This is a genomic window from Mycobacterium sp. 23 (assembly GCF_048287075.1).
Lineage (GTDB): Bacteria > Actinomycetota > Actinomycetes > Mycobacteriales > Mycobacteriaceae > Mycobacterium > Mycobacterium gordonae_B.
Genome location: NZ_JBLVUX010000005.1, coordinates 2,904,301 through 2,961,971, shown reverse-complemented (window position 1 = coordinate 2,961,971; position 57,671 = coordinate 2,904,301). Strand labels below are relative to the sequence as shown.

General features: G+C 67.0%; 52 protein-coding genes (2 of these 52 only partly in view). 33 read left to right on the top strand and 19 right to left on the bottom strand.

The window, feature by feature from the left end:
• The 3 genes from nusG to rplA all read left to right on the top strand — a co-directional run.
• Positions 1–164 carry the end of a transcription termination/antitermination protein NusG gene (gene nusG / locus ACNQS7_RS14940; RefSeq protein ID WP_055578839.1) on the top strand. It extends 556 nt beyond the left edge of the window, so only the last 164 of its 720 coding nucleotides appear in the window; its start codon lies off the left edge, out of view; it ends in the stop codon at positions 162–164.
• A gap of 69 nt (positions 165–233) precedes the next feature.
• Entirely contained in the window at positions 234–665 is a 432-nt protein-coding gene (gene rplK, locus ACNQS7_RS14935; protein ID WP_055578840.1) for a 50S ribosomal protein L11, read from the top strand.
• 81 nt (positions 666–746) lie between these two features.
• Positions 747–1,460, top strand: coding sequence for a 50S ribosomal protein L1 (gene rplA / locus ACNQS7_RS14930; protein ID WP_055578841.1), 714 nt, complete (start codon positions 747–749; stop codon positions 1,458–1,460).
• Positions 1,461–1,558: 98 nt separating this feature from the next.
• On the opposite strand, the gene ACNQS7_RS14925 is transcribed toward rplA, so the two are convergent.
• From ACNQS7_RS14925 to ACNQS7_RS14880, 10 genes are all read right to left on the bottom strand, one after another.
• The gene (locus ACNQS7_RS14925; RefSeq protein ID WP_418013127.1) at positions 1,559–2,767 is read right to left on the bottom strand and encodes an RNA polymerase sigma factor; all 1,209 of its coding nucleotides are present in this window, start codon (positions 2,765–2,767) and stop codon (positions 1,559–1,561) included.
• Positions 2,768–2,776: 9 nt separating this feature from the next.
• The gene (locus ACNQS7_RS14920) at positions 2,777–3,475 is read right to left on the bottom strand and encodes a YciI family protein (RefSeq protein WP_418013126.1); all 699 of its coding nucleotides are present in this window, start codon (positions 3,473–3,475) and stop codon (positions 2,777–2,779) included.
• 83 nt (positions 3,476–3,558) lie between these two features.
• A complete protein-coding gene (mmaA4, locus tag ACNQS7_RS14915; RefSeq protein WP_418013125.1) occupies positions 3,559–4,455 on the bottom strand; it encodes a hydroxymycolate synthase MmaA4 in 897 nt (298 codons plus the stop codon).
• A gap of 141 nt (positions 4,456–4,596) precedes the next feature.
• Complete coding sequence (locus ACNQS7_RS14910; protein WP_055578845.1) at positions 4,597–5,478, bottom strand: cyclopropane mycolic acid synthase family methyltransferase; 882 nt, start codon at positions 5,476–5,478, stop codon at positions 4,597–4,599.
• Between the two features lie 113 nt (positions 5,479–5,591).
• Complete coding sequence (gene mmaA2 / locus ACNQS7_RS14905; protein WP_418013124.1) at positions 5,592–6,455, bottom strand: cyclopropane mycolic acid synthase MmaA2; 864 nt, start codon at positions 6,453–6,455, stop codon at positions 5,592–5,594.
• 142 nt (positions 6,456–6,597) lie between these two features.
• Positions 6,598–7,458, bottom strand: a complete 861-nt coding sequence (locus ACNQS7_RS14900) for a cyclopropane mycolic acid synthase family methyltransferase (protein ID WP_055578847.1) — start codon at positions 7,456–7,458, stop codon at positions 6,598–6,600.
• 87 nt (positions 7,459–7,545) lie between these two features.
• Positions 7,546–8,451 carry an alpha/beta hydrolase gene (locus tag ACNQS7_RS14895; RefSeq protein WP_418013123.1) on the bottom strand — a complete coding sequence of 302 codons (906 nt, stop codon included), beginning with the start codon at positions 8,449–8,451 and terminating at the stop codon, positions 7,546–7,548.
• 4 nt (positions 8,452–8,455) lie between these two features.
• Positions 8,456–9,811, bottom strand: a complete 1,356-nt coding sequence (locus tag ACNQS7_RS14890; protein ID WP_418013122.1) for an ABC1 kinase family protein — start codon at positions 9,809–9,811, stop codon at positions 8,456–8,458.
• Between the two features lie 96 nt (positions 9,812–9,907).
• Complete coding sequence (locus ACNQS7_RS14885; protein WP_418013121.1) at positions 9,908–10,501, bottom strand: DinB family protein; 594 nt, start codon at positions 10,499–10,501, stop codon at positions 9,908–9,910.
• Between the two features lie 2 nt (positions 10,502–10,503).
• Positions 10,504–11,025 (bottom strand): DinB family protein, encoded by a 522-nt coding sequence (locus tag ACNQS7_RS14880; RefSeq protein WP_418013120.1) that lies wholly within the window; start codon positions 11,023–11,025, stop codon positions 10,504–10,506.
• 63 nt (positions 11,026–11,088) lie between these two features.
• Between ACNQS7_RS14880 and ACNQS7_RS14875 the strand changes: the two genes are divergently transcribed.
• The 6 genes from ACNQS7_RS14875 to rplL all read left to right on the top strand — a co-directional run bounded on the left by ACNQS7_RS14875 (position 11,089) and on the right by rplL (position 19,075).
• Positions 11,089–12,048 (top strand): helix-turn-helix transcriptional regulator, encoded by a 960-nt coding sequence (locus ACNQS7_RS14875; protein ID WP_418013119.1) that lies wholly within the window; start codon positions 11,089–11,091, stop codon positions 12,046–12,048.
• Between the two features lie 9 nt (positions 12,049–12,057).
• Positions 12,058–16,242: an NEW3 domain-containing protein gene (locus ACNQS7_RS14870; protein WP_418013118.1), complete on the top strand. Its 4,185-nt coding sequence runs from the start codon at positions 12,058–12,060 to the stop codon at positions 16,240–16,242.
• The gene (locus ACNQS7_RS14865; protein WP_418013117.1) at positions 16,239–16,856 is read left to right on the top strand and encodes a malonyl CoA-ACP transacylase; all 618 of its coding nucleotides are present in this window, start codon (positions 16,239–16,241) and stop codon (positions 16,854–16,856) included. The genes ACNQS7_RS14870 and ACNQS7_RS14865 overlap by 4 nt, the downstream gene beginning before the upstream one ends.
• Positions 16,856–17,779, top strand: a complete 924-nt coding sequence (locus tag ACNQS7_RS14860) for an ROK family protein (RefSeq protein ID WP_418013116.1) — start codon at positions 16,856–16,858, stop codon at positions 17,777–17,779. Before ACNQS7_RS14865 ends, ACNQS7_RS14860 begins: the two co-directional genes overlap by 1 nt.
• Before the next feature lie 277 nt (positions 17,780–18,056).
• Positions 18,057–18,638 (top strand): 50S ribosomal protein L10, encoded by a 582-nt coding sequence (gene rplJ / locus ACNQS7_RS14855; RefSeq protein WP_055578856.1) that lies wholly within the window; start codon positions 18,057–18,059, stop codon positions 18,636–18,638.
• A 44-nt stretch (positions 18,639–18,682) separates the two neighbouring features.
• On the top strand, positions 18,683–19,075 hold the full coding sequence (gene rplL, locus ACNQS7_RS14850) for a 50S ribosomal protein L7/L12 (protein ID WP_055578857.1): 393 nt from the start codon (positions 18,683–18,685) through the stop codon (positions 19,073–19,075).
• A gap of 57 nt (positions 19,076–19,132) precedes the next feature.
• On the opposite strand, the gene ACNQS7_RS14845 is transcribed toward rplL, so the two are convergent.
• Positions 19,133–19,834: a TetR/AcrR family transcriptional regulator gene (locus tag ACNQS7_RS14845; protein ID WP_418013115.1), complete on the bottom strand. Its 702-nt coding sequence runs from the start codon at positions 19,832–19,834 to the stop codon at positions 19,133–19,135.
• Between the two features lie 83 nt (positions 19,835–19,917).
• Here ACNQS7_RS14845 and ACNQS7_RS14840 point away from each other — a divergent pair, with 83 nt between their 5' ends.
• The 4 genes from ACNQS7_RS14840 to ACNQS7_RS14825 all read left to right on the top strand — a co-directional run bounded on the left by ACNQS7_RS14840 (position 19,918) and on the right by ACNQS7_RS14825 (position 30,631).
• Positions 19,918–21,435 (top strand): carotenoid oxygenase family protein, encoded by a 1,518-nt coding sequence (locus ACNQS7_RS14840; RefSeq protein ID WP_418013114.1) that lies wholly within the window; start codon positions 19,918–19,920, stop codon positions 21,433–21,435.
• 130 nt (positions 21,436–21,565) lie between these two features.
• Positions 21,566–22,570 (top strand): ABC transporter ATP-binding protein, encoded by a 1,005-nt coding sequence (locus ACNQS7_RS14835; RefSeq protein ID WP_055578859.1) that lies wholly within the window; start codon positions 21,566–21,568, stop codon positions 22,568–22,570.
• A gap of 571 nt (positions 22,571–23,141) precedes the next feature.
• Complete coding sequence (locus ACNQS7_RS14830; protein WP_418013113.1) at positions 23,142–26,627, top strand: DNA-directed RNA polymerase subunit beta; 3,486 nt, start codon at positions 23,142–23,144, stop codon at positions 26,625–26,627.
• 53 nt (positions 26,628–26,680) lie between these two features.
• Positions 26,681–30,631, top strand: coding sequence for a DNA-directed RNA polymerase subunit beta' (locus ACNQS7_RS14825; RefSeq protein WP_418013112.1), 3,951 nt, complete (start codon positions 26,681–26,683; stop codon positions 30,629–30,631).
• A 71-nt stretch (positions 30,632–30,702) separates the two neighbouring features.
• Here ACNQS7_RS14825 and ACNQS7_RS14820 read toward each other — a convergent pair whose 3' ends face one another.
• The gene (locus ACNQS7_RS14820) at positions 30,703–32,658 is read right to left on the bottom strand and encodes a neutral ceramidase (RefSeq protein WP_418013111.1); all 1,956 of its coding nucleotides are present in this window, start codon (positions 32,656–32,658) and stop codon (positions 30,703–30,705) included.
• 53 nt (positions 32,659–32,711) lie between these two features.
• Between ACNQS7_RS14820 and ACNQS7_RS14815 the strand changes: the two genes are divergently transcribed.
• From ACNQS7_RS14815 to ACNQS7_RS14795, 5 genes are read left to right on the top strand one after another with little or no spacing between them, the layout of a single operon-like run.
• The gene (locus ACNQS7_RS14815; protein WP_418013110.1) at positions 32,712–33,467 is read left to right on the top strand and encodes a deoxyribonuclease IV; all 756 of its coding nucleotides are present in this window, start codon (positions 32,712–32,714) and stop codon (positions 33,465–33,467) included.
• Positions 33,468–33,518: 51 nt separating this feature from the next.
• Positions 33,519–35,147: an acyl-CoA dehydrogenase family protein gene (locus ACNQS7_RS14810; RefSeq protein ID WP_418013108.1), complete on the top strand. Its 1,629-nt coding sequence runs from the start codon at positions 33,519–33,521 to the stop codon at positions 35,145–35,147.
• Positions 35,144–36,082: a crotonase/enoyl-CoA hydratase family protein gene (locus tag ACNQS7_RS14805; RefSeq protein ID WP_418013107.1), complete on the top strand. Its 939-nt coding sequence runs from the start codon at positions 35,144–35,146 to the stop codon at positions 36,080–36,082. The genes ACNQS7_RS14810 and ACNQS7_RS14805 overlap by 4 nt, the downstream gene beginning before the upstream one ends.
• Before the next feature lie 15 nt (positions 36,083–36,097).
• A complete protein-coding gene (locus tag ACNQS7_RS14800; protein ID WP_418015999.1) occupies positions 36,098–36,820 on the top strand; it encodes a PaaX family transcriptional regulator C-terminal domain-containing protein in 723 nt (240 codons plus the stop codon).
• Positions 36,817–37,584: a crotonase/enoyl-CoA hydratase family protein gene (locus ACNQS7_RS14795; protein ID WP_418013106.1), complete on the top strand. Its 768-nt coding sequence runs from the start codon at positions 36,817–36,819 to the stop codon at positions 37,582–37,584. Before ACNQS7_RS14800 ends, ACNQS7_RS14795 begins: the two co-directional genes overlap by 4 nt.
• Here the strand turns inward: ACNQS7_RS14795 and ACNQS7_RS14790 are convergent.
• Together ACNQS7_RS14790 and ACNQS7_RS14785 are read right to left on the bottom strand one after the other, a co-directional pair.
• Positions 37,581–38,078, bottom strand: coding sequence for a DUF3060 domain-containing protein (locus ACNQS7_RS14790; RefSeq protein WP_418013105.1), 498 nt, complete (start codon positions 38,076–38,078; stop codon positions 37,581–37,583). The two genes, ACNQS7_RS14795 and ACNQS7_RS14790, sit on opposite strands and share 4 nt — an antisense overlap.
• A gap of 46 nt (positions 38,079–38,124) precedes the next feature.
• Positions 38,125–38,499: a DUF3060 domain-containing protein gene (locus ACNQS7_RS14785; protein WP_310781806.1), complete on the bottom strand. Its 375-nt coding sequence runs from the start codon at positions 38,497–38,499 to the stop codon at positions 38,125–38,127.
• A gap of 204 nt (positions 38,500–38,703) precedes the next feature.
• Here ACNQS7_RS14785 and ACNQS7_RS14780 point away from each other — a divergent pair, with 204 nt between their 5' ends.
• The 8 genes from ACNQS7_RS14780 (at position 38,704) to ACNQS7_RS14745 (ending at position 47,193) form a co-directional block, all read left to right on the top strand.
• Positions 38,704–39,351 carry a TetR/AcrR family transcriptional regulator gene (locus ACNQS7_RS14780; protein WP_055578869.1) on the top strand — a complete coding sequence of 216 codons (648 nt, stop codon included), beginning with the start codon at positions 38,704–38,706 and terminating at the stop codon, positions 39,349–39,351.
• A 364-nt stretch (positions 39,352–39,715) separates the two neighbouring features.
• Positions 39,716–40,090 carry a 30S ribosomal protein S12 gene (rpsL, locus tag ACNQS7_RS14775; RefSeq protein ID WP_055578870.1) on the top strand — a complete coding sequence of 125 codons (375 nt, stop codon included), beginning with the start codon at positions 39,716–39,718 and terminating at the stop codon, positions 40,088–40,090.
• On the top strand, positions 40,090–40,560 hold the full coding sequence (gene rpsG, locus ACNQS7_RS14770) for a 30S ribosomal protein S7 (protein ID WP_065046088.1): 471 nt from the start codon (positions 40,090–40,092) through the stop codon (positions 40,558–40,560). The genes rpsL and rpsG overlap by 1 nt, the downstream gene beginning before the upstream one ends.
• Before the next feature lie 99 nt (positions 40,561–40,659).
• Positions 40,660–42,765, top strand: coding sequence for an elongation factor G (fusA, locus tag ACNQS7_RS14765; protein ID WP_310781810.1), 2,106 nt, complete (start codon positions 40,660–40,662; stop codon positions 42,763–42,765).
• 102 nt (positions 42,766–42,867) lie between these two features.
• Positions 42,868–44,058 (top strand): elongation factor Tu, encoded by a 1,191-nt coding sequence (gene tuf / locus ACNQS7_RS14760; protein ID WP_055578873.1) that lies wholly within the window; start codon positions 42,868–42,870, stop codon positions 44,056–44,058.
• 157 nt (positions 44,059–44,215) lie between these two features.
• Positions 44,216–45,016 carry an SHOCT domain-containing protein gene (locus tag ACNQS7_RS14755; RefSeq protein WP_310781813.1) on the top strand — a complete coding sequence of 267 codons (801 nt, stop codon included), beginning with the start codon at positions 44,216–44,218 and terminating at the stop codon, positions 45,014–45,016.
• 157 nt (positions 45,017–45,173) lie between these two features.
• Positions 45,174–45,992, top strand: a complete 819-nt coding sequence (locus ACNQS7_RS14750) for a mycofactocin-coupled SDR family oxidoreductase (RefSeq protein WP_418013104.1) — start codon at positions 45,174–45,176, stop codon at positions 45,990–45,992.
• A 25-nt stretch (positions 45,993–46,017) separates the two neighbouring features.
• Positions 46,018–47,193: an NAD(P)/FAD-dependent oxidoreductase gene (locus ACNQS7_RS14745; protein ID WP_418013103.1), complete on the top strand. Its 1,176-nt coding sequence runs from the start codon at positions 46,018–46,020 to the stop codon at positions 47,191–47,193.
• Here the strand turns inward: ACNQS7_RS14745 and ACNQS7_RS14740 are convergent.
• The 4 genes from ACNQS7_RS14740 to mftR all read right to left on the bottom strand — a co-directional run bounded on the left by ACNQS7_RS14740 (position 47,190) and on the right by mftR (position 50,662).
• Positions 47,190–48,446: a VOC family protein gene (locus ACNQS7_RS14740; RefSeq protein WP_418013102.1), complete on the bottom strand. Its 1,257-nt coding sequence runs from the start codon at positions 48,444–48,446 to the stop codon at positions 47,190–47,192. The two genes, ACNQS7_RS14745 and ACNQS7_RS14740, sit on opposite strands and share 4 nt — an antisense overlap.
• Positions 48,443–48,958 carry an RNA polymerase sigma factor gene (locus ACNQS7_RS14735; RefSeq protein WP_055578877.1) on the bottom strand — a complete coding sequence of 172 codons (516 nt, stop codon included), beginning with the start codon at positions 48,956–48,958 and terminating at the stop codon, positions 48,443–48,445. The genes ACNQS7_RS14740 and ACNQS7_RS14735 overlap by 4 nt, the downstream gene beginning before the upstream one ends.
• A 64-nt stretch (positions 48,959–49,022) precedes the next feature.
• Entirely contained in the window at positions 49,023–50,072 is a 1,050-nt protein-coding gene (locus ACNQS7_RS14730) for a DUF2332 domain-containing protein (RefSeq protein ID WP_418013101.1), read from the bottom strand.
• On the bottom strand, positions 50,069–50,662 hold the full coding sequence (gene mftR, locus ACNQS7_RS14725) for a mycofactocin system transcriptional regulator (RefSeq protein WP_156452624.1): 594 nt from the start codon (positions 50,660–50,662) through the stop codon (positions 50,069–50,071). The genes ACNQS7_RS14730 and mftR overlap by 4 nt, the downstream gene beginning before the upstream one ends.
• A 110-nt stretch (positions 50,663–50,772) precedes the next feature.
• Between mftR and mftA the strand changes: the two genes are divergently transcribed.
• From mftA to mftG, 7 genes are all read left to right on the top strand, one after another.
• On the top strand, positions 50,773–50,862 hold the full coding sequence (gene mftA, locus ACNQS7_RS14720) for a mycofactocin precursor MftA (protein WP_036352637.1): 90 nt from the start codon (positions 50,773–50,775) through the stop codon (positions 50,860–50,862).
• Positions 50,847–51,170 carry a mycofactocin biosynthesis chaperone MftB gene (mftB, locus tag ACNQS7_RS14715; protein ID WP_418013100.1) on the top strand — a complete coding sequence of 108 codons (324 nt, stop codon included), beginning with the start codon at positions 50,847–50,849 and terminating at the stop codon, positions 51,168–51,170. The genes mftA and mftB overlap by 16 nt, the downstream gene beginning before the upstream one ends.
• The gene (gene mftC, locus ACNQS7_RS14710; protein WP_418013099.1) at positions 51,167–52,360 is read left to right on the top strand and encodes a mycofactocin radical SAM maturase; all 1,194 of its coding nucleotides are present in this window, start codon (positions 51,167–51,169) and stop codon (positions 52,358–52,360) included. Before mftB ends, mftC begins: the two co-directional genes overlap by 4 nt.
• Before the next feature lie 2 nt (positions 52,361–52,362).
• Positions 52,363–53,538: a pre-mycofactocin synthase MftD gene (mftD, locus tag ACNQS7_RS14705; RefSeq protein ID WP_418013098.1), complete on the top strand. Its 1,176-nt coding sequence runs from the start codon at positions 52,363–52,365 to the stop codon at positions 53,536–53,538.
• 219 nt (positions 53,539–53,757) lie between these two features.
• Positions 53,758–54,486: a mycofactocin biosynthesis peptidyl-dipeptidase MftE gene (gene mftE, locus ACNQS7_RS14700; RefSeq protein ID WP_418013097.1), complete on the top strand. Its 729-nt coding sequence runs from the start codon at positions 53,758–53,760 to the stop codon at positions 54,484–54,486.
• Positions 54,483–55,913, top strand: coding sequence for a mycofactocin biosynthesis glycosyltransferase MftF (gene mftF, locus ACNQS7_RS14695; protein WP_418013096.1), 1,431 nt, complete (start codon positions 54,483–54,485; stop codon positions 55,911–55,913). The genes mftE and mftF overlap by 4 nt, the downstream gene beginning before the upstream one ends.
• Before the next feature lie 8 nt (positions 55,914–55,921).
• Positions 55,922–57,355, top strand: a complete 1,434-nt coding sequence (mftG, locus tag ACNQS7_RS14690; RefSeq protein WP_418013095.1) for a mycofactocin system GMC family oxidoreductase MftG — start codon at positions 55,922–55,924, stop codon at positions 57,353–57,355.
• 4 nt (positions 57,356–57,359) lie between these two features.
• On the opposite strand, the gene ACNQS7_RS14685 is transcribed toward mftG, so the two are convergent.
• Positions 57,360–57,671: the end of a PE family protein gene (locus ACNQS7_RS14685; RefSeq protein WP_418013094.1), read on the bottom strand. The gene runs 384 nt beyond the window's last position; only the last 312 of its 696 coding nucleotides appear in the window; its start codon lies beyond the right edge, outside the window; its stop codon occupies positions 57,360–57,362.

The following is a 57,671-nucleotide window of genomic DNA, read 5'->3' as shown; positions in this document are numbered from 1 at the left end:
ACGAAGTCGGCGAGTCGGTGACGGTCATGGACGGACCGTTCGCGACGCTGCCGGCCACGATCAACGAGGTCAACGCCGAACAGCAGAAGCTCAAGGTGCTGGTCTCGATCTTCGGCCGGGAAACACCGGTGGAGCTGACCTTCAGCCAGGTCTCCAAGATTTAGCCCCCAGGGCATCCCAGAACTTTGCACCCCAGCACTTTGCAAGACTAGGAAGGAATGTAGGACAAACTCATGGCCCCGAAGAAGAAGAAAGTCACCGGGCTGATCAAGCTGCAGATCGTGGCCGGGCAGGCCAACCCTGCCCCGCCGGTCGGCCCGGCGCTCGGCCAGCACGGCGTCAACATCATGGAGTTCTGCAAGGCCTACAACGCCGCGACGGAAAGCCAGCGCGGTCAGGTCATCCCGGTGGAGATCACGGTCTACGAGGACCGCAGCTTCACCTTTGCGCTGAAGACCCCGCCGGCCGCCAAGCTGTTGCTCAAGGCCGCCGGTGTGCCCAAGGGGTCGGCGGAGCCGCACAAGACGAAGGTCGCGAAGGTGACCTGGGACCAGGTGCGCGAGATCGCCGAGACCAAGAAGACGGACCTGAACGCAAACGACATCGACGCGGCGGCGAAGATCATCGCCGGCACCGCCCGGTCGATGGGCATCACGGTCGAGTAGTCCGACAAAACAACCGAGAACGCGTGGGAGGGCCAGCTTCGGCCCGCCAACCACGAACCCAACACCAGATTGGATTGAGCAATGAGCAAAACCAGCAAGGCATACCGCGCCGCCGCCGAGAAGGTGGACCGCAACAACCTCTACACCCCGTTGCAGGCCGCCCGGCTCGCCAAGGAGACGTCGTCGACTAAGCAGGACGCGACCGTCGAGGTGGCGATCCGGCTCGGCGTCGACCCGCGCAAGGCCGACCAGATGGTCCGCGGCACGGTCAACCTGCCGCACGGCACGGGTAAGACCGCCCGGGTGGCCGTCTTCGCCGTCGGTGAGAAGGCCGACGCCGCCGTCGCCGCCGGAGCCGATGTCGTCGGCAGCGACGACCTGATCGAGAAGATCCAGGGCGGCTTCCTGGACTTCGATGCCGCCATCGCGACTCCCGACCAGATGGCCAAGGTGGGCCGGATCGCCCGCGTGCTGGGTCCGCGCGGCCTGATGCCGAACCCCAAGACCGGCACCGTCACCCCGGATGTCGCCAAGGCCGTCGCCGACATCAAGGGCGGCAAGATCAACTTCCGTGTCGACAAGCAGGCCAACCTGCACTTCGTGATCGGCAAGGCATCGTTCGACGAGAAGAAGCTTGCGGAGAACTACGGCGCCGCGCTCGACGAGGTGCTGCGGCACAAGCCGTCGTCGTCCAAGGGCCGCTACCTGAAGAAGGTCACGGTGTCGACGACGACCGGCCCGGGCATCCCGGTCGACCCGTCGGTCACCCGCAATTTCACCGCCGAGGCGGAGTAAGCGGCGCCTTCGGCTGCGCGAGCAGACACAAAATCGCCCTGGTGCACGCGTTCCAGGGCGATTTTGTGTCTGCTCGCGGGGAGGGCCGGGCAGTGGATCTAGCCGCCGCATTCGGTGACGCGCCGCCGCAGGAAGGCGCGGCCTGGCTCAGAAGCGTTGCCCTCCAGTGCCTTTCGATACCATACGACGGCTTCGGCGCGGCGCCCTGCCCGCCGCAAAAGGTCGGCTCGCACCGACGCGACGAGATTCGAGTGCGCCAGCCGCGGGTCATGGGCCACCTTGTCCAGGGCTGCGAGGCCCACATCCGGGCCGTCGCGAAAGCCGACCGCCAGCGCGCGGTTGGCTCTCACCACCGGCGAGTCGGTCAACTGCAGCAACCGGTCGTAAGCCACGCAGATCGCGGTCCAGTCGGTCTGGTCCCAGGACGGTGCCGTCGCATGGATGGCGGCGATCACGGCTTGCGGCAGATATGGACCGGTCGATCCCTGCGCCTGTCGTAATCGATTGAGGCCGCGGCTGATCCGGTCGCGGTCCCAGCGGTGACGGTCCTGCTCGTCCAGCGGCACCAGCGCCCCGGCGGCGTCCAGCCGTGTTGCCCGCCGCGAGTCATGCAGCAGTACCAGGGCCGCCAGGGCGTGTGCCTCGGGATGCGGCATCAGGGCACACAGCTCACCGGCCAGCCGCACCCCTTCGTCACACAACTCGTCGCGGATGGCCGACGGGCCGGCTGTGGACCAATAGCCCTCGGTGAACACCGAGTAGATGCAGCTCAGTATGTGCGGTGTGCGTTCGGGCAGCAACTCGGCGGGCGGAACCCGCAGCGGAATGTTCGCGTGCCGAATCTTGTACTTGGCCCGGGTGATTCGCTGCCCGATCGCTGCCTCGGTCTGCAACAGTGCGCGGGCGATCTCGGCGACCGTCAACCCGGATACCAGCCGCAGCGTGAGCGCCAGTTGCGAGCGGCGGTCCAGTGCCGGGTGCGCGCAGGTGAACATCATCCGCAGTTCGTCGTCGCGAACCGGATGCAACACCGCGTCGTCGGTGCGGATATCGTCCACGAAAGCCGCCAATTCCTTTCCGGGACGGATGGATTCGCGGCGTAGCCGATCACGGGCACGATTGCGCGCGACCGTGATCAGCCATGCGCCGGGGCGATCGGGTACGCCATCGCGCTCCCAGGTGCGCAGCGCCTCGGCGCACGCCTCCTGGACGGCGTCCTCGGCGATGGTGAGGTCGCCCGACCATCGTGCGATGGCGGCGACGGCAGGTCCCCATTCATGCCGAAAGACGCCGTCCAGATCGGTCATCCGACGTGGCTACAGTCCCGAGATACCGGCCAGTTGCCGGAGCTGCACCATGGACGCGGGAATCATCGAGGCCACCTTGACGGCTTCGTCACGGTCGCCGGCGCTCAGCACATAGAAGCCGTTGGCGACTTCCGCGGCTTCGGCGTAGGGACCGTCGGTGACAATGACCTCGCCGTCGCGGACCCGCACGGTCGTCGCGGTCGAACGATCGTGCAACGCGGCGCCGCCGACGATGTGATCGCCTGCGGCGGCGGCGAACTCGACGTGGCGTGCAGCCACCGCATCCCACTCCGGAGTGTGCGGCGTGTGGGTGGTTCCGGGCGGCTCCAACAGCAGCGCGAGCCAGCCGGTGCCGCTGGGTTTGGGAGACGGTTCGATCGCGTGGACGGTGGGCCGCACCTCTACCGCACCGTGCTTGGCGACCGGAATGTCACGGGCGAAGGCGAGGGCTTCGTCGAGGTTTTCGGCTTCGAAAAGGTAGTACCCGCACGCTACTTCGGCGCCTTCGGCGAACGGTCCGTCGGTGATGACCGGCTCGTCCGGGCCGCCGTCGATCCGTACGCCGGCGGCCGCGGGAAGCAGGGCATCACCGGCCCGGATAGCCGCGGCCGCGGCGCGGTGAAAGCCCTGGTAGGCCTCCATCTCGGCAGCACGTTCCGAGGGCGTCAAGTCGCGCTCGTGACTGATCAGCAAAGCGAAATACTGCATTCGTCGTCTCCTCCCGTAGCGAGCGGAGCCCGGTGCTCCACTCTCTACCGGTTCGACGAACGGTGCACGCCCGATCCGACCAACTAGGCGGCTGCCCCCGGCTTGAGATAGGTCACCAGGCTCACGTCGAGCATCTCGTCGTCGAAGTAGTGCTCGCAGCCGCGCAGGTACTTCATGTACCGCTCGTAGACCTCGAGCGAGGTGACCTCGATGGCCTTCTCCTTGTTGGACTCCAGGGTGTCGCCCCAGATGTGCAAGGTCTTGATGTAGTGCGGGCGCAGCGAAAGTGGTTCGGGGACGACAAACCCGGCCTTTTCGCCGTGCTCCACCATCATCTCCGTGGACGGCAGGCGGCCACCGGGGAAGATCTCGGTCACGATGAACTTGATGAAGCGGACCGTCTCGAAGGTGATCCGCTTCCCCCGCGCCGCCATCTCATACGGGTGGTAGCTGACGCTGCTCTGGATGGTCATCCGGCCGTCGTCGGGCATGACGTCGAAACACCGCTTGAAGAAGTCGTCATAGTTCTCGTGCCCGAAGTGCTCGAAGGCCTCGATGGAGACGATCCGGTCGACCGGCTCGTTGAAATCCTCCCAGCCGTGCAGGAGGACCCGTCGGGAGCGGTCGGTGTCGATCGCGTCCAGCACCTGCTGCGAGCGGGCGTGCTGGTTCTTGGACAGGGTGAGGCCGATGACGTTGACGTCGTACTTCTCCACGGCGCGCTTCATTGTGGTGCCCCAGCCGCAGCCGACGTCGAGCAACGTCATTCCCGGCTTGAGGTCCAGCTGGTCGAGGTTCAGGTCGATCTTCGCGATCTGGGCTTCCTCGAGCGAAATGTCCCACGGGTCGAAGTAGGCGCAGCTGTAGGTCCGGGTCGGATCCTGGAACAGCGCGAAGAAATCATCGGAGACGTCGTAGTGCGCCTGAATGTCTTCGAACTGCGTCGCCTTCGTCATGGCACCGGTCGGTTTGTCGGCCATTGCTGTGGTGTTCTCCTGAATAAGTGGCACTAGCTGGTCGTCCGCGCGGGCCCAGACCTCTGACGTGCAACACTACCCGATCCGGTGGTCCCGGCTAACCGGCCGAGGGTTGCCTCGGTGCCCGTCGAGGCCCGCGTAAGTCTATTTCTGCAACGTGAAGTGGTGGCAGTCGATGTACCCGATCCGGAAGCACTCGGCGGTACCGGTCAAGTACTTCATGTAGCGCTCATAGATCTCTTCGGACTGAATCCTGATCGCCTCGTCCTTATGGGCCAGGAGCGCTTCGGCCCAGAAGTCGAGGGTCCTGGCGAAGTGCAGCTGTAGCGACTCGACATGCGAGACGGTGAAACCGGCTCTCGTGGCGTGGTCGTGCACCTTCTCGATAGACGGCAGCCGGCCGCCCGGAAAGATCTCCGTCACGATGAACTTGATGAACCGGGCCATCTCGAACGTCACCGGCATGCCGCGCTCGACGATCTGGCCTCCGGTCAACCCGGTGATCGAGTGCAGCAGCATCCTCCCGTCGTCGGGCAGGGCTTCGAAGACGAACTTGAAGAAGTCGTCGTAGCGCTGGAAGCCGAAGTGCTCCAGGGCCTCGATGGTGATGATGCGGTCCACCGGCTCGTTGAACTCGGCCCAGTCGCTCAGCAGAACCCGGTGCGAACGGTTCGTGTCGACCTCGCCCAGCAGCCGCTCGCAGTAGGCGTGCTGGTTTTTGGACAGGGTCACGCCGATGACGTTCACGTCGTATTTCTCGAGGGCGCGCTTCATCGTCGAACCCCAGCCGCAACCCACATCGAGCAGGGTCATACCCGGCTCCAGCCCCAGTTTGCCCAGCGCCAGGTCCAGCTTGGCGATCTGGGCTTCCTCGAGGGTCATGTCGTCGCGCTCGAAGTAGGCGCAGCTGTAAGTCCGGGTTGGATCCGTGAACAGCTCGAAGAATTCGTTGGAGATGTCGTAGTGCGCCTGGACGTCGTCGTTGTTCTCTCGCCGGCTCCTGGCTCGAGTTAGGTTGTTAGACATGTGTCCTCCCGATGGGACAGGCCCACCCCCCGCGAGGTGATCATCTCCGGGACCCTACACGCGTGGGGACGCGTCGCCCGCATTTGAACTCACCGATGCCGGGATTATTTCCCCTACTTCTCCAGGGTGAACTGGTTGACGTCGATGTAGCCGGTCCGGAACGAGTCCGCGCACCCGGTCAGGTACTTCATGTAGCGCTCGTAGACCTCTTCGGACTGGATCTCGATCGCCTCGCCCTTGCGCGATTCCAGGGCCGCGGCCCACAGGTCGAGCGTGCGGGCGTAGTGCGGCTGCAGCGATTGGCGCCGGGTCAGGGTGAACCCGCCCTTCGCGGAGTGTTCCTCCACCTTCTCGATCGACGGCAGCCGGCCGCCCGGGAAGATCTCGGTCATGATGAACTTGGCGAAGCGGGCGCCCTCGAAGGTCAACGGCATCCCGCGCTCGGCCATCTGCGTACCGGTCAGGGCAGTGATGGTGTGCAGCAGCATCACGCCGTCGGCTGGCAGCACCCGGTGCGCCAGCGCGAAGAAGTCGTCGTAGCGGTCGAAGCCGAAGTGCTCGAACGCGCCGATCGAGACGATGCGGTCGACGGGCTCGTCGAACTGCTCCCAGCCTTCCAGGAGCACGCGCCGGGTGCGCTCGGTGTCCATCTCGTCGAACGACTTCTGCACGTGCGCAGCCTGGTTCTTGGACAGGGTCAGGCCGACGACGTTGACGTCGTATTTCTCGATAGCCCTGCGCATGGTGGCGCCCCAGCCGCAGCCGACGTCCAGCAGCGTCATTCCGGGCTGCAGGCCCAGCTTGCCCAGCGCCAGGTCGATCTTGGCGATCTGTGCCTCTTCCAGCGTCATGTCCTCGCGCTCGAAATAAGCGCAGCTGTATGTCTGGGTCGGGTCCAGAAACAACCGGAAGAAGTCGTCCGACAGGTCGTAGTGTGCCTGCACGTCGTCAAAGTGCGGCTTCAGCTTCGCAGCCATATGTATTGCCTTTCCGGACCCGAACGGGCCCACGATCGCACGCGTCGTCGCATCCCCCCGGTGCGTGCCGGAAGGATGTTATCCGACGCGCCGCGCCATTTCTAAACCGCGACAGCGTCTGCGCTGTTCAGCGGCATTTTTGTTATTTAGTCAGCGTGTATTGCGCGACGTTCGACAGGCCCTTTCGGAACAAGTTTGCGCAGCCGGTCAAATACCGCATGAAACGGTCGTAGACCTCTTGTGACTGGATGGCGATCGCCTGCTCGCGATTGGCCTCCAGATTGGCTGCCCACATGTCCAGGGTGCGCGCGTAATGCGGTTGCAGATATTGAATTTCACCGACCGAGAATCCGCTGTTCTTCGCATTGTCGATGATGTCGACCTCGCCGCACATGCCGCCGCCGGGGAAGATCTCGGTGGCCAGGAACCGGAAGAAGCGCAGATCGCTCATCGTTACGGTGATGCCGTGGTCGCGCCAGTAGGTCTGCTCGTGGGTGAAGATGCTGTGCAGCAGCATCGAGCCGTCACTGGGCAGGATCTCGTAGGAGCGGTCGAAGAACGCGGGCCAGCGCTCCTTCTTGAAGGCGTCGAAGGCCTCGAAGCTGACGATCCGGTCGACCTTCTCGTTGAACTCCTCCCAGCCCTGCAGGCGCGCCTCGGCGCGCCGGGTGGTGGGGATCGCCGCCAGCCGGGCCTTGCTGCGCAGGTAGTGATTGCGGCTGAGGGTGATGCCTATGACGTTGACGTCGTACTTCTCGAGAGCCCGCACCACCGCACCGCCCCATCCGCAGCCGACGTCGAGCAGCGTCATGCCCGGTTCCAGGTTCAGCTTGTTCAGGGCCAGATCCAGCTTCGCCAACTGCGCTTCTTCGAGGGTCATGTCGTCGCGCTCGAAGTAGGCGCACGTGTACACCATGTTGGGGTCCAGGAACAGCGCGAAGAAGTCGTCCGAAATGTCGTACGTCGCTTGCGACTCTTCGTAATACGGTCTCAGTTCGGCCATATCGGACCACCTCCAGCGCACACCATTGCGTCTCTCGTATTTGCGTGACACCCCTCGCCGGGCACCACGGAGCCGTCGGCTATCGGCTTAACCGGCGGCATCGAAGTTGCTAGTCAGCTCACCAATGACGCGACTCCACAACTGCTTGGGCAGATCATGTCCCATACCGTCGACCAACACCAATCGGGCACCGTTGATCGCCTTTGCGACCGCCCGGCCGCCGAAGGGGCGCATAAGTTTATCCGCTGTGCCGTGGATTACGACAGTCGGGGCGGTGATGCGCCGGTCGTAGTGCAGCAGGCTGCCGCTGCCCATAATGGCGCTGAACTGCTGGGAAATGCCCCACGGGTGGTAGTTCCGGTCATAGGCTTCGGCGGCCTCGGCCCGCATCTGCTCCTCCGGCGTCGGGTATTGCGGGCTGCCGATGATCTTGGAGACCCGGACGGAATTGTCGATGATCACCTCGCGCGGTGAACTGGGTGCCGGGCCCTTGATCAGTGACAGCAGCGCGCGCGGCGCCGGCGGCGGCAGGAAGCGGTGGTTATTGCTGGAGAAGATCACCGCCAGCGTCTGGGTGCGGTGCGCGTGCTTCGCGGCGAAGACCTGCGCGATCATGCCGCCCATCGATGCCCCGACGATGTGGGCCCCGTCGATGTCGAGGTGATCGAGCAGGGCCGCGGCGTCATCGGCCATGTCTTCCAACTTGTACGCCGAGCGGCTGGGCAACCCCAGGAACGAGCGCGCCATCCGCGTCGCCAGAGGCTGAGGGTCCCGGTGCCGCTCGGTCTTGCTGGACAGCCCGACGTCCCGGTTGTCGTAGCGGATCACTCGCAGGCCCCGGCGCACGAGCTGCTCGCAGAACTCGGTCCGCCACAGCAGCATCTGGGCGCCCAGGCCCATGATGAGCAGCACCGGCGGATGATCGGGGTCACCCATGTCCTCGTAGTACAGCTTCAGATCACCCGATACCGCGGTGCCACTGCGAACTTCCACTTACCTACACCTCGTTGGTTTGCGGGTTGGATTGGTGCTCGCGGCTGACCTCGACCATGAAATTGGCGAAGTACCCGGTGAGCTGCGGGTCCGACATCATCTGCCACTTGGGGGCCAGCAGTTTCATGTAGCGCTCGACGTAGAGGAACTGTTTGCCGATCAGCACCAGCTCCCGGGGCAGCTTGACGTCGTAGGCGTCGGCCAGCGCCGAAAGCTGGCGGCCGATGTCGGCGTAGGACATGTCGCCGAGGGATTGCATGGTCAGCGGAGTCGCGAACTTCTCCAAGTCCTTGGCCGCCTCAGCCTCCGGCTTCATGGTCCCGACGGCGCCCATCAGCACCACGATCTTGCCCGCGGCGGCGTGGTCCTTCTTGACCAGCAGGGCGTATACCAGTTCGCGCAGCAGCCAACGGGTGCGCGGATCGATGCGGCCCATGATCCCGAAGTCGAAGAACACGATGCGGCCCTCGTCGTCGACATAGAGGTTGCCCGCGTGCAGGTCGCCGTGGAATAGCCCGTGCCGCAGCCCGCCTTCGAAAACGCTGAAAAGCAGCGCCTTCACGAGCTCGGTGCCGTCGAATCCCGCCTTGCGGATGGCGGCGACGTTGTCGATGCGGATGCCCTGGATCCGCTCCATCGTCAGGACCCGCTCACTGGTGAAGTTCCAGTGCACCTGCGGGACGCGGATGTTCTTGCCCAGCGGAGACGCATGCAGGTGGGAGACCCAGGCGTCCATGGACTGCGCTTCGAGCCGGAAGTCCAGCTCCTCGGCGAGGTTGTCAGAGAAGTCGGCGACCACGTCCTGCGCGGACAGCCGGCGGCCCAGCTTCGCCAGCTCGACGGCCTGAGCGAAGCGCTGGAGGATCTGCAGGTCGGCAGCGACCCGGCGGCGGATGCCCGGTCGCTGGATTTTGACGACGACGTCCTCGCCGGTCTTCAGCGTCGCGTAGTGCACCTGTGCGATCGATGCGGAGGCGAAGGGTGTCTCTTCGAAGGTTGCGAACAGGTTGGCCGGCTCGTCGCCGAGTTCCTCGATAAAGAGTTTGTGCACCTCATCGGTGTCGGCGGCCGGCACCCGGTCCAGCAGACCGCGGAATTCGCGGGACAGCGATTCGCCGAATGCGCCGGGGCTGGACGCGATGATCTGTCCGAATTTCACGTACGTCGGGCCCAGGTCGGCGAAGGTCTGGGGAATTTCTTTGATGACCTTCTGTTGCCAGGGGCCCCTGCCGGCGAGCTTGCTGAGTACACGAGCGGCGGTGCGGGTGACCTGCCAACCGGTGACAGCTACCCGGGCCGCCTCGACCGGTAGCGGCACCCGGTCGAGCTTGGCCACATCGCGGTGTTTAGTGGAACTCATTTCTGCAGTGTGCCAAATCGGTGCAGTCGAATCACAATTTGCGTGAGCCGCCTCACCCGACGCAAAAGCGCGGCGAACGATGGATTGTGTGACGGCCTATCGGGGTTGCCAGGGCGTCAGCCAGGGTTCCGGCTGCCAATTCTCCTGGCCTGCGATCAATTCGTACATGGTGGCCCCGTCGATGCTTTCCCGCACGATGTCGGCATGTCCGGCATGGCGGGCCAGTTCGTTGATCACGTGCAGGAAGACCCAGCGCACCGACCAGGCGTCGACGTCCTTGGGAAACCAGGGGGCATCGCGCGGGACCGGCACCGCGGCGTCGAGGTCGGCGGTGTCGACCAGTCGTAGCGATTCGGCGTTCTGAGCGGCGAACGCATCGAGGATCCCCGCGAGGGTTTCGCCGGGATGCATCACGAATTCGTCCGCGTACTGCGCGGAGCGGTCCCCGAACGGTCGGGTGTCCTTCGGCGGCGCGTCCGGTGCGGCAGCCACTCTGGCCATCCATATCCGCTGCATACCGGTGACGTGCTTGATCAGGCCGCCGATCGACAGCGCACTGGCCGACGGAGCCGATCGGGCCTGTTCGTCGGTGAGACCGTAGGACACCGCGAGATAGGCGCTCTGGTGATAGGCGAGGAACTCGCGCAGCGCGTTGCGTTCGCCGGTGACCGGAGGGGCGAGGGCGGGCATGGTCAGTCCTTTCGGGTGTGCAGGTAAAGGTCGCGCAGACAGGCGATTTCAGCGCCGTGATGGATCGCTTCCCGGTTGATGTGCAGGATCAGTTCGCTCAGCGCGTACTCGGCGTAGGGGCCTTCGGCCGGGCCGCACGGCCGGTTCAGGTCGGTGTCCGACAAGGCTCGTACCCCGGTGATCCACACCGAGTACTCCTCGTCGAGTTGCCGCAGCGCCGTCTCGGCGTCGGTGGCGTAGCGCCAACTCTGGTAGTCGGCGGGCCGGCCGCCGAAGTGATGATGGTTGCGCATGGCGAACACCCCGACGATGACATGAGCCAGCCGCCACGCGACGGTGGTGAACGGCGTCGGGCTGGGGCTGGGATACGCGAAATCCACCGAACCGTCCGGATGCACGGTCCAGCAGTCGGGCACCGGCTGCCAGAAGTACTCGTCGTCGGTCAACCCGTCCAGGCGGGGTCGCAGTTGTGCGTGCCAGTGCCAGTCGAGCTGGTCGGCCAGTTGAGTCCCTAGATCTGCCACGTCTGTGAGCCTTGCAGCAATACCGGACGGTTTCGGTCCTAAAAGTGGGGCAGACTTGCTGTCATGTCGGCGACGACGAGCCGGGTGCTGCAGCTGCTGGGTCTGCTGCAGTCGCGTCGGGTGTGGACTGGTGAAGAACTGGCCCGGCAGCTGTCGGTGACCGGCCGCAGTGTGCGGCGCGATGTCGAGCGACTGCGAGAGTTGGGTTATCCCGTGGAGGCGAGCAAGGGTTCCGGTGGGGGCTACCGGCTCGGCGCCGGCGCGGCGTTGCCGCCGCTGCTGCTCGATCCCGAGGAGGCGGTGGCCGTGGCGGTGTGTCTGCGGCTGGCGGCGGGCGGCAGTGTGGCGGGGGTCGGTGAATCTGCGTTGCGCGCGCTCAGCAAGCTGGATCAGGTACTCCCGGCCCGGCTGCGCTCGCAGGTGACCGCGCTGCACGAGGCGACCGTCACGTTGACGCCCGACGCGGTGGACTCGCCGGTGGAGCCGGACACGCTGATGACGCTGGCCAGGGCGTGCCGGGATCACGAGCACGTCACCACCGACTACACCGCCCGTGACGGCGCCCCCAGCCGGCGTCGCCTGGAGCCCTATCAACTGGTCACCACCGGCCGGCGGTGGTACCTGCTGGCCTACGACCGCGACCGGACCGACTGGCGCACGCTGCGCCTGGACCGGATGAGCGCGACGCGTGCGGCGGGCAGCACCTTCGTCCCACGGCGCGCGCCGGATGCACGCGAATTCCTTCGCCACGCCATCAGCGCCGCGCCCTACCGCTACGTGGCCCGGGTGCGTTACCAGCTGCCGGCGTCCGTCGTCGCGCGCCACTTCCCGCCGCAGTCGATGACCGTCGAAGCCGACGGAGACCAGGCCTGCGTGGTGACGGCGGGCGGCGACGATCCGCAGCGGATGGTGTTGCACTTCGCGATGGTGGGCGCCGAGTTCCAGGTGTTGGAGCCCCCTGAGGTGCAGGAGGCGGCAGGCGCGGTGGGCAATCGTCTTCGTCGCGCCGGAGCGGCACCGTAAGGTGCGGTCATGCAACTGGTTTCGGCGGCATCGACCGAGCTGTTCGTGGGCCCGCCGGACCAGCCGCAGCAGCTGGTTCGAGTCAGCGTCGCCGGATGCGCTGAGCCGACCGCGCTGCGCATCGACGGTGACGGCCTGCGCGGCGAGGCCGTTGTCAGCGCCGGTCAAGAGGTCGTCGAGGTCGCGGTCTCGGTGGACCGGCCGGCGATTGGGGAGCGGCTGCCCGCCCGGGTGAGCGCCGCCGGAGACGCCCTGACTTTCGACTTCGTGGTGGCCGAACCTGGCTGGACGATGTTCATGGTCAGCCACTTCCACTACGACCCCGTCTGGTGGAACACCCAGGCCGCTTACACCAGCGAATGGCATGAAGACCCGCCCGGGCGCGCCCGTCAGACCAATGGCTTCGAATTGGTGCACGCTCATCTGGAGATGGCCCGGCGCGAACCTGAGTACAAATTCGTGCTCGCCGAAGTCGACTACCTCAAGCCGTACTGGGACACTCGCCCCGAGGACCGTGCCGACCTGCGGCGGTTCCTGGCCCAGGGCCGGCTGGAAGTGATGGGTGGCACCTACAACGAGCCCAACACCAACCTCACCGGCCCCGAGACGACAATCCGCAACCTTGTGCACGGCATCGGTTTTCAGCGCGATGTGCTGGGCGCCGACCCGGCGACCGCCTGGCAGCTCGACGTCTTCGGGCACGACCCGCAATTTCCCGGGATGGCCGCCGACGCCGGCCTGACCTCGAGTTCCTGGGCCCGCGGGCCGCACCACCAGTGGGGCCCGGCTTCGGGTGGCTCCGAGGGTGGTGGTGTGGACCGGATGCAGTTCTCCAGCGAGTTCGAGTGGATCTCGCCGTCCGGCCGGGGCCTGCTCACCCACTACATGCCCGCGCACTACTCGGCCGGCTGGTGGATGGACTCATCGACCACGCTCACCGAAGCCGAGGAAGCCACCTACGCGCTCTTCGACCAGCTGAAAAAGGTGGCGCTGACCCGCAACGTGCTGCTGCCGGTCGGCACCGACTACACACCTCCGAACAAATGGGTCACCGAGATCCACCGCGACTGGGCAGCGCGCTACACGTGGCCGCGGTTCGTGTGCGGGTTGCCGCGGGAGTTCTTCGCGGCGGTGCGGGCCGAACTGGCCGAACGCGCGGCGGTCGCGTCGCCGCAAACCCGCGACATGAACCCGATCTACACCGGCAAGGACGTGTCGTACATCGACACCAAGCAGGCCAACCGCGCGGCCGAGAACGCGGTGCTGGACGCCGAGCGTTTCGCGGTTTTCGCCGGTGTGCTGACCGGGGCGCAGTACCCGCAGGCAGCCTTTGCCAAAGCGTGGGTGCAGCTGGCGTACGGCGCGCACCACGACGCCATCACCGGGTCGGAGTCCGACCAGGTGTATCTCGATCTGCTGACGGGCTGGCGGGACGCGTGGGAGCTGGGCGGCACCTGCCGCGACAATGCGCTGCGGCTGCTGTCCGGTCTGGCGGCGACCGCGGACCACTCGGTGGTGGTGTGGAACTCCCTGACCTCGCTGCGCGACGACGTGGTCACGGTCCGGCTGGACTCGCCGCCGGGCGCGGGCGTGCGGGTACTGGACTCCGACGGCGCGGAGGTGCCCGCCCATGTCGAGCACGACGGAAGGTCGGTGACCTGGCTGGCCCGTGACGTGCCCTCGCTGGGATGGCGGACCTATCGGCTGGTCCCGTCCGACCACGCAACGGGGTGGCAGCCGGCTGCCGGGACGCAGATCGTCAACGAGTTCTACCGGCTCACCGTCGACCCGCACCGCGGCGGTGCGGTGGCGTCGTTGATCCGTGCCGGCCGGGAGTTGATCGCCCCAGGCCGAGTGGGCAACGAGCTCACGGTCTACGAGGAATACGCCTCGCACCCGACCCAGGGCGAGGGTCCTTGGCATCTGCTCCCGCACGGGCCGGTGGTGTGCAGCTCGGAATCTTCGGCAACCGTGCAGGCGTGCCGTGGCCCCCTCGGTGAGCGGCTGGTGGTTCGCGGCCGCATCGGCGACATGCTGCGCTACACCCAGACCCTGACGTTGTGGCGCGGCACCGACCGCCTCGACTGCCGCACCACCATCGACGATTTCGTCGGGGAAGACCGGCTGGTGCGGCTGCGCTGGCCGTGCCCGGTACCTGGAGCCATGCCGGTCAGCGAGGTGGGGGACGCCGTCGTCGGGCGCGGGTTCGCGTTACTGCATGACGGCGATCGGGCGGTGGACACCGCCGAGCACCTGTGGACGCTGGACAACCCGGCGTACGGCTGGTTCGGGTTGTCCTCGGCGGCCCGGGTCCGACTGGGCAGCGACACCCGGGCGATATCGGTGGCCGAGGTCGTGGTGCCGTCGGAGCCGGCGGCCGGCCCGCTGGCCCGCGACCTGATGGTCGCACTGGTCCGTGCCGGGGTGACGGCCACCTGCAGCGGCGCCGAGAAGCCGCGGTACGGCCACCTCGACGTCGACTCGAACCTGCCGGACGCCCGCATTGCGCTGGGCGGGCCCGCCCGCAACGCGTTCACCAACGAGGTGCTCGCCGGCGCCGACCCGGTCTACACCGCCGAACTCGAGCGGCAGTTGGCTCAGACGGGTCAGGCGCGGGTGTGGGTGCCGGCGGCGACGCAGCTGGTGGCCGTCTGGGTGCCCGACGCCGACCTGCGAGCCTGCGACGCGGTGCCGGTGCTGATCATCGACGGCAGGGGCGCCCGGAACCTCACCGCCGCGATCGCGACGCTCGCCACAGACCTCGGCGACGCGGAAGTCGTTGTCCAGCAGCAGGTTCCGTCGGACGCAGACGCTTTCGACGACTACACCGTCGCCCTGCTCAACCGCGGCGTGCCGAGCTTCGCCGTCGAAACGGACGGCACGCTGCATACGGCGCTGATGCGGTCGTGCACCGGATGGCCATCGGGAACCTGGATCGACGAACCGCGCCGAACCGCGCCCGACGGTTCCAACTTCCAGCTCCAGCACTGGACGCACGATTTCGACTATGCGCTCATCTGCGGCGAGGGTGACTGGCGGGAAAACAGACTCCCGGCCCGCAGCGCCCAGTTCTCCAATCCACTGCTCGCGGTCACCCCATCAGAGCGGCACGGCGTGCTGCCGCCCGCCGGATCGCTGCTCACCGTCGAGCCGGCCGACTCGGTGCAACTGGGCGCGTTGAAAGCCGCCGGCAACCCACTGGCGGCCGGGAGCGCACAGCCCGTCGCACCCGGTGACGTCGCGCTGCGACTCGTGGAATCCACCGGCGCGGCCGCGCGGGCCGTCGTCGGGTCGGACCTGGGCAGGCTGCGTGGGCTCGCGCAGGCGAACCTGCTGGAGGAACCCGAACGCCGCAGACGCCTCATCGATCTGCACGGGTATCAGGTGGCGACCGTGCTGGCGCGCCTCGACATCGCCGAATTCCGCAACGACCCGGCCCCGCTGGCCCCGGACGCCGAACCCGCCCAGCCCCTCTACGCACGGTATTGGCTGCACAACCGCGGTCCCGCGCCGCTGGGTGGGTTGCCGGTGGTCGCCCACCTGCATCCCCAGCAGGTCAGTGTCGATGCCGGTGTTGATCTGCGCGAGGTGACGTTGCGCTTGACTGTGGCCAGCGACTGCACCGACGCCGAACTCGATGGTGTGGTCGAGGTGGTGTATCCGGACGGCTGGTCGGTCGCCCCGGTTGAGTTGCCGTTCACGCTGGCCGCCGGAGCGCATCTGGAAACCGATGTCGTCCTGGGGATCCCGGGCCACGCCCCGGCCGGGCGATACCCGGTGCGCGCCCAGCTTCGGGTCACCGGCGCGGACGTGCCGGTTGCCTGGCAGCAGGTGGTCGAGGATGTCGCGTTCGTCGACATCGATGCGCAGGCCGCCGATTTCGTCTACCTCGTTGAGGACCCCGCTGATGTCGTGGTGGGCGCCGGTGCCGTGGCCCGCCTGTCGGTGACGATCGGCAGCCGCGCGTATGCCGACCTGGCTCTCGAAGCACACCTGATCAGCCCCTGGGGAACGTGGGAGTGGATTGGCCCGGCAGTCCAGGGCGCCGAGCTGCCCGCGCAGGGCAGCGTCGAACTCGCCTTCGATGTCAGCCCGCCGGCCTGGCTGGACCCGGGGCAGTGGTGGGCGCTGATCCGGGTCGGCTGCGCGGGCCGACTCATCTATTCGCCGGCGGTGAAAGTGACGGTGACATGAATTCCGATTGCGCGGCGACCGTGGCCGGCGCCCCGGTGGCCGTCGCCGAGATCGACGCCCGCGAGGCGCGGTTGCGCGGCGGTCCGCAAGCGAACACCCTGCCGGCGCCGGGCACCAGCGAGGGCCGCCAACTGCGACGCTGGCTGACGCAACTGATCGTGACCGAGCGCGTGGTAGCCGCTGAGGCGGCCGCCCGCGGCCTCGACGGCGGCGGCGCTCCGGCAGCGGACGACGTGCTGCCCGATGTGACCGCCCGACTCGAGATCGGCAGCATCGCGGCGGCGGTCCTGGCCGACCCGCGGGCACGTGCACTGTTCGCCGACGTCACCGCCGCCGTCGCGATCAGCGCCGACGACGTCGCGGCCTACCACGCCCGCAACCCGCTGCGGTTCGCGCAATCGCCGGTAGGAAGCCATGGCTGGCGCGTCCCGGCGGTCGCCCAACCGCCGCTGCACGAGGTTCGGTCGACCATTCGTCAGCATCTGCTGGCGGCGGCGCGCCGGCGTGCGTTCCGCGGGTGGCTGGACGCCCGCCGGGCCGCCCTGGTACAGCTGGCACCCGGCTACGAACACCCCGGCGACCCACGCCAACCCGACAACACCCACCGACACTGATGCTCACCCTCTGCCTCGACATCGGCGGCACCAAGATCGCCGCCGGACTCGCCGACCCCGCGGCCCGCGCCGACCCCGGCCGCACGCTGGTCTACAACGCCACCTGCCCGACACCCGCCGGTGCCGGTGCCGAACAGGTCTGGGACGCGGTTGCCGCGATGGTCGCCGACGCGGTGCGCGCGGCCGGCGGAACAGTGGCCGCGGTGGGAATCGCTTCTGCCGGCCCCGTCGACCTCGCCACCGGCAGCGTGAGCCCGGTCAATATCAAGGCCTGGCGAGGGTTCCCGCTGCGCGACCGGGTGGCGGCCGCGGTGCCGGGCGTACCGGTCCGGTTAGGCGGCGACGGAGTTTGCATGGCGCTGGGTGAGCACTGGATCGGCGCGGGCCGCGGCGCCGGGTTTCTGCTCGGCATGGTCGTCTCGACCGGCGTCGGTGGCGGCCTGGTGCTCGATGGGGTGCCCTACACCGGCCGCACCGGCAACGCCGGCCACGTCGGTCACGTGGTGGTCGAACCCGAGGGGTTGCCGTGCGCGTGCGGGGGCCGCGGCTGCGTGGAGACGATTGCGTCGGGTCCCTCGATGACGCGCTGGGCGCGGGCCAATGGTTGGTCGGCGCCGCAGGGCGCCGGGGCACGGGAACTGTCCCAGGCGGCGGCGGGTGGAGATCCGGTGGCACTGCAGGCATTCGCGCGGGGCACCCGCGCGCTGGCCGCGATGATCGCCTCGGTGGGCGCGGTCTGCGACCTGGATCTGGTGGTGATAGGCGGGGGAGTGGCCAAGTCCGGTGCTCTGCTGTTCGACCCCTTGCATGCCGCCCTGGCCGACTACGCCCGGCTGGATTTCCTGACCGGCCTGCGGGTGGTGCCGGCCGAGCTCGGAGGCGACGCCGGTCTCGTCGGCGCGGCGCGCCTCGCCGGGCTGTAGGCGGCGATCGAAAGCCGTGCGCGGGTAGCAGCTTTCACTCCTGCCATGGCGCCGTTTTGGCTGATCGCGGGGGCCCGCGCTATTGTTGTGGCCGATCCACCAAAGACCGTCGGTCACCGAGCAATCGGTTGAAGGTCCGGGAACATCCCGGCGGCCCACGCAGGAGGACGAGGCAACCCAGCCGGCGCGAGCGCCGGCGCATTCCACGCCCCGGCCGCATCCTGCGCCGGGGCGTTCGTCGTTCCTCCGGTGGCCACCACACTTGTAGGAGGTATGCATGGCCAGGGCTGACAAGGCCACTGCCGTCGCAGACATCACCGAGCACTTCAAGGCTTCGACTGCCACGGTCATCACCGAGTACCGCGGTCTGTCCGTGGCCAACCTGGCCGAACTGCGCCGGTCGTTGGGGGAGTCGACCACCTATGCGGTGGCCAAGAACACCCTGATCAAGCGGGCGGCGTCCGAGGCCGGCATCGAGGGCCTCGACGAACTGTTCGCCGGCCCGACCGCGATCGCGTTCGTCACCGGTGAGCCGGTCGACGCGGCCAAGGCCCTGAAGACCTTCGCCAAAGAGCACAAGGCGCTGGTCATCAAGGGCGGTTACATGGACGGCCACGCGCTGACCGTCGCTGAGGTCGAGCGCATCGCAGACCTGGAGTCGCGCGAGGTGCTGCTGGCCAAGCTGGCCGGCGCAATGAAGGGCAACCTCGCCAAGGCTGCCGGGCTGTTCAACGCACCCGCGTCGCAGATGGCCCGCCTGCTGGCCGCCCTCCAGGAAAAGAAGGGCACCGAAGCCCCTGCCGCTTCACCGGAGCCCGCCGCCGAGGCCGCTGAGGCCACCCCCGAAGCCGCCGAATAACCCCACAAACCCGAGAAATTCAAGAAACTCAGGAGGAAAACACCATGGCAAAGATCTCCAGCGACGACCTGCTCGACGCTTTCAAGGAAATGACCCTGTTGGAGCTGTCGGACTTCGTCAAGAAGTTCGAGGAGACCTTCGAGGTCACCGCGGCCGCTCCGGTCGCCGTCGCCGCGGCCGGCGGTGGCGGTGGCGGCGCTCCGGCGGAGGCCGCCGAGGAGCAGTCGGAGTTCGACGTGATCCTCGAGGGCGCCGGTGAGAAGAAGATCGGCGTCATCAAGGTAGTGCGCGAGATCGTCTCCGGCCTGGGCCTCAAGGAGGCCAAGGACCTGGTCGACAGCGCCCCCAAGCCGCTGCTCGAGAAGGTCTCCAAGGAAGCCGCCGACGAGGCCAAGGGCAAGCTCGAGGCCGCCGGCGCCAGCGTCACCGTCAAGTAGTTCTGCCGAGCAGTCCCCCGCAAGCGGGAGGTACCCCCAGCAGAAGCCCCCTTTTCCTCACGGTTCAGGGGGCTTTTGCGTCTGCTCAGCCAGTAGGGCCAGCTGCGACCGCTTGATCAGATCGGGTGAATCGCCCAGCGCGACAAGCAGGTTCGTCGTCATTCCGGCGAGCACCGGTAGCACGGCCGAGCCGTCTTCGCCGTAGAACCCGGCCAGCTCCAGCATCACGAAACCGTGGATCAACGCCCAGAACTGGGCGGCAGTGGCCACCACCGCGGTGTCGTCTTCGGCGGTAGCTGCGGTGATCCGGCCGGCCAGCATCGACCGGTGTACGGCATGCACGACATGCGCAAAGCTGGAATCCTGCTGCTCGATCTCGTCAAGGGTGAGGGTCAGGACGTTGCCGGCCGGGGCGTTGATGCCGTGCGCGCTGGTGCTGCCGAACATCAACCGGTACATGTGCGGCCGTTCGATTGCGTAACGCCGATAGGCGGCGCCGACGGCCATCAGGTCGGCCACCGGGTCGTCGGACTCCGGCACCGTCAGTGCCGCGCCGAACTGCCGCAGACCTTCCTCCGCGACCGCGGCGATGAGTTCACGCATGCCGCCGAAGTGGGTGTAGACGGCCATCGTCGACGTTCCCGCGGCCCCGGCCACCTTGCGGGTCTGCAGGGCATCGGGTCCGTGGTCGTTGAGCAGTCCCACGGCGGCGTGCAGCAAGTCGTCGCGGACGCTGCGCGGGGTCGGGTCGGGTGTCATCTCGCCAAACAATATTGCCATCTCCCGGTCCGAAGCGTACGGTCGCAATAACGCTGAAATAACAATGTTATAGGAGCTCAGACATGACGGTGACGCAGACGGCCGAGATCCGGAACCCCTACCTCGAGGACTTCCTGGCACCGGTGAAATCCGAAGTCACCGCCACCGATCTGCGGGTCACCGGGCAGATCCCCGAGCACCTGGACGGCCGCTACCTGCGCAACGGGCCCAATCCCGCCGCGGAGGTGAACCCGGCCACCTATCACTGGTTCAGTGGCGACGGCATGGTCCACGGTGTGTCGCTGCAGGACGGGCATGCGCGCTGGTACCGCAACCGCTGGGTGCGCAGCGCATCGGTCGCGGCCAAGCTCGGCGAGCCCGCCCCGTCGCGGCTGGACCCGCGCGCTGGGCTGCTGGCCCTGGGCGCCAACACCAGCGTGCTGGCCCACGCCGGCCGCACCCTGGCGCTGGTGGAGGGCGGGGTGGCCAACTACGAGCTCACCGAGGAGCTCGACACCGTCGGGACGTGCGATTTCGACGGGACGCTGTACGGCGGCTACACCGCCCACCCGCACCGCGACCCGCACACCGGCGAACTGCACGCCGTCTCCTACTCCTTCGCCCGCGGGCGAACAGTTCAGTACTCGGTGATCGACACCCAGGGCCGGGCCCGCCGCACCGTCGACATCCGGGTCGGTGGATCGCCGATGATGCATGACTTCTCCCTCACCGACAAATACGTGGTCATCTACGACCTGCCGGTCACGTTCGACCCTGGTCAGGTGCTGCCGGTCAAGATTCCGCGCTGGCTGGGTCTGCCGGCCCAACTGGTGATGCAGTCGCTGGTGGGGAGGGTGCGGGTGCCCAGTCCGATCGCCGCCCGGCTGAACAGCAACCCGAAGCCCACCGACCGCATGCCGTATGCCTGGAACCCGTCGTATCCCGCGCGCATCGGCGTGATGCCCCGGGAAGGTTCCGACCGCGACGTGCGGTGGTTCGACATCGAACCCTGCTACGTCTACCACCCGCTCAACGCCTACTCCGAAATCCGGAACGGCACCGAATTCCTGGTCCTCGACGTGGTGAGTTACGCGCGCATGTTCGATCGCGACCGCCGCGGTCCCGGGGACACCCAGCCCATGCTGGAGCGCTGGACGATCAACCTGGCCACCGGTTCGGTGTCCACCGACCGTCGTGACGACCGGCCCCAGGAGTTCCCCCGCATCAACGAGACGCTGACGGGCGCCAGGCACCGGTTCGGCTACGCCGTCGGTGTCGACGACGGCTATCTCGCCCAGGAGCAGGGAACGCCGATGGTGACCGCCCTCTACAAGCACGACTACGCCACCGGATCCAGTGAGGTGGCCCGGCTGGACCCCGAACTTGTGATCGGCGAGATGTCATTCGTGCCCAACCCCGCAAGCAGCGGGAACGACCCTGCAGAAGACCAAGGCGTCCTGATGGGGTACGGCTATCACCGCGGCCGCGACGAGGGCCAACTGCTGCTGGTGGATGCCCAGACCTTGGAGTCGGTGGCCACCGTCCACCTGCCTCAGCGGGTGCCGATGGGATTCCACGGCAATTGGGCTCCGGCCGGCTGACGCGGCTGATCAGCACGCCCGGCAGATTGTTATCTTTGCAACCCTGATATCCCGTACCAGGCGTGCGCTACAGTGACTCAAGCCACACGGGGCCTGGTGGCGAATTTGCGCGTTGACGGAAGGATTTCCCATGGGCGTCAGCATCGAGGTCAACGGACTCACGAAGTCCTTCGGATCCTCGAGGATCTGGGAAGACGTCACGCTCGAGATCCCCTCCGGGGAGGTCAGCGTTCTCCTGGGCCCGTCGGGTACCGGCAAGTCCGTGTTCCTGAAGTCCCTGATCGGTCTGCTGCGGCCGGAGCGGGGCTCGATCATCATCGACGGCACCGACATCATCGAGTGCTCGGCCAAAGAGCTGTACGAGATCCGCACCCTGTTCGGCGTGCTGTTCCAGGACGGCGCGCTGTTCGGTTCGATGAACCTGTACGACAACACCGCGTTCCCCCTGCGCGAGCACACGAAGAAGAAGGAAAAAGAGATCCGCGACATCGTCATGGAGAAACTGACGATGGTCGGTCTCGGTGGCGACGAGAAGAAGTTCCCCGGTGAGATCTCCGGTGGTATGCGCAAGCGTGCCGGCCTGGCCCGGGCCCTGGTGCTGGACCCGCAGATCATTCTCTGCGACGAGCCGGACTCCGGTCTGGACCCGGTCCGTACGGCATACCTCAGCCAGCTGATCATGGACATCAACGCCCAGATCGACGCGACGATCCTCATCGTGACGCACAACATCAACATCGCCCGTACCGTGCCGGACAACATGGGCATGCTCTTCCGCAAGCACCTGGTCATGTTCGGCCCCCGCGAAGTGTTGCTGACCAGCGACGAGCCGGTGGTTCGGCAGTTCCTCAACGGCCGCCGCATCGGCCCGATCGGCATGTCCGAGGAGAAGGACGAGGCCACCATGGCCGAGGAGCAGGCCGCCCTGGACGCCGGTCAGCACGCCGGCGGGGTGGAGGAGATCGAGGGCGTGCCGCCGCAGATCGTGGCCTCGCCCGGCATGCCGGAGCGCAAAGCCGTCGCCCGCCGCCAGGCCCGCGTGCGCGCGATGCTGCACACGCTGCCCAAGGACGCGCAGGCGGCCATCCTCGACGACCTCGAGGGCACCCACAAGTACCAGTCGCACGAGTACTGATCCCGGGCGCTCCAAGCGCCCGGGGACCGGCTGCCCTGACTCATTGCCTCGCCGCGATTTTTGACGCCATCCGGCGGTTCGGTAAGTTGCCGCACGCTGCTGCCCCGCGCTGTTCACCTGGTGGGCGGCCGCCGCGGAATTAACCACAACTTCCCACAACTTGCCGCGTGCAGCCCTTGACGACGACGCCTAAACGGGTCAATCTGTTGGGCAGCATGTGTCGTATCTGTCCACGGGCAACTCGAGGTCGCCAGCCAGCGCCATCGGTCGTCATAAGTCCAAGGACGGCGTATGACTGCTAGTTGTCGTGGGTATTTGAGGAATGCGCGCGTCTGCGCTATTGTTGGACGTTGCGCTGGCTACTTCCTGCCCACCTCACAATCGCCTCTTGGCCGCTAAAGACACTGTGGTCTTAGCCTGAGCCCCAACCCGTGGCTCAGCTTCAGCTGCGTGCGTGAGATCCGGACAGTTCGTCCGCCAGCCGAACCGACACAATTATCTGCGGCGAACAGGCTTTGGTGGGCACCGGGTCGCACCGGCTTTCACTTCGAGTTCTCGTTAGTCGCACGAGGTGCTGGAAGGATGCATCTTGGCTGATTTCCGCCAGAGCTCAAACAACTCCGTACCTGGGGCGCCGAACCGCGTTTCTTTCGCCAAGCTCCGTGAACCTCTCGAGGTTCCGGGGCTGCTTGACGTTCAGACCGACTCTTTCGAGTGGCTGATCGGCTCGCAGGGTTGGCGGGAGCGCGCGCTGGAGCGCGGCGAGGTCAGCCCCAAGGGCGGCCTCGAAGAGGTGCTCGACGAGCTCTCACCGATCGAGGACTTCTCCGGCTCGATGTCGCTGTCGTTCTCCGACCCGCGCTTCGACGAGGTCAAGGCTCCCGTCGACGAGTGCAAAGACAAGGACATGACGTACGCGGCTCCGCTGTTCGTCACGGCCGAGTTCATCAACAACAACACCGGCGAGATCAAGAGCCAGACGGTGTTCATGGGTGACTTCCCGATGATGACCGAGAAGGGCACGTTCATCATCAACGGCACCGAGCGTGTCGTGGTCAGCCAGCTGGTCCGTTCGCCCGGTGTGTACTTCGACGAGACCATCGACAAGTCCACCGAGAAGATGCTGCACAGCGTCAAGGTGATCCCCAGTCGTGGCGCCTGGCTGGAGTTCGATGTCGACAAGCGCGACACCGTCGGTGTGCGTATCGACCGCAAGCGCCGCCAGCCCGTCACCGTGCTGCTCAAGGCCCTCGGCTGGACCAACGAGCAGATCCACGAGCGGTTCGGCTTCTCCGAGATCATGATGGGGACGCTGGAGAAGGACAACACCGCGGGCACCGACGAGGCGCTGCTGGACATCTACCGCAAGCTGCGGCCGGGCGAACCGCCCACCAAGGAGTCCGCGCAGACCCTGTTGGAGAACCTGTTCTTCAAGGAGAAGCGCTACGACCTGGCCCGTGTCGGCCGCTACAAGGTCAACAAGAAGCTCGGCCTGCACGTCGGCGATCCGATCACCAGCTCCACGCTGACCGAAGAAGACGTCGTCGCCACCATCGAGTACCTGGTCCGTCTGCACGAGGGTCAGCACACGATGACCGTTCCGGGCGGCACCGAGGTTCCGGTGGAGACCGACGACATCGACCACTTCGGCAACCGCCGGCTGCGCACCGTCGGCGAGCTGATCCAGAACCAGATCCGGGTCGGCATGTCCCGCATGGAGCGCGTCGTCCGCGAGCGGATGACCACTCAGGACGTCGAGGCGATCACGCCGCAGACCCTGATCAACATCCGGCCGGTCGTCGCCGCGATCAAGGAGTTCTTCGGCACCAGCCAGCTCTCGCAGTTCATGGACCAGAACAACCCGCTGTCGGGTCTGACCCACAAGCGTCGTCTGTCGGCGCTGGGGCCGGGTGGTCTGTCCCGTGAGCGCGCCGGTCTGGAGGTCCGTGACGTCCACCCGTCGCACTACGGCCGCATGTGCCCGATCGAGACCCCGGAAGGTCCGAACATCGGCCTGATCGGCTCGCTGTCGGTGTATGCGCGGGTCAACCCGTTCGGCTTCATCGAGACGCCGTACAGGCGAGTCGTCAGCGGTGTTGTTTCCGATGAGATCCACTACCTGACCGCCGACGAGGAGGACCGCCACGTGGTGGCGCAGGCCAACTCGCCGATCGACGAGAGCGGCCGGTTTGTCGAGCCGCGCGTTCTGGTCCGCCGCAAGGCGGGCGAGGTGGAGTACGTGCCCTCGTCCGAGGTGGACTACATGGACGTCTCGCCGCGCCAGATGGTGTCGGTGGCCACCGCGATGATCCCGTTCCTCGAGCACGACGACGCCAACCGTGCCCTGATGGGCGCCAACATGCAGCGCCAGGCGGTTCCGCTGGTGCGTAGCGAGGCGCCGCTGGTGGGTACCGGCATGGAGCTGCGTGCGGCGATCGACGCCGGCGACGTCGTCGTGGCCGAAGAGGCCGGCGTCATCGAGGAGGTGTCGGCGGACTACATCACCGTCATGCACGACGTGGGCACCCGGCGCACCTACCGGATGCGCAAGTTCGCCCGTTCCAACCACGGCACCTGCGCCAACCAGTCGCCGATTGTGGACGCCGGCGACCGGGTGGAAGCCGGCCAGGTGATCGCCGACGGGCCCTGCACCGAGAACGGTGAGATGGCCCTGGGCAAGAACCTGCTGGTGGCGGTCATGCCGTGGGAGGGTCACAACTACGAGGACGCCATCATCCTGTCCAACCGCCTCGTCGAAGAGGACGTGCTGACCTCGATCCACATCGAGGAGCACGAAATCGACGCCCGCGACACCAAGCTGGGCGCCGAGGAGATCACCCGGGACATCCCGAACGTCTCCGACGAGGTGCTGGCGGACCTGGACGAGCGCGGCATCGTGCGCATCGGCGCCGAGGTCCGCGACGGCGACATCCTGGTCGGCAAGGTCACTCCCAAGGGTGAGACCGAGCTGACCCCGGAGGAGCGGCTGCTGCGCGCCATCTTCGGTGAGAAGGCCCGCGAGGTCCGCGACACCTCACTGAAGGTGCCGCACGGTGAGTCCGGCAAGGTCATTGGCATCCGGGTGTTCTCCCGCGAGGACGACGACGAACTGCCTGCCGGCGTCAATGAGCTGGTCCGGGTCTACGTCGCCCAGAAGCGCAAGATCTCCGACGGCGACAAGCTGGCCGGACGGCACGGCAACAAGGGCGTCATCGGCAAGATCCTGCCGGTGGAGGACATGCCGTTCATGCCGGACGGCACCCCGGTGGACATCATCCTGAACACCCACGGTGTGCCGCGACGGATGAACATCGGCCAGATCCTGGAGACCCACCTCGGGTGGGTGGCCAAGGCCGGCTGGAATATCGAAGGCGCCCCGGACTGGGCGGCGAACCTGCCGGAGGACCTGCGGCATGCACAGCCGAACCAGATCGTGTCGACCCCGGTGTTCGACGGCGCCAAGGAAGAGGAGCTGCAGGGCCTGCTGTCCTGCACGCTGCCCAACCGCGACGGCGACGTGATGGTCAACGGCGACGGCAAGGCCGTGCTGTTCGACGGTCGCAGCGGCGAACCGTTCCCGTACCCGGTGACGGTTGGCTACATGTACATCATGAAGCTGCACCACCTGGTGGACGACAAGATCCACGCCCGTTCCACGGGTCCGTACTCGATGATCACCCAGCAGCCGCTGGGCGGTAAGGCGCAGTTCGGTGGCCAGCGGTTCGGTGAGATGGAGTGCTGGGCGATGCAGGCCTACGGCGCGGCATACACGCTGCAGGAGCTGCTGACCATCAAGTCCGACGACACCGTCGGCCGGGTCAAGGTCTACGAGGCCATCGTCAAGGGCGAGAACATCCCCGAGCCGGGCATTCCGGAGTCGTTCAAGGTGCTGCTCAAGGAGCTGCAGTCGCTGTGCCTCAACGTTGAGGTGCTGTCGTCCGACGGTGCGGCCATCGAGCTGCGCGAGGGCGAGGACGAAGACCTCGAGCGGGCGGCGGCCAACCTGGGAATCAACTTGTCGCGCAACGAATCCGCGTCTGTCGAGGATCTTGCCTGATCTTCTTGAATCAGCTTTTCAGTCACTAAACCCGCAAGGGGAAAGGGAGTTACGTGTTAGACGTCAACTTCTTCGATGAACTCCGAATCGGCCTGGCGACGGCGGAGGACATCCGTCAGTGGTCCTACGGCGAGGTCAAGAAGCCGGAGACCATCAACTACCGCACGCTCAAGCCTGAGAAGGACGGCCTGTTCTGCGAGAAGATCTTCGGGCCGACTCGCGACTGGGAGTGCTACTGCGGCAAGTACAAGCGCGTGCGCTTCAAGGGCATCATCTGTGAGCGCTGTGGCGTCGAGGTGACTCGCGCGAAGGTGCGCCGTGAGCGGATGGGCCACATCGAGCTGGCCGCCCCGGTCACGCACATCTGGTACTTCAAGGGCGTTCCGTCGCGCCTGGGGTACCTGCTGGACCTGGCTCCCAAGGACCTGGAAAAGATCATCTACTTCGCCGCCTACGTGATCACCGCGGTCGACGACGAGATGCGGCACAACGAGCTCTCGACGCTCGAAGCCGAAATGGTGGTGGAGCGCAAGGCCGTCGAGGACCAGCGTGACGCCGACCTGGAGGCCCGCGCCCAGAAGCTCGAAGCCGACCTGGCCGAGCTGGAGGCCGAGGGTGCCAAGGCCGACGCCAAGCGCAAGGTGCGCGACGGTGGCGAGCGCGAGATGCGTCAGCTGCGCGACCGTGCGCAGCGCGAGCTGGACCGGCTCGAGGACATCTGGAGCACATTCACCAAGCTGGCTCCCAAGCAGCTGATTGTGGACGAGAACCTCTACCGCGAGCTGCAGGACCGCTACGGCGAGTACTTCACCGGGGCCATGGGCGCGGAGTCGATCCAGAAGTTGATCGAGAACTTCGACATCGATGCCGAAGCCGAGAACCTGCGTGAGGTCATCCGAAGTGGCAAGGGGCAGAAGAAGCTTCGCGCTTTGAAGCGCCTCAAGGTGGTCGCCGCCTTCCAGCAGTCGGGCAACTCGCCGATGGGCATGGTGCTGGACGCCGTCCCGGTGATCCCGCCGGAACTACGCCCGATGGTCCAGCTCGACGGTGGCCGCTTCGCCACCTCCGACCTGAACGACCTGTACCGCCGCGTGATCAACCGCAACAACCGGCTGAAGCGACTGATCGACCTCGGTGCGCCCGAGATCATCGTCAACAACGAGAAGCGCATGCTGCAGGAGTCGGTGGACGCGCTGTTCGACAACGGCCGCCGCGGCCGCCCGGTCACCGGACCGGGTAACCGCCCGCTGAAGTCGCTGTCCGACCTGCTCAAGGGTAAGCAGGGCCGGTTCCGTCAGAACCTGCTCGGCAAGCGCGTCGACTACTCGGGCCGTTCGGTCATCGTGGTCGGCCCGCAGCTCAAGCTGCACCAGTGCGGTCTGCCCAAGCTGATGGCACTCGAGCTGTTCAAGCCGTTCGTGATGAAGCGCCTGGTGGACCTCAACCACGCACAGAACATCAAGAGCGCCAAGCGCATGGTGGAGCGTCAGCGTCCGCAGGTGTGGGACGTGCTCGAAGAGGTTATCTCCGAGCACCCGGTGCTGCTGAACCGGGCGCCTACCCTGCACCGGTTGGGCATTCAGGCCTTCGAGCCGATGCTGGTGGAAGGCAAGGCCATTCAGCTGCACCCGTTGGTCTGTGAGGCGTTCAACGCCGACTTCGACGGTGACCAGATGGCCGTGCACCTGCCGCTCAGCGCGGAGGCGCAGGCCGAGGCGCGCATCCTGATGCTGTCGTCGAACAACATCCTGTCGCCGGCCTCCGGCCGTCCGCTGGCCATGCCGCGACTGGACATGGTGACCGGGCTTTTCTACCTGACCACCGAGGTCGCTGGCGACAAGGGCGAGTTCGCGCCCGCGGCCACCGACCAGTCGGAGACCGGGGTCTACTCCTCGCCGGCCGAGGCGATCATGGCCGCCGACCGCGGCGTGCTGTCGGTGCGGGCGAAGATCAAGGTGCGGCTGACACAGTTGCGTCCGCCGGCCGAGCTCGAGGCTGAGCTGTTCGGTGCCAACGGCTGGCAGCCGGGCGATGCCTGGGTTGCCGAGACCACCCTGGGCCGGGTGCTGTTCAACGAGCTGCTGCCGCTGGGCTACCCGTTCGTGAACAAGCAGATGCACAAGAAGGTGCAGGCCGCGATCATCAACGACCTGGCCGAGCGCTACCCGATGATCGTGGTCGCGCAGACGGTCGACAAGCTCAAGGACGCCGGTTTCTACTGGGCGACCCGCAGCGGTGTCACGGTCTCGATGGCCGACGTGCTGGTTCCGCCGCGCAAGAAGGAGATTCTGGACGCCTACGAAGAGCGCGCGGAGAAGGTCGAGAAGCAGTTCCAGCGTGGTGCTTTGAACCACGACGAACGCAACGAGGCCCTGGTCGAGATCTGGAAGGAAGCCACCGACGAGGTCGGTCAGGCGCTGCGGGAGCACTACCCGAGCGACAACCCGATCATCACGATCGTGGAGTCGGGCGCCACCGGTAACTTCACCCAGACCCGAACGCTGGCCGGCATGAAGGGCTTGGTGACCAACCCGAAGGGTGAGTTCATCCCGCGTCCGATCAAGTCGTCGTTCCGCGAGGGCCTGACCGTGCTGGAGTACTTCATCAACACCCACGGGGCCCGAAAGGGTCTGGCGGACACCGCATTGCGTACCGCCGACTCGGGCTACCTGACCCGTCGTCTGGTGGACGTCAGCCAGGACGTGATCGTGCGCGAGCACGACTGCCAGACCGAGCGCGGCATCGTCGTCGAACTGGCCGAGCGTCAGCCCGACGGCAGCCTGATCCGTGACCCGTACATCGAAACCTCGGCGTACGCACGGACTTTGGGCGCCGACGCGGTGGACGAGGCGGGTAATGTCGTCGTCGCGCGCGGCGAGGACCTCGGCGACCCGTCGATCGAGGCCCTGCTGGCGGCCGGCATCACCCAGATCAAGGTGCGTTCGGTGCTGACCTGCACCACCGGCACCGGCGTCTGCGCCACCTGCTACGGACGGTCGATGGCCACCGGCAAGCTGGTCGACATCGGTGAGGCGGTCGGCATCGTGGCCGCCCAGTCCATCGGTGAGCCCGGCACGCAGCTGACCATGCGTACCTTCCACCAGGGTGGTGTGGGTGAGGACATCACCGGCGGTCTGCCGCGTGTCCAGGAGCTGTTCGAGGCCCGGATCCCGCGTGGCAAGGCGCCCATCGCCGACGTCACCGGCCGGGTGCGGCTGGAGGACGGGGAGCGCTTCTACAAGATCACCGTCGTTCCCGACGACGGTGGCGAGGAAGTGGTCTACGACAAGCTGTCCAAGCGTCAGCGCCTGCGGGTGTTCAAGCACGAGGACGGCTCCGAGCGGGTGCTCGCCGACGGCGACCACGTCGAGGTAGGCCAGCAGCTGATGGAAGGCTCCGCCGACCCGCACGAGGTGCTGCGTGTGCAGGGCCCGCGTGAGGTGCAGATCCACCTGGTCCGCGAGGTCCAGGAGGTCTACCGGGCGCAGGGTGTGTCGATCCACGACAAGCACATCGAGGTGATCGTGCGCCAGATGCTGCGCCGGGTCACCATCATCGACTCGGGCTCGACGGAGTTCCTGCCCGGTTCGCTGATCGACCGTGCCGAGTTCGAGGCGGAGAACCGCCGGGTGGTGGCCGAGGGTGGCGAGCCCGCCGCCGGACGTCCGGTGCTGATGGGTATCACGAAGGCGTCGCTGGCCACCGACTCGTGGCTGAGTGCGGCGTCGTTCCAGGAGACCACGCGAGTGCTGACCGATGCGGCGATCAACTGCCGTAGCGACAAGCTCAACGGTCTGAAGGAGAACGTGATCATCGGAAAGCTGATCCCGGCCGGTACCGGTATCAACCGGTACCGGAACATCCAGGTGCAGCCGACCGAGGAGGCCCGGGCCGCCGCGTACACGATCCCGTCGTACGAGGATCAGTACTACAGCCCGGACTTCGGCCAGGCGACCGGTGCCGCGGTTCCGCTGGACGACTACGGATACAGCGACTACCGGTAGGTCAGCGCGAGCAGACGCAAAAGCCCCCGCACGCCCGGCGTGTTGGGGGCTTTTGCGTCTGCTCGCCAGAACTAGCGCACCGCGAACTCGTGCGTCGTCGCCTGGAACGGCTCGAGCCTGCCGTAGCGGTCGCGGGCCATCCCGTGATGGACGAGGCGGTAGTGCCCCGGCGCCGCATCGACCGGGATGTCCCACCGGATCCGCACGTGCGAGCCGCTGCGCCCGTCACGCTGCCACCGGAACGTCGTCGACCAGTCGCCGTCGTCGGCCACGCGCACCCAGTCGTCTCCGGCGAGGTGGACCACTTCGAGAAAGGTGCGGTTTCGGTGGACGTCGTTGTTGGGGTATGCGCTGACGAACACCGCTTCCACCGAGTCGCCCGGACGGTACGTCGCGCCCGGCTCGGCGACAAGTGAGCCGAAGGAACCGGTGTCGGCAGGTGCGGCGCGCAACCAGCTGCGAGGTCTGTGGGGCCGCGGTCGCTGCGTGGGGGTCACCGGGCGGCCGTCGCGCATGGCCTCGGCAAGTCCGGCGACGGTCTGCATGAGCGCTGGCAACTCCCATCGGCCGAACAGCGTGCTGCCGCCTTCGTAGCGCTGTTCCAGATACTCCTCGGGCGTGGTCACGTAATGGATGTAGGCGTTGCTGTACCCCACGCAGAGCACATCATCGAGGTCGGCGCCGACGATCGAAGCCACCGTCCGGCGCAGCCGCAGACCCGAGACGATCGTCGGCTCGCCTGGAATGCCGATCAGATAAAGTCGCCCGATCCGCAACAGCTGGACCGGAACGACCTCTTGAACGAAGGGCTGCAGCCGGTTCAACAAGTGGGCCGGAAGCACCATCCCCTTCGGCTGCTGCGCCGCCCGCAACTTCCCGGCAAGCCGATAGATGCCGCGGGAAAGGTTGTCCCAAAATGGGTTTCGCCCCTGTCCCTGCTGGAAGCCCGGAAATCCCTCGCCCTCGTCGGTCCCGGCGAACATCGCGGCGGCGATCATCGGCCGCCCGGTGCGGCGCGGCTGACCGTCCGGGGTGAATTGCCCGCGCACCTCGACGGCGCTGAGGTCGACGTAGGTGAGTCTGGCGTCGACGCCGGTGCCGATCGGCGTCCCCTTGTCGAGTTGCCCCACGGCATCCTCGAATTGGGACATGCCGATCTGTCGCGTGTTCGCCAGTTCGTCTTCTTCCCTGGAAGGGCCGTACTCGACGGGTCCGTCGACGTGCGGACTGATGTCACCCGGGTTGGTCTGGGCGAACGCGGCGACGAAGTCCGGTTGGCCGGCAAGGTAGTCGGCGCCGCAATGGGTGCGCTCCCAGTGATATGCGGCGAAGCCCTTGTTGTCTCCGGAGATCAGCAGATTGCGGTTGGTCATGCTGGTGCCGTGGGTGGCGAAGAAATGGATTGCGCCGACGGTCTTTTCGCCACGATCGATCCGCACCAGCGTGGTGTGCGGGTCGATGCGGTCGGGGAAGAACTCGCGGTCGGACACCGGGTTGCGGTCGAAGGCGGCGGGGGACCGGTTGATGCTCGCGCCACGTAACTCACCGTGTGACAGTGCGACCTTCGCCGGCGCCAGATCGTCGTGGGCGAAGCGCACCGCTTCGACGATGCCGTCCACGATGGCGGTGAAGGTCGCCGGCCGGAACCCGCTCGTCGACAGGTTGTACAGCAGGTGTCCGCAGTAGCCGCCGGGCCCGGAGTGGGTGTGCGTCGTGGTGATCAAGGTGTTCTGCGCGGTGTAGCTGTCGCCGTATGACGCCGCCAACCGGCGCAACACCTCGTCGGTCACGTTCTGCATCGGCAACGGCAGGTCGGCGACCACCAGCAGCACCCGCGCGCCGTCGACCGCGTCGGCGAAGATGAACGCCCGCGACCGCAGTCGGAGGTGGATGCCCGCCGTGCGCTGTTCGGTCTTGCCGTAGCCGAGCATGCCGCATTCGGCGGCCTCGCCGGTGATGTCGGAGATGCCCCTCCCCACCGAAAGCCCCGCCGAAAGTCCCGCCGCAAGCGTTGCCTCGTCCGTCACGCTCAACACCTTATGCTCCGGCCCGCGTCCGACGGCCTCACTAGACTGGACAAGTGCTCATCGGTTCACATGTCCACCAGGACGATCCCCTTGCCGCCGCCGACGCAGACGGTGCCGACGTGGTGCAGTTCTTCCTCGGCAATCCGCAGAGCTGGAAGAAACCGAAACCACGCGATGACGCCGAGACGCTGAAAGCGGCCGCCATGCCGCTGTACGTGCACGCGCCGTATCTGATCAATGTCGCCTCCGCCAACAACCGGATCCGGATCCCGTCGCGCAAGATCCTGCAGGACACCTGCGACGCCGCCTCAGCGATCAACGCCACAGCCGTGATCGTGCACGGCGGTCATGCGGACGACGACGACATGGAGGCCGGTTTCCAACGCTGGGTCAAGGCGCTGGATTATCTCGAAACCGACATGCAGATCTATCTGGAGAACACCGCCGGCGGCGACCATGCGATGGCCCGTTACTTCGACACCATCGGCAGGCTGTGGGATCACATCGGCGACAAGGGAATCGGCTTCTGCCTGGACACCTGCCACGCCTGGGCGGCCGGTGAGGCGCTGATCGACGCCGTCGATCGCATCAGGGCACTGACCGGCCGCATCGACCTGGTGCACTGCAATGACTCGCGGGATGCGGCCGGCTCCGGCGCCGACCGGCACGCCAACTTCGGCACCGGGCAGATCGATCCCGAGTTGCTGCTGGCCGTCGTCAAAGCCGCCGACGCGCCGGTGATCTGCGAGACCGCCGACGAGGGCCGCAAAAACGACATCGCTTTTCTGCGCGACCACATGGGTGCGTAACGGTTCGTTACACCTCTTGTGCAGTTGTAGGAGAAATGTAACATTGGCAGCATGCCAGATACGCACGTCGTCACCAACCAGGTTCCTGCGCTGGAGAATCACAACCCGGCCACTTCTCCCGTCCTCATCGAGGCGCTGATCCGCGAGGGCGGCCAGTGGGGTCTGGACGAGGTGAACGAGCTGGGGGCCATCTCGGGTAGCCGCGAGGCGCAACGCTGGGGCGAGCTGGCCGACCGCAACCGGCCGGTGCTGCACACCCATGACCTGGTGGGGCACCGCGTCGACGAGGTGGAGTACGACCCGGCTTACCACGAGCTGATGCGCACCGCGATCGCGCACGGCCTGCACGGCGCCCCGTGGGCGGACGACCGGCCGGGCGCGCACGTGGTGCGGGCCGCCAAGACATCGGTCTGGACGGTCGAAGCGGGCCACATCTGCCCAATCTCGATGACCTACGCCGTGGTGCCGGCGCTGCGCTTCAACCCCGAACTGGCCGCGGTGTACGAACCGCTGCTCACCAGCCGCGAATACGACCCGGAGCTCAAGCTCGCCGCCACCAAAGCCGGTATCACCGCCGGCATGTCGATGACCGAGAAGCAGGGCGGCTCCGATGTGCGGGCGGGCACCACCCAGGCAACCCCCAACGGGGACGGCACCTACAGCCTGCGGGGCCACAAGTGGTTCACCTCGGCGCCGATGTGCGACATCTTCCTGGTGCTCGCTCAGGCGCCGGGCGGCTTGTCCTGCTTCATGCTGCCGCGCATCCTGCCGGACGGAACCCGCAACCGGATGTTCCTGCAACGGCTCAAAGACAAGCTCGGCAACCACGCCAACGCGTCCAGCGAAGTCGAGTACGACGACGCCACCGCCTGGCTGGTCGGCGAGGAGGGCCGTGGTGTCCCGACCATCATCGAGATGGTCAACCTCACGCGCCTGGACTGCACGCTCGGCAGCGCCACCAGCATGCGCACCGGGCTGACCCGGGCGACTTACCACGCCCAGCACCGAAAGGCGTTCGGCGCCTACCTGATCGACCAACCTTTGATGCGCAACGTGCTGGCCGACCTGGCTGTGGAGGCCGAGGCGGCCACCATGGTCGCCATGCGAATGGCGGGAGCCACCGACAAGGCCGTCCGGGGTGACGAGCGCGAGGCACTGTTGCGCCGCATCGGCCTGGCGGCCAGTAAGTACTGGGTGTGCAAGCGCTCGACTCCGCATGCGGCCGAATCGCTGGAGTGCCTGGGCGGCAACGGTTATGTCGAGGACTCCGGCATGCCACGGCTCTACCGGGAAGCCCCGCTGATGGGTATCTGGGAGGGCTCAGGCAACGTCAGCGCACTGGACACGTTGCGCGCCATGGCAACTCGGCCCGAGTCCGTCGAGGTCCTGTTCGACGAGCTGGCCCAGACCGCGGGCCAGGACGCCCGGCAGGACGCCCACGTCGAGCGGTTGCGCGAGCAGCTGGCCGATCTCGACACCATCCAATACCGGGCCCGCAAGGTGGCCGAGGACATCTGCCTGGCGCTGCAGGGCTCGCTGCTGGTGCGCCACGGCCACCCCGCGGTCGCCGAAGCCTTCCTGGCCACCCGGCTGGGCGGGCAGTGGGGTGGCGCGTTCGGCACCATGCCCAGCGGCCTTGACCTGGCGCCGATCATCGAGCGCGCGCTGGTCAAGGGATGACCCACTCGATCAGGCAGGTCGACGTCAACAACCTCAAGACGATGACCTACGAGGTCACCGACCGGGTTGCGCGCATCACCTTCAACCGGCCGGAGAAGGGCAACGCGATCGTCGCCGACACCCCGCTGGAACTCTCGGCGCTGGTGGAACGCGCCGACCTGGACCCGAATGTCCACGTCATCCTGGTCTCCGGTCGCGGCGAAGGGTTCTGTGCCGGTTTCGATCTCTCGGCCTACGCCGACCGGACGGGTTCCTCCGGTCAGGAAGGCGGATACCGGGGCACGGTGCTGGACGGAAAGACCCAGGCGGTCAACCACCTGCCGAACCAGCCGTGGGACCCGATGATCGACTACCAGATGATGAGCCGGTTCGTGCGCGGCTTCTCCAGCCTGATGCACGCCGACAAGCCGACGGTGGTGAAGATCCACGGGTACTGCGTGGCCGGCGGCACCGACATCGCACTGCACGCCGATCAGGTGATCGCGGCCGCCGACGCGAAGATCGGCTACCCGCCGACCCGGGTCTGGGGTGTGCCCGCCGCGGGCCTGTGGGCGCACCGCCTGGGCGACCAGCGCGCCAAGCGCCTGCTGTTCACCGGTGACTGCATCACCGGCGCGCAGGCCGCGGAGTGGGGCCTGGCGGTGGAGGCGCCCGATCCGGCCGATCTCGACGAACGCACGGAGCGGTTGGTGGCCAGGATCGCCGCGCTACCGGTCAACCAGTTGATCATGATCAAACTCGCGCTCAATGCCCCGTTGCTGCAGCAGGGTGTCGCGACCAGTCGCATGGTCAGCACGGTGTTCGACGGGGTGGCACGGCACACCCCGGAAGGGCACGCGTTCGTCGCCGACGCGGTCGAGCACGGCTTCCGGGATGCGGTCAAGCACCGCGACGAACCGTTCGGCGATTACGGCCGCAGAGCGTCGCAGGTCTGAGGCATGCCCAAATCGCTGGCCCGGATGACCGCCCGGTCGGTGGTGCTCAGCGTGTTGCTGGGCGCGCACCCCGCGTGCGCCACCGCCAGCGAATTAGTGCGTCTGACAACAGATTTCGGTATCAAAGAAGCGACGATACGGGTGGCGCTGACCCGCATGGTCAGTGCCGGTGATTTGATCCGGTCCGCCGACGGTTATCGCCTCTCCGACCGCCTGCTGGCCCGCCAGCGACGGCAGGACGAGGCGATGCGGCCGCGCACCCGGGCCTGGCACGGGCACTGGCACGTCGTCGTCGTCACCAGCGTCGGCACCGATCCCCGAACCCGCGCGGCGCTGCGGAACACCATGCACGACAAGCGGTTCAGCGAGCTGCGTGAAGGGGTCTGGATGCGTCCGGACAACCTCGACCTCGACCTGACGCCCGACGTCGCGTCCCGGGTGCGGGTGCTGCGGGCGTGCGACGACCAGCCGGCCGCACTCGCCGGACAACTGTGGAATTTGACGGAGTGGGCCGAAGTGGGCCGCGACTTGCTGCGGGAGATCGCCCGGTCGACCGACATGCCGGGGCGCTTCGTGGCGGCCGCGGCCATCGTGCGCCACCTCGGCAGCGACCCGATCCTGCCCGCCGAACTGCTGCCCGCCCACTGGCCCGGAGCCGAACTGCGGGCGGCCTACCACGACTTCGCCACCGAACTGGCGGAACTTCGTGACACGACCCAACTTCAGGAGGCGACATGAGTGACTTGGTGCGGGTGGAACACGACGGCCCGGTGACCACGGTCTGCATCAACCGGCCTGAGGCGCGCAACGCGGTCAACGGCCCGACGGCGGCCGCGCTGTACACCGCGTTCGAACGATTCGACCGCGACGACGCCGCATCGGTGGCGGTGTTGTGCGGAGAAGGCGGAACCTTCTGTGCGGGAGCCGATTTGAAGGCATTCGGCACACCGCAGGCAAACTCCGTACATCGCACCGGGCCCGGCCCGATGGGGCCGTCGCGCATGATGCTCTCCAAACCGGTGATCGCCGCGGTCGACGGTTATGCGGTGGCCGGCGGCCTGGAGCTCGCCTTGTGGTGCGATTTGCGAGTCGCCGAGGAAGACGCCGTCTTCGGGGTTTTCTGCCGGCGCTGGGGAGTGCCGCTGATCGACGGCGGGACGGTGCGGCTGCCGCGTTTGATCGGGCACAGCCGGGCGATGGACATGATCCTCACCGGTCGCGGCGTCAAGGCCGACGAGGCGCTGGCGATCGGGCTGGCCAACCGGGTGGTGCCGAAAGGCCAAGGGCGCCAGGCCGCCCAGGAACTGGCGGCCGAGCTTGCCGCACTGCCACAGCAATGTCTGCGCTCGGACCGGCTCTCGGCGCTGCACCAATGGGGCCTGCCCGAGTCCGCGGCGATGGACCTCGAGTTCGCCAGCATCTCGCGGGTGGCCGCCGAGGCGCTGGAGGGCGCGGGCCGGTTCGCCGGCGGAGCCGGCCGGCACGGTGCCCCGGCCGGTTAGCCCTTGGTGACCGTGTTGTTGGGGCCGATCTTGTTGATCTCCGGGTCGCCGTCTTTATAGGTGATGGTGTTGTCCATCCCCAGCACCGTGATGCGCTTGTTGACCTTGTCCAGGGTGATCTTGTTCTTGGTGCCGCCCACGCTCACCGTCTCGCAGTTGCCGTTGACGGTCAGCGTGTTGTCGGACCCCGTCACATTCAGTGACTTGCCCTCTTCGCAGGCGATGGTGGCCGTCTGGCCCATCGACGCGTAGACCACGGTGTCGCCCACCTGGACCGAAGTGCTGCCGGTCGGGAGGGCGCCGGTGCTGCTGGTCGTCTCCGTGGACTCGCCGCCGGTGGTCGTGGTCGACGACTTCGTCGACGAGGAGCTGCTGGCTGCCGGCGGCCCGGCGGTCGAGCTGCAGCCCACCAGTCCGACGGCGGCGGCGACGGCCGCGGCTGCCAGGCCCACTCCGGCCAGTCTGAATGTTTCGGCAGTTCCGTTGGCGCGCATGGTTTCTCGATTCCTCCCGGTGATCAGAACTGTCACACTTGCCGGTTCAGGGCCCGACTCGCTGGATTCGGTTGACCATCCCCAGTTCGCGGCCGCGGTCCCAGATGACGGGATCGCCGTTCTTGTAGAACACCGTCCCGTCGTAGCCGTAGACGGTGATGTCGTTGACGACGGTGTCGGCGATGACCGTGTTGCCCGTCCCCATCATGGTGACCGCCCAGCAGCTTCCCAGAGCGGTGACGATGTTGTTGGTCCCGTTGACGATGAGAGTGGCGTCGCCGCAGTCGATCGTCGTCTCGACGCCCTGCCCGGTGATATGGGTGTCGCCGTTCTTGGCGTGCGCCGCCGGAGCCGGCGCGACCGGTATGGCAACGACGGACGCGGCACAGACAGCCAGCGTTCCCACGGTGGTCCATTTCACTGCGGGCCCCCTTCGTTGGGCGGGTCGTCTGCTCGACGAGACCTCGATTGAGATTACGTGCATTTAACTGCGTGACGACAGCCCCGTGTGCATTTATCCGGAAAGCCGCGGCCGCCGGCACCACGGAGCGCCGCACCCGGCGGTCGCGGTGCGGTCAACTAGAGTCATTAGTTAGCTCTCACGTCGCGCGAAGGGTGAATCGCCATGGCAGCTCAGCCGGAGCCACCGTCGGGTGGCGGCCGTGCGCGTGGCGCAAAGTCGGGGGCCCGCCAGGCGAAACTCAGCCGCGAGGGCATCGTCGACGGTGCCTTGACGTTCCTGGACCGGGAGGGCTGGGACTCCCTGACCATCAATGCCCTGGCGACCCAGTTGGGGACCAAGGGGCCGTCGCTCTACAACCACGTCGACAGCCTCGAGGACCTGCGCCGCGCGGTGCGCATCCGGGTCATCGACGACATCATCACCATGCTCAACCGGGTGGGGGAGGGTCGTTCCCGCGACGACGCCGTCCTGGTCATGGCCGGCGCCTACCGCAGCTACGCACACCATCACCCCGGGCGGTACTCCGCGTTCACCCGGATGCCGCTGGGTGGTGACGACCCCGAATACACGGCGGTGACCCGCGGGGCGGCCGCGCCTGTCATCGCGGTGTTGTCGTCGTACGGCCTGCAGGGCGAGGAGGCCTTCTATGCGGCGCTCGAGTTCTGGTCGGCGATGCACGGGTTCGTGCTGCTGGAAATGACCGGTGTGATGGACGAAATCGACACAGACGCGGTGTTCACCGACATGGTGCTGCGACTGGCGGCCGGCATGGATCGGCGCACCGTGCAGGCGCTGGACAGCAGTAATTGACGCCTTCGCACGCAGCCCGAGCGTGAAGCTGGCCGCACGTTCGGGCGCGACTGTGCAGCCAGCTTCACGCTCGCGCGGCGCCGAAAACCGCCCGGGGTGACCGGATGGCAGGCGCTTTTGACCTGCCAGACTCCAGGCGGGTATTGTGGGACCTCGTGCCTGGCGGCTAACGGCGCCTGAAGTAGCGGGCGTAAATGCCGGGCCAATTCGCGTGTCCACAATGCGACGGATGAGGTATTCCGGGCAAGCGCATGCGACACGCCCGGCCGCGGGGTGATGAAGTTATTCCGCGGTGGGGCCATAACTGCAGTACCAGAGACTTTTTGAACACCGCACGAAGAACAGCAACACAGAAAGCCGGTAGATGCCAACCATTAATCAGCTGGTCCGTAAGGGTCGCCGAGACAAGGTCGCCAAGGTCAAGACCGCGGCTCTGAAGGGCAGCCCGCAGCGCCGTGGCGTGTGCACCCGCGTGTACACCACCACTCCGAAGAAGCCGAACTCGGCGCTTCGGAAGGTCGCTCGTGTGAAGCTGACGAGTCAGGTTGAGGTCACGGCCTACATTCCGGGCGAGGGCCACAATCTGCAGGAGCACTCGATGGTGCTGGTGCGTGGCGGCCGGGTGAAGGACCTCCCCGGTGTGCGCTACAAGATCATCCGCGGTTCGCTCGACACCCAGGGTGTGAAGAACCGCAAGCAGGCTCGCAGTCGCTACGGCGCCAAGAAGGAGAAGAGCTGATGCCGCGCAAGGGACCCGCGCCCAAGCGTCCACTGGTCAACGACCCGGTCTACGGGTCGCAGCTAGTGACCCAGTTGGTGAACAAAGTTCTGCTGCAGGGGAAGAAATCGCTTGCGGAACGCATTGTTTATGGTGCGCTCGAGCAGGCCCGGGACAAGACCGGCACCGATCCCGTCATTACCCTCAAGCGCGCGCTCGACAACGTCAAGCCCGCGCTGGAGGTGCGCAGCCGCCGCGTCGGCGGTGCCACCTACCAGGTGCCCGTCGAGGTGCGTCCGGACCGGTCGACCACGCTGGCGCTGCGCTGGCTGGTCAGCTTCTCGCGGCAGCGTCGCGAGAAGACCATGGTCGAGCGTCTGGCCAACGAGATCATGGATGCCAGCAATGGCCTCGGGGCCGCCGTCAAGCGGCGTGAAGACACCCACAAGATGGCCGAGGCCAACCGCGCCTTCGCGCACTATCGCTGGTAGAGCAGTGTGCCGGCGCCGGAGCCGCCAGGGCGGCGACATCAGGGTGAGCGCTGGCGCATCCGATAGTTAACTGAGCAACGAAAGAGTGGGAAGACTTCTGTGGCACAGAAGGACGTGCTGACCGACCTCACGAAGGTCCGCAACATCGGCATCATGGCGCACATCGACGCCGGCAAGACCACGACGACCGAGCGCATCCTGTACTACACCGGCATCAGCTACAAGATCGGTGAGGTGCACGACGGCGCGGCCACGATGGACTGGATGGAGCAGGAGCAGGAGCGCGGGATCACCATCACCTCCGCGGCAACCACCTGTTTCTGGAACGACAACCAGATCAACATCATCGACACCCCCGGCCACGTCGACTTCACCGTCGAGGTGGAGCGCTCGCTGCGCGTCCTGGACGGCGCGGTCGCGGTGTTCGACGGCAAGGAGGGCGTCGAGCCCCAGTCCGAGCAGGTCTGGCGCCAGGCCGACAAGTACGACGTACCGCGCATCTGCTTCGTCAACAAGATGGACAAGATCGGCGCGGACTTCTACTTCTCCGTGCGCACCATGGAGGAGCGCCTCGGCGCCAACGTCATTCCGATCCAGCTGCCGGTCGGCTCCGAAGGGGACTTCGAGGGAGTCGTCGACCTGGTCGAGATGAAGGCCAAGGTGTGGCGCGGCGAAACCAAGCTGGGCGAGACCTACGACACCATCGACATCCCGGCGGAGCTGGCCGATAAGGCCCAGGAGTACCGCACCAAGCTGCTCGAGGCCGTCGCTGAGACCGACGAGGAGTTGCTGGAGAAGTACCTCGGTGGGGAAGAGCTCACGGTCGCCGAGATCAAGGGCGCGATCCGCAAGCTCACCACCACCTCCGAGGCGTACCCGGTGCTGTGCGGCAGCGCGTTCAAGAACAAGGGCGTACAGCCGATGCTGGATGCCGTCATCGACTACCTCCCCTCGCCGCTGGACGTGCCCCCGGCCATCGGGCACCCGCCAGGCAAAGAGGACGAGGAGATCGTGCGCAAGCCGTCGACCGACGAGCCGTTCTCCGCGCTGGCGTTCAAGGTGGCGACGCACCCGTTCTTCGGCAAGCTCACCTACGTCCGGGTGTACTCGGGCAAGGTCGACTCGGGCAGCCAGGTCATCAACGCCACCAAGGGCAAGAAGGAGCGTCTGGGCAAGCTGTTCCAGATGCACTCCAACAAGGAGAACCCGGTGGAGACCGCGTCAGCGGGTCACATCTACGCGGTGATCGGCCTGAAGGACACCACCACCGGCGACACGCTGTCCGACCCGAACAACCAGATCGTGCTCGAGTCGATGACGTTCCCGGACCCGGTCATCGAGGTGGCCATCGAGCCGAAGACCAAGAGCGACCAGGAGAAGCTGAGCCTGTCGATCCAGAAGCTCGCCGAGGAAGACCCGACGTTCAAGGTTCACCAAGACGCCGAAACCGGTCAGACCGTGATCGGCGGCATGGGCGAGTTGCACCTGGACATCCTGGTGGACCGCATGCGCCGCGAGTTCAAGGTGGAAGCGAACGTCGGCAAGCCGCAGGTCGCCTATAAGGAGACCATCAAGCGGACGGTTGACAAGGTCGAGTTCACCCACAAGAAGCAGACCGGTGGATCGGGCCAGTTCGCGAAGGTGCTGATCAGCATCGAACCGTTCACCAGCGAAGACGGTGCGACTTACGAGTTCGAGAGCAAGGTCACCGGTGGGCGCATCCCCCGGGAGTACATCCCGTCGGTCGACGCCGGCGCCCAGGACGCCATGCAGTACGGCGTGCTGGCCGGCTACCCGCTGGTGAACCTGAAAGTCACGCTGCTCGACGGCGCCTTCCACGAGGTGGACTCGTCGGAGATGGCGTTCAAGATCGCCGGTTCCCAGGTGCTGAAAAAGGCTGCGGCGCAAGCACAGCCGGTGATCCTGGAACCGATCATGGCCGTCGAGGTCACCACACCCGAGGACTACATGGGTGATGTGATCGGCGACCTGAACTCCCGCCGTGGCCAGATCCAGGCCATGGAGGAGCGGGCAGGGGCGCGTGTCGTCAAGGCGCACGTGCCGTTGTCGGAGATGTTCGGCTATGTCGGCGACCTACGGTCCAAGACGCAAGGCCGGGCGAACTACTCCATGGTGTTCGACTCCTACGCCGAAGTTCCGGCGAACGTGTCGAAGGAAATCATCGCCAAGGCAACCGGCGAATAAGCGGAAACCCCGACTAGTAAGCTGACGCGGTTAGCACCGCGGCAAAACCCAGAAAAATCAACACTGCTTTTTTAAGCACCAACAGTCCAGGAGGACACCAAAGTGGCGAAGGCGAAGTTCCAGCGGACCAAGCCCCACGTCAACATCGGGACCATCGGTCACGTTGACCACGGCAAGACCACCCTGACCGCGGCTATCACCAAGGTCCTGCACGACAAGTACCCGGACCTGAACGAGTCCAAGGCGTTCGACCAGATCGACAACGCGCCTGAGGAGCGTCAGCGCGGTATCACGATCAACATCGCGCACGTCGAGTACCAGACCGAGAAGCGTCACTACGCGCACGTCGACGCCCCCGGCCACGCCGACTACATCAAGAACATGATCACCGGTGCCGCCCAGATGGACGGCGCGATCCTGGTGGTCGCCGCGACGGACGGCCCGATGCCGCAGACGCGTGAGCACGTGCTGCTCGCCCGTCAGGTGGGTGTGCCCTACATCCTCGTGGCGCTGAACAAGTCCGACGCGGTCGACGACGAGGAGCTGCTCGAGCTCGTCGAGCTGGAGGTCCGCGAGCTGCTGGCCGCCCAGGACTTCGACGAGGAAGCCCCCGTCGTGCGGGTCTCGGCGCTGAAGGCGCTCGAGGGCGACGCGACCTGGGTCAAGTCGGTCGAGGACTTGATGGACGCGGTCGACGAGTCGATCCCGGACCCGGTGCGCGACACCGACAAGCCGTTCCTGATGCCCGTCGAGGACGTCTTCACCATTACCGGTCGTGGCACCGTCGTCACCGGTCGTGTGGAGCGCGGCGTGGTCAACGTGAACGAGGAAGTCGAGATCGTCGGCATCAAGCCGACCAGCACCAAGACCACGGTCACCGGTGTGGAGATGTTCCGCAAGCTGCTCGACCAGGGTCAGGCCGGTGACAACGTCGGTCTGCTGCTGCGTGGTGTCAAGCGTGAGGACGTCGAGCGCGGCCAGGTCGTGATCAAGCCCGGCACCACCACCCCGCACACCGAGTTCGAGGGCCAGGTCTACATCCTGTCCAAGGACGAGGGCGGTCGGCACACCCCGTTCTTCAACAACTACCGTCCGCAGTTCTACTTCCGCACCACGGACGTGACCGGCGTGGTGACGTTGCCGGAGGGCACCGAAATGGTGATGCCCGGTGACAACACCAACATCTCGGTGAAGCTGATCCAGCCCGTCGCGATGGATGACGGTCTGCGGTTCGCGATCCGTGAAGGTGGCCGCACCGTCGGCGCCGGCCGGGTCACCAAGATCATCAAGTAGCGTTCACCGCGCGACAAGACGTAACAGCCCCCGAAAACCTCGGTTTTCGGGGGCTGTTACGTCTGCTGGGCGGGCTAACTTGTGATCGGTAAAGGCCGTGCGAGCGCTAATCTGACATCCTCGGGCACCCGACCCGAGCAGAGTGAGGAGAAAGCACATGCTCGCGCGGTACATCAAGATGCAGCTGCTGGTGCTGTTGTGCGGCGGCCTGGTCGGACCGATCTTCCTGGTCGTCTACTTCACCCTCGGCTTCGGTCAGCTGCTGTCGTGGATGTTCTACGTCGGTCTGCTCATCACCGTCGCCGACGTGCTGATCGCGATCGGGCTGACGTACTGGAGCGTCAACACGGCCGCCAAGAACGAGGCGCTCGAGCAGACCGGAGTGCTCGCGCTGGCGCAGATCACCGGTCTGAGCGAGACGGGTACCCGGATCAACGAGCAGCCGGTGGTCAAGGTGCACCTGCACGTATCCGGACCTGGGATCGCGCCCTTCGACAGTGAAGACCGCGTGATCGCGAGCGTGACGCGGCTGGGCAACCTGACGGCCCGCAAGCTCGTCGTCCTGGTCGACCCCACCACGAACGAGTACCGGATTGATTGGGAGCGAAGCGCTTTGGTGAACGGCCTGGTGCCCGCGCAGTTCACCGTCGAGGAGGACAACCGGACCTACGACCTCAGTGGCCAGGCCGGGCCGCTGATGGAGATCCTGCAGCTGCTCAAGGCCAACAACATCCCGCTCAACCGCATCGTCGATGTGCGTTCCAATCCGGCTCTCCGTCAGCAGCTGCACGCGGTGGTGCGCCGTGCCGGCCAGCAGCAGGCGGGTCAGACCGCCCAGCCCCAGGCACAGGGCTCGATCGCCGACCGGCTGCAGGAGCTGGAATCGCTGAAGGCCAGCGGCGTGGTGAACGACCAGGAGTACGCGAGCCGGCGGGCGCAGATCATCTCCGAGATCTGAGCACGCCTCGGTTGTCCACGAACGGAACCTGCCTGCGAATTCTGGCGCGAGATCTCGCGGTGTGGTTCCATTCGCGGCACCCTGGCGCCGATCGAGGCACCTAACTAGAACACGTTTCAGTTTCGCTGCTAGCCTGGCAAGCGGCGAAAGGGGACCAGTGGCTGATTCACTTCATGGACGGGTGGCTTTCATCACCGGAGCCGCGCGGGCCCAGGGACGTTCCCACGCGATCCGGCTCGCCCGAGAAGGCGCCGACATCATCGCGTCCGACATCTGCGGACCGGTCTCGGACACCCTGACCTACCCGCCGGCCACGCCGGAGGATCTGGCCGAGACCGTCCGCGCGGTGGAGGCCGAGGGGCGCAAGGTGCTGGCCCGCGAGGTCGACGTGCGCGACGACGGCGCGGTGCGGCAGTTGGTGTCCGACGGGGTCGAGCAGTTCGGCCGGCTCGACATCGTCGTCGCCAATGCGGGCGTACTGGGCTGGGGCCGGGTCTGGGAACTCACCGACGAGCAGTGGGACACCGTCATCGGGGTGAACCTGACCGGCACCTGGCGCACCCTGCGGGCCACCATCCCGGCGATGATCGAAGCCGGCAACGGCGGCTCCATCGTCGTGGTCAGCTCCGCGGCCGGCCTGAAGGCGACGCCCGGCAACGGCCACTACGCGGCCAGCAAGTTCGGCCTGACCGCGCTGACCAACACCCTGGCGCTGGAACTGGGCGAATACGGCATCCGGGTCAACTCGATCCACCCCTACTCCGTCGACACTCCGATGATCGAGCCGGAAGCGATGATGCAGGTGTTCGCCAAACATCCGAGGTTTGTGCACGCCTTCCCGCCAATGCCCATGCAGTACAAGGGATTTATGTCACCCGACGAGGTGTCCGACGTCGTCGTCTGGCTGGCCGGTGACGGCTCCGGCACCCTGTCCGGCACCCAGATCCCGGTCGACAAGGGCGCGTTGAAGTACTGATTGTCTACCGTGCTATGAACTCCACGTGAGCACACACGGAATCGTGATCGTCGGCGGCGGGCTGGCAGCCGCCCGGACCGCCGAGCAACTGCGTCGTGCGGAGTACGCCGGCCCCATCACCATCGTCAGCGACGAGGTGCACCTGCCCTACGACAGGCCGCCGCTGTCCAAGGAGGTGCTGCGCAGCGAGATCGACGACACCGCTCTCAAACCGCGCGACTGGTACGACGAGAAGGACATCACCCTTCGCCTGGGTCAGGCGGCGACCGGCATCGACACCGCGGCGCGGACGGTGACGCTGGCCGACGGCACCTCGCTGGGCTACGACGAACTCGTCATCGCCACCGGGCTGGTGCCGCGCCGGATCCCGAGCCTGCCCGACCTGGACGGCATTCGGGTGTTGCGGTCGTTCGACGAATGCATGGCGCTGCGCAGCCACGCGTCCTCGGCCAAGAAGGCGGTGGTGGTCGGCGCGGGATTCATCGGCTGTGAGGTCGCGGCCAGCCTGCGTGGTCTCGGCGTCGACGTGGTCCTGGTGGAACCGCAGCCGACGCCGTTGGCATCGGTGCTGGGCGAGCAGATCGGTGCGCTGGTCACCCGGCTGCACCGCGACGAAGGTGTCGACGTGCGCACCGGCATCGGGGTGGCCGAGGTCCGCGGGCAGGGGCATGTCGACACGGTGGTGCTCACCGACGGCACGGAGGTTCCCGCCGACCTCGTTGTGGTCGGAATCGGCTCGCATCCGGCCACCGACTGGCTCGACGGCAGCGGCATCGAGGTCGATAACGGTGTCGTCTGCGACGAGTCCGGCCGCACCAGCGCCCCGCACGTCTGGGCGCTCGGTGATGTCGCTTCCTGGCGCGATGCCGCGGGACACCAAGTGCGCGTGGAGCATTGGAGCAACGTGGCCGACCAGACCCGGGTGGTGGTGCCCGCGATGCTGGGCCGCGAGGTGCCGTCGACGGTCGTCGTCCCGTATTTCTGGAGCGATCAGTACGACGTCAAGATCCAGTGCCTGGGCGAACCCGAGGCCACCGACACCGTGCACATCGTCGAGGACGACGGGCGCAAGTTCCTGGCGTACTACGAACGCGACGGCGCCCTGGTGGGTGTGGTCGGCGGCGGGCTGCCCGGCAAGGTCATGAAGGTGCGCGCCAAAGTCGCAGCAGCCGTTCCGATTTCGGAGATGCTGGACGGCTAGAACTGCCCCAGGTAGAAGCGCGAGCCCTGGTCGTCGGTGCACTCGGCGGACAGTCCGTACGGCTGGCGGGACGGCTCGTCCAGCACGGTGCCGCCGGCATCGCGGACCCGGGCCACCGCGGCGTCGATGTCGTCGACGGTCCACATCGGCACCGTGGTGCGGCGCGGGCTCCCGCCGGCGGCGCCCGACATCGGGTGAGCGTCGCGCACCTGCCACCCGTCGGCGACGCGGCCAGGTTCGAACGTCCACCCCAGCACCCGCCCGTAGAAGTCCCGGAAGCCCGCGGACTCCGTCACGTCGTAGGTCACGTAGGCCAGCTCGCCGGGACCAGATCCGTTGAGCTGCGGACGTTCCCGGCCCGCTGCCGGTTCGAACAACGCGAACGGCGCACCTTGCGGATCGGTGGCTTCCAGCGTGATGCCGTGCTCGCTGCGCCGAGTCTCACCGACCGACCCGCCGGCCGCGGTGATCGCCGCGCGCGCCTCGGCCAGGTCGGCGACGGCGTAGCCGCAGAACATACCCGGCTCACCGGCTCGGATGTCGGTGGGCAGGTCGGTGCTGGTCACCCGATGCGACGCCGCGTCGACGGTCCACCCCAGTACGTGTGCGTAAAAGTCAGCGGCGCGGCCGATGTCAGGAACATGCAGCGAGATGTAACCCAGGTCGCCCTGCCTGATTCCGGCGATCGGGGTCGCCACCGGGCCGCTGAGCATCCAGCGGTGACCGAACGGGTCGACGATGGTCGCGTTGCGCGCGCCGTGCCCCTCATAGATTTCGCGCTGCACCGTCGCACCGTGCTCACGAGCCCGCCGCAACGCGGCATCGGTATCGGCGACATGCAGCATCAGGCTGACCGACACGGCACCCGGCTGCGGGCCCCGTAAGCCCAACTCGGGGTACTCGTCGGCCAGATACAGCACTCCGGTTCCGATCTCGAGCTCGGCATGCCCAATTCGGCCGTCGTCCATCACGATTGGCTCACCGGCCAGCACTGCGTCGAACGCCGCGGCGTACCAGTCGATCGCGGCACGCGCGTCCCGCACGGACAGATAGGGGAGCGCGGCCGGGCGGGGGGCGGCGGCGGGCTGTTCGGAGAGTTCGGAAATGGTTGCGCTGAGGCCACTCATGACAACTCCTTCGGGTAGTGACAATGCGGACTCCAGCCGCGCCCGCAACCGCGCGGCGAAGCCCGGATCGGGTTGCACCGGAAGGTCTTCGATGTGCAGCACGTTGAGCGGTTCGCGCAGACTCATGCCGTGCCCCCTTCCGGATACTCCTTGCGGAACGCTTTCTTGGCGCGAACCAGCAGCGCCTCGGTGGCGTGCACGGTCCGGCCGAGCAGTGCAGCGCACTCACCGACGCTGCAGTCGTCCATGTAGCGCAGCACCAGCACCGCGCGGTGTGAGTCGCTCAGTCGTTCCAGCACGCTCTCGGCGACCAACCGGTCCAGCTCGGCATCCCAGTCGTCGGGTGGGTCGACCGGCTCCGGCGGATCGGCCACCGGCACCGGGTCACGCCGGCGCCGGTAATGGTCGGCCAGTTTGTGCCGCGCCACTCCCATCAGCCAGGGCATGGCGATCGGCGGCGGATCGGTGCGCCGCACCGCATCCATCCCGGCCAGAAACGTCTCCGACGTCAGATCCTCCGCCGTCCCCCGGTCGCCGCAGCGGCGCACGAAGTAGCCGTAGACCACCGGTAGCGCTTCGTCGTACAGCTCCAGCAGCGCGCTCGCGGCGTCGCGCTGGCGGTGCGGTTGGGCGCTCACACCCTTGACGTCGTTGTGGCGGCCCGAATTCCGACGGGGTAATCGGAAAAACTTTCCGCCGGTGTCATTGCCAGTGCACCGGCGCGCCGTGGGCGTGGCATTCGGCCAGCACGCGATCCTCGCCGCCGGGCCAGGCCGTGGCCCGCACCAGGAACTTCAACGCGCCGTCCGGTCCCTCGCGTGCCGGCTCGAGAGTCAGGTGCGCGAACGGTTTCCGCGCGTCCGCCTGCGCGGCCAGGCTGTCGATCCCGGCGCGCACCGTCGCGCGTTCGTCGGCGGAGAGGTACTGCCAGGTGATCGAATGCCACAGCACGGTCAGCGCTCCTTCGGTCAGGGCGAGGCCGGCGACCGCATCCGCGGCCGACCGGCGCTCCAACTGCGCCGGTACCTCGCGGGCCACCACGATGGCGCCGCGCACCCGGGTCAATCTGGCCTGCTGGTCCGGCCACACATAGCTGAGCACGGTGAGTTCCCCGTCGGGTTCGGTCACATCGATGGGCGCGATGTCGTATCCGTACCGTTCGGTGATGCGCAGCCTGCCACCCGGGGGGAGTTGACCGTGCCAGGCGTCGTCGATCACCACCGGCGAATCGGGCGGTCCCCACTGATTGCCGGCGTAGCGGTAGTGGTACCGGTCGGCGCGCAGGTTCAGCCCGGCGCTGCTGCCGATCTCGAAAAGCCGTATCGGGAAAGGGAATTCGCTGTCGAGGTGCAGTAGGCCACCGATCAGTGCCGCCGACCGGCCGACCTCGTTGGTCTGCGGCGGCGAGCGCAGTGCCGCCCGCAGCGCGTCGGGCTGTTCGTCGGCGACGCGCAGGATCTCGGGCCAGGCGCGCTGCGCGTCCCAGCTGCCACCCGCGCTGGGATACCAGCGGCGCAGGCGCGCCGCCCGCCCGTCGAGCACCATCCGGTGCAGCCCGCCGAGTAACCGCAGCGGCACCGCCTGACCCGAGGACGCCTCCTCCTGGCCGGCGAGGATGGCCGCGAAGACTCCGCCGCTTTCCACATCGCCGGCCACCAGTTCGAAGAGCTCGCCATACATCGCCGATCCGGATCGCGCGCAGAACCGGCCCTGTGACCGCAGGGTGTGCAACAAATGGTCGATATCGCTCACTCGAGGGAGTCCAGGGCGGCCCCGACGACGTCGAACGCATTCCCGAGCGCCTCGGGCAGCGAGACCGACTCGTCGCCGAGCCAGTACTCGTAGGCACTCAGCGCGACCCCGAGCATGGTCCATGCGACGGTCTGCGGCATCAGGTCGGTCGTCTTGCCGCCCGACCTGCGGGCCACGAAGCCCGCGATCACCTCCCGCCAACCCGCGTACATCGTCATCGAATATGCCTGCAGCTCAGCAGTTTCCAGGATGACGCGCATGCGCTGGCGATGCCGGACCGACTCGCATTCGTCGAAGGTGTTGAACGCGAGCAGCGCCCCGCGCAGCGCCTCCCGCAACGGCACCCGTGGATCGACGCGGTCCAGCAGTTCCTGCAACTGCTCGAGGTGGGCGTCGAAGTCGCCCCACGGGATGGCGTTCTTGGAGGAGTAGTAGCGGAACAGGGTCCGGCGCGCGATGCCGGCGGCATGGGCGACGTCGTCGACGCTGACCTCGGCGAACCCGCGCGCGGCGAACAGGTCGATCGCGACGTCGGTGATGTGCAGCGGCGTCGTCGAGCGGCGCCTGCCCACCCGCGACTCCGGCAGCATCAGACCCGCCCTTCCATTTCGGCACTCGATGCCATATTCTGGCCACGGTCGTGTGATTGTGACCAGCACCACCCATCATTGTCGAGTCCCTGCAATGAAAGGCAACCGCCATGGACAACGAAAACCAGACTGAGACCGAGCTCGTCACCGAGACCCTGGTGGAAGAGGTTTCCATCGACGGCATGTGCGGGGTCTACTGACGGTGGCCGCGCCCGCGCCGGCCTCCGAGACCGCGCAGTTCGACCCGGACATCGCCTGGCGCCTGCATCCGCAGGTGGCGATCCGGCCGGAACCCTTTGGGGCGCTGCTGTATCACTTCGGCACCCGCAAACTCTCGTTCCTGAAGAACCGCACCATTCTGACGGTGGTGAAGTCACTGGGCGAGCACCCTGACGTCCGGTCCGCTTGCCGGGCCGCCGGCGTCGACGACCCCGACCAGGGCCCCTATCTGCACGCGCTGGGTGTGCTGGCCCGCTCCACCATGCTGGTCCCCCGGGAGGAACGATGAGCACCGCAGCCAGAGTCCCCGCACTGATCGAGCAGTTCGAGCACGGGCTCGACGCGCCGATCTGCCTGACCTGGGAGCTGACCTACGCCTGCAACCTGGCGTGTGTGCACTGCCTGTCGTCGTCGGGCAAACGTGATCCGGGTGAGCTGTCCACCCGCCAGTGCAAGGACATCATCGACGAGCTGGAACGCATGCAGGTGTTCTACGTGAACATCGGCGGCGGCGAACCCACTGTGCGGCCGGACTTCTGGGAATTGGTGGACTACGCGACCGAACACCATGTCGGGGTGAAGTTCTCCACCAACGGCGTGCGCATCACGCCCGAGGTGGCGGCCCGGCTGGCCGCCAGCGACTACGTGGATGTCCAGATATCGCTGGACGGCGCCACCGCCGAAGTCAACGACGCCGTTCGTGGGCCCGGGTCGTTCGCCATGGCGGTGCGGGCGCTGGAAAACCTGGCTGCCGCGGGTTTCCGCGACGCCAAGATCTCGGTCGTGGTGACCCGGCACAATGTGGATCAGCTCGACGAATTCGCCGCGTTGGCAAGCCGTTACGGTGCCACGCTGCGCATCACCAGGCTGCGCCCTTCGGGGCGCGGCGCCGACGTCTGGGAGGACCTGCACCCCACCTCTGCCCAGCAGGTGCAGTTGTACGACTGGCTGGTGGCCAAGGGCGAGGGCGTGCTGACCGGAGACTCCTTCTTCCACCTGGCGCCGCTGGGGTCGCCGGGCGCGCTGGCCGGGCTGAACATGTGCGGGGCCGGCCGGGTGGTGTGCCTGATCGACCCGGTGGGCGACGTGTACGCCTGCCCCTTCGCCATCCATGACCGCTTCCTGGCCGGAAACGTTTTGACGGATAGCGGTTTCGGCCTCGGCTTTTCCAATGTCTGGAAGAACGCGCCACTGTTCCGCGAACTGCGTGAGCCACAGTCCGCCGGAGCCTGCGGCAGTTGCGGGCACTACGACAGCTGCCGGGGCGGCTGCATGGCGGCGAAATTCTTCACCGGCCTGCCGATGGACGGCCCCGATCCCGAGTGCGTACAGGGCCACGGGGCGCCGGCGCTGGAATCCGAGCGCCAGACGCCGAGGCCGCGCGTCGACCACTCCCGCGGTAAGCGGATCACCACGCCGGTGCCGTTGACCCTGTCCATGAGGCCGCCGTCGCGGCTGTGCAATGAAAGTCCCGTATAACCATGGCCGACCAATGGTTTGAAACAGTCGCCATTGCCCAGCAACGCGCTAAGCGGCGGCTGCCGAAATCCGTCTATTCGTCGCTTATCTCGGCCAGCGAAAAAGGCGTGACGGTGGCCGACAATGTGGCGGCATTCAGCGAACTCGGATTCGCGCCGCACGTCATCGGTGCCAGCGCGAAACGCGACCTCTCGACCACGGTTATGGGCCAGGAAATTTCGATGCCGGTGCTTATTTCACCGACCGGCGTGCAGGCGGTCGACCCCGACGGCGAGGTCGCCGTCGCACGTGCCGCCGCCGCCCGCGGCACGGCAATGGGTCTGTCCTCATTCGCCAGCAAGCCGATCGAGGAGGTCATCGCCGCCAACCCCAAGATCTTCTTCCAGATCTACTGGCTCGGCGGGCGGGACGCGATCGCCGAACGTGCCGAGCGGGCGCGGGCGGCAGGTGCGGTCGGATTGATCGTCACCACCGACTGGACGTTCTCGCACGGACGCGACTGGGGCAGCCCCAAGATCCCCGAAGAGATGAACCTGAAGAACATCCTGAAGCTGTCGCCGGAGGCGATCACCAAGCCGCGCTGGCTGTGGAAGTTCGGCAAGACGATGCGGCCGCCAGACCTGCGAGTCCCCAATCAGGGCCGCCGCGGCGAGCCCGGCCCGCCGTTCTTCTCCGCGTACGGCGAATGGATGGGCACACCGCCGCCTACCTGGGAGGACATCGCCTGGCTGCGGGAACTGTGGGGCGGACCGTTCATGCTCAAGGGCGTGATGCGCGTCGACGACGCCAAAAGGGCGGTGGATGCGGGGGTTTCGGCGATCTCGGTGTCCAACCACGGCGGCAACAACCTGGACGGCACACCCGCGTCGATCCGCGCGCTGCCCGCGGTGGCGCAGGCCGTCGGCGACCAGGTGGAGGTCCTGCTCGACGGGGGCATCCGGCGGGGGAGTGACGTGGTGAAGGCGGTTTCGCTGGGGGCGCGTGCGGTGATGATCGGACGGGCGTACCTGTGGGGGCTGGCGGCGGCGGGCCAAGCCGGCGTCGAGAACGTGCTGGACATTCTGCGCGGTGGAATCGACTCGGCGCTGATGGGTCTCGGGCATTCGTCCATTCATGACCTCACTGCGGATGACATATTGATACCGCCCGGCTTCACCAGGGAGCTGGGAGCGCGCTGAGCACGCGCCGGCTGGCCGAATCGCGCACCGTCTGGCCGCATTGCGAAACGGGCATTTCGGTGCGCCGGGCCGTACCACACAGTGGGCGGTTCGGGAACGGCCATTTGCCGGAATCTGATACTGGCGGGGCAGTCGTGGCGGACGAGCAGCGTTTTTCTCTATCGATCAACACCACGGAAAAAAAATTCGATAGATAGGGCAACAATTGGTGCACGCCAGGTGAATTCGTCTTACCATCGGCGGGTGCCTGTACACGGCGAACTGGGGGATTCGACGTCGAGCCAACTCTCAATATCCGCGCCGCCGTCAATAACGATTCCCCTAGGGGCTACCGAACAACATGGTCCACACCTGCCTTTGGACACCGACACCCGAATCGCCACGGCGGTCGCCCGCGCCCTGGGCGAGCGGCTCGACTGGCTCGTGGCGCCGGCGATCGCTTACGGTGCCAGCGGTGAGCACCAGAGTTTCGACGGAACGATCTCGATCGGCACTGATGCCTTGACCACGCTGTTGGTGGAGTACGGGCGATCGGCCGCCTGCTGGGCGCAGCGGCTGGTCTTCGTCAACGGCCACGGCGGCAACGTGAGCGCGTTGAAGAGTGCGATCGGCCGGCTCCGTGCCGAGGGCCGCGACGCCGCATGGTGCCCGTGCGCCAGCGCCGGTGGCGATGCGCATGCCGGCCATACCGAAACATCCGTGCTGCTCCACATCTCACCGGACGTCGTGCGCACCGACCGCATGCTCGCCGGCAACGACGCGCCGCTGCGCGAGTTGCTGCCGTCGATGCGACGAGGCGGGGTGGCGGCCGTCAGTCCGATCGGGGTTCTCGGAGATCCGACCACGGCCACCGCCGACGCGGGAAGCCGGATCTTCAGCGAGATGGTGGACGACTGTGTCCGGCGCATCGGCCGGTGGACTCCCGGTGCCGACGGGATGCTGACGTGACCGCGCCGGTGACCCGGCTGCCGAATGGATTTGCCGTGCAGGTCGATCGCCGGGTGCGGGTGCTCGGCGACGGCAAGGCCCTGCTGGGTGGTTCGCCGACTCGGCTGCTGCGGTTGGCGCCCGCCGCGCAGAGCATGCTCTGCGACGGCCGCCTCAAGGTCCGCGACGAGGTCAGCGCGCAGCTGGCGCGCACCCTGCTCGACGCCACGGTCGCTCACCCGCGCCCCGCGACGGGCCCGTCCCACCGGGACGTCACCGTCGTTATCCCGGTGCGGGACAACATAACCGGTGTACGACGGTTGGTGACGTCGCTGCGCGGGCTGCGGGTCATCGTGGTGGACGACGGATCCTCGACGCCCATCGAACTGGAGGATTTCGCCGGCTCGCACTGCGACATCGAAGTGCTGCACCACGTTCGCAACAAGGGTCCGGCGGCCGCTCGAAACACCGGCCTGGCGGCCTGCACCACCGACTTCGTCGCGTTCCTGGACTCCGACGTGGCGCCACGCCGCGGCTGGCTCGAAGCTTTGCTGGGACACTTCTGCGACCCGACGGTCGCACTGGTGGCGCCGCGGATCGTCGGCCTGGGGCAGGACGAGAACGTGATCGCCCGCTACGAAGCGGTGCACTCGTCACTGGATCTGGGTCTGCGGGAAGCGCCGGTGCTGCCGCACAGCGCGGTGTCCTACGTGCCCAGCGCGGCGATCGTGTGCCGCACGTCGGCGATCCGGGCCGTCGGTGGCTTCGACGAGACGATGCATTCCGGCGAGGACGTCGACCTGTGCTGGCGACTGGTGGAAGCCGGCGCCCGGTTGCGGTACGAACCGATTGCGTTGGTCGCCCACGACCACCGGACCGAGTTGCGGGACTGGATCGCGCGCAAGGCGTTTTACGGGGGTTCGGCGGCGCCCTTGTCGGTGCGACACCCCGACAAGACCGCGCCGGTGGTCATTTCCGGCTGGGCGCTGGCGGCCTGGATTCTGATGTCGCTCGGCACCGGTCTTGCGCAACTGGCTTCGATCGTCATCGCCGTGCTCACCGGCCGCCGGATCGCCAATGCCCTGCGCGGCGCCGACACGTCCGTCGAGACCTCGCTCTGGGATGTGGCCGTGATCGCCACCCGCGGACTGTGGTCGGCGGCGCTGCAGCTGGCATCGGCTATCTGCCGACACTACTGGCCGGTGGCTCTGCTGGCGGCGATGCTGTCGCGGCACTTCCGGCACGTCGTGGTGGTCGCGGCGATCGTCGACGGGGTGGCGGACTGGTTGCGCCGCCGGGACGCCGTCGGGGAGGACGCCGAGCCGATCGGGTTGCTGACCTTCCTGCTGCTCAAGCGGATCGACGACCTGGCCTATGGGATCGGACTCTGGTACGGGGTGATACGCGAACGCAACATCGGCGCACTCAAGCCACAGATCCGGACGTAACGGCCGCCTTGTCTGCAGCCGCCCGGCACAGCGATGTGCTGATCGTCGGTGCCGGAAGCGCCGGTTCGGTTGTTGCCGAACGCCTTTCCGCCGATCCAAGTTGCAGTGTGACGGTGCTGGAGGCAGGTCCCGGACTCATCGATGCCCAGCTGCTGGCGCGGACCCGCAACGGACTGCAGCTGCCCATCGGTGCGGGCAGCCCGTTGGCCGAGCGCTATGCGACGACGCTCACCGACCATCCGGCGCGGCAGGCGTCGCTGGTGCGGGGGACCACGGTCGGCGGTTCCGGCGCCGTCAACGGCGGCTATTTCTGCCGGGGGTTGCCCGGCGACTTCGACCGCATGGCGATACCCGGCTGGGCGTGGGCCGACGTGCTGGACCACTTCCGGGCCATCGAGACGGATCTGGACTTCGCCACCCCCGCCCACGGAGACGCGGGTCCGATCCCGGTGCGTCGCACCCGCGATCTGACCGGCGTGACCGAGACTTTCGTCGCCGCAAGCGAACGGGCGGGATTCGGGTGGGTCGCCGACCTCAACGATGTCGGACCCGAGCTGCCCGCGGGTGTGGGGGCGGTGCCGCTCAACATCGTCGAGGGCGTGCGCACCGGCTCCGGAGCCGCCTTTCTGTTACCCGCGCTGCAACGACCGAACCTGACGCTACTGGACCGCACCCGGGCGGTGCGCCTGCGCATCACCGGCGCCAGCGCGGTGGGCGTGGACGCCATCGGGCCGGATGGTGCCCGGGATCTGACGGCGGATCGAATTATTCTGTGCTGCGGGACAATTCGATCGGCGCATCTGCTGATGCTGTCCGGTGTGGGCGAGCCGGAGATGCTGCGCGCCGCCGGCGTCAAAGTCGTTGCGGCGCTGCCGGTCGGGTTGCGCTGTAGCGATCATCCGGAGTTGGTGATACCGACCGACTGGGCGGTCGCACCGGACCATCCGGTGCTGGAAGTGGCGCTGAGCACCGCAGAAGGGATCGAAATCCGGCCCTACACGGGCGGTTTCATAGCCATGACCGGCGACGGCGTTGCCGGGCACAGTGATTGGCCGCACCTCGGCGTGGCACTGATGCGGCCACGTTCCCGGGGGCGCATCTCTCTGGTGGCAGCAGACCCGGGCACGCCGCCGCGAATCGAGCATCATTACGACAGCGAGCCGGAAGACCTCGCGGACCTGCGCGCGGGAAGTGAGTTGGCCCGTGAGTTCTGTCCCAACACAACAGGTCCCGCGTCCTGGTCGACATCACAACATCTGTGCGGCAGCGCCCCGATGGGTGTTGACGGTGACCCTGATGCGGTGGTGGACAACAGGTGTCGTGTTCTCGGATTCGAAAACCTCTGGGTGATAGACGGATCCATCCTGCCGGTGGTCCCCAGTCGCGGACCGCACGCCACCATCGTCATGGCCGGCCACCGTGCGGCCGAATTCGTTCAGTGAACGATCAGCTCGCGGCCGGCGCCGCTTCGCCGGAAGATTCCACCCGCGCCGTCGGGGCGCCGGCGATCGCCGCTGCCGGTACCGCCCGCGCCGCCAGCGGAGCCGGTAATGCGGAGACGGCTGTCGTCTCCTCGATCTCGACGGGCTCCGCGGCCCTCACCTGTAGCGCAGGTTGGCGGGTCGCCGATCCCGCCGACCCAACCGACGCCGCCGCGACCGCCGACCCCACCGATCCCACCGGCGTCACCGCCGGAGCCATCGCCGAGCCCACCGGTCCGGCTACCGCCGCCGAACCGACAGCCATCGTCTGTGCCGC

What these genes read in the sequence shown, in the direction of transcription:
- ACNQS7_RS14900 (WP_055578847.1), bottom strand. Translation starts at nt 7,458, where the DNA reads ATGGCCGAACTGAGACCGTATTACGAAGAGTCGCAAGCGACGTACGAC.
- ACNQS7_RS14890 (WP_418013122.1), bottom strand. Translation starts at nt 9,811, where the DNA reads ATGAGTTCCACTAAACACCGCGATGTGGCCAAGCTCGACCGGGTGCCG.
- ACNQS7_RS14920 (WP_418013126.1), bottom strand. Translation starts at nt 3,475, where the DNA reads ATGCAGTATTTCGCTTTGCTGATCAGTCACGAGCGCGACTTGACGCCC.
- ACNQS7_RS14780 (WP_055578869.1), top strand. Translation starts at nt 38,704, where the DNA reads ATGGCAGCTCAGCCGGAGCCACCGTCGGGTGGCGGCCGTGCGCGTGGC.
- rpsL (WP_055578870.1), top strand. Translation starts at nt 39,716, where the DNA reads ATGCCAACCATTAATCAGCTGGTCCGTAAGGGTCGCCGAGACAAGGTC.
- ACNQS7_RS14870 (WP_418013118.1), top strand. Translation starts at nt 12,058, where the DNA reads ATGCAACTGGTTTCGGCGGCATCGACCGAGCTGTTCGTGGGCCCGCCG.
- ACNQS7_RS14740 (WP_418013102.1), bottom strand. Translation starts at nt 48,446, where the DNA reads ATGAGTCTGCGCGAACCGCTCAACGTGCTGCACATCGAAGACCTTCCG.
- ACNQS7_RS14810 (WP_418013108.1), top strand. Translation starts at nt 33,519, where the DNA reads ATGCCAGATACGCACGTCGTCACCAACCAGGTTCCTGCGCTGGAGAAT.
- ACNQS7_RS14925 (WP_418013127.1), bottom strand. Translation starts at nt 2,767, where the DNA reads ATGACCGATCTGGACGGCGTCTTTCGGCATGAATGGGGACCTGCCGTC.
- ACNQS7_RS14755 (WP_310781813.1), top strand. Translation starts at nt 44,216, where the DNA reads ATGCTCGCGCGGTACATCAAGATGCAGCTGCTGGTGCTGTTGTGCGGC.
- ACNQS7_RS14875 (WP_418013119.1), top strand. Translation starts at nt 11,089, where the DNA reads ATGTCGGCGACGACGAGCCGGGTGCTGCAGCTGCTGGGTCTGCTGCAG.
- mftC (WP_418013099.1), top strand. Translation starts at nt 51,167, where the DNA reads ATGAGCACCGCAGCCAGAGTCCCCGCACTGATCGAGCAGTTCGAGCAC.
- ACNQS7_RS14805 (WP_418013107.1), top strand. Translation starts at nt 35,144, where the DNA reads ATGACCCACTCGATCAGGCAGGTCGACGTCAACAACCTCAAGACGATG.
- rplL (WP_055578857.1), top strand. Translation starts at nt 18,683, where the DNA reads ATGGCAAAGATCTCCAGCGACGACCTGCTCGACGCTTTCAAGGAAATG.
- rplK (WP_055578840.1), top strand. Translation starts at nt 234, where the DNA reads ATGGCCCCGAAGAAGAAGAAAGTCACCGGGCTGATCAAGCTGCAGATC.
- rplJ (WP_055578856.1), top strand. Translation starts at nt 18,057, where the DNA reads ATGGCCAGGGCTGACAAGGCCACTGCCGTCGCAGACATCACCGAGCAC.
- ACNQS7_RS14790 (WP_418013105.1), bottom strand. Translation starts at nt 38,078, where the DNA reads ATGCGCGCCAACGGAACTGCCGAAACATTCAGACTGGCCGGAGTGGGC.
- ACNQS7_RS14860 (WP_418013116.1), top strand. Translation starts at nt 16,856, where the DNA reads ATGCTCACCCTCTGCCTCGACATCGGCGGCACCAAGATCGCCGCCGGA.
- rpsG (WP_065046088.1), top strand. Translation starts at nt 40,090, where the DNA reads ATGCCGCGCAAGGGACCCGCGCCCAAGCGTCCACTGGTCAACGACCCG.
- mmaA4 (WP_418013125.1), bottom strand. Translation starts at nt 4,455, where the DNA reads ATGGCCGACAAACCGACCGGTGCCATGACGAAGGCGACGCAGTTCGAA.
- ACNQS7_RS14910 (WP_055578845.1), bottom strand. Translation starts at nt 5,478, where the DNA reads ATGTCTAACAACCTAACTCGAGCCAGGAGCCGGCGAGAGAACAACGAC.
- ACNQS7_RS14885 (WP_418013121.1), bottom strand. Translation starts at nt 10,501, where the DNA reads ATGCCCGCCCTCGCCCCTCCGGTCACCGGCGAACGCAACGCGCTGCGC.
- mftR (WP_156452624.1), bottom strand. Translation starts at nt 50,662, where the DNA reads ATGCTGCCGGAGTCGCGGGTGGGCAGGCGCCGCTCGACGACGCCGCTG.
- ACNQS7_RS14840 (WP_418013114.1), top strand. Translation starts at nt 19,918, where the DNA reads ATGACGGTGACGCAGACGGCCGAGATCCGGAACCCCTACCTCGAGGAC.
- ACNQS7_RS14865 (WP_418013117.1), top strand. Translation starts at nt 16,239, where the DNA reads ATGAATTCCGATTGCGCGGCGACCGTGGCCGGCGCCCCGGTGGCCGTC.
- mftD (WP_418013098.1), top strand. Translation starts at nt 52,363, where the DNA reads ATGGCCGACCAATGGTTTGAAACAGTCGCCATTGCCCAGCAACGCGCT.
- ACNQS7_RS14795 (WP_418013106.1), top strand. Translation starts at nt 36,817, where the DNA reads ATGAGTGACTTGGTGCGGGTGGAACACGACGGCCCGGTGACCACGGTC.
- rplA (WP_055578841.1), top strand. Translation starts at nt 747, where the DNA reads ATGAGCAAAACCAGCAAGGCATACCGCGCCGCCGCCGAGAAGGTGGAC.
- mftA (WP_036352637.1), top strand. Translation starts at nt 50,773, where the DNA reads ATGGACAACGAAAACCAGACTGAGACCGAGCTCGTCACCGAGACCCTG.
- ACNQS7_RS14845 (WP_418013115.1), bottom strand. Translation starts at nt 19,834, where the DNA reads ATGACACCCGACCCGACCCCGCGCAGCGTCCGCGACGACTTGCTGCAC.
- ACNQS7_RS14835 (WP_055578859.1), top strand. Translation starts at nt 21,566, where the DNA reads ATGGGCGTCAGCATCGAGGTCAACGGACTCACGAAGTCCTTCGGATCC.
- mmaA2 (WP_418013124.1), bottom strand. Translation starts at nt 6,455, where the DNA reads ATGGCTGCGAAGCTGAAGCCGCACTTTGACGACGTGCAGGCACACTAC.